Here is a 57,671-nt window from a genome sequence, read left to right as displayed (position 1 = left end):
TACAGAGGTTGTTTCGCCAGGGCCAATGCCGCCTTCAGCCGAGGCTGAAGCAAGTGCATTTTCATCGCTAAGGTACTCTTCATTAGCGCCGCTTTCAGCAATCATTTCTAAACCAACAGAAGCCGTCTCACCAAATTTCCATGGTGGGGTTTCATCAAATGCAATGACCGAGAGTGGTGATAGTGGTTGTCCAGCCGTTAAGTTACTAAAAGTGATAGTAAACTCATAAACAACAGGTTCGGGCTCTACAACAACCACAGGTTCTTGCTCTTCAATAGAGTCGTTATTATCGTTATCGCCACATGCGGCTAGTGAGCTGGCTAACAGTAAAATAAGCGCACTTTTTTTAAAATTAGAAAGAGATGACATAATTAACTCTCCTATTTAACCGTCACAGTTAATTTTGCAACGGGGTTTAACCATCTGTGTACAGTGTTATTCAAATCACTGTTTCCACCTTCTAGGTCATCATCGCCAAGGGCCCCCGGGTGAATGTGCACCATCGTATTTGTATCGCCAGTTGTAATACCTGTGCCGTTAGTACCAGCTTGGCCGCCCGGCGCAGCAGGGATACCTAATACACCAGGTGCACCCGAGCCTTCTACTACAAGTTCGTTATTTGCTTCTGTACCTGCATCATAACCATTGAGGTAAACAGTGTAGGTGCCTGCTTCTGTTGGAACTTTCCAGCTATCAAGGCCTACAAAGCCATCATTGGTTGGCAGTAACATAGCCGCTACAGATAGGTATTCGTTGCCATCGGTAGTTGTGAGCTCTGCTGTTGCAGATGCCGCGGGTGCTAAAAGGCCTGCCGCTGGGTTTTCTGCAATATCGCTACTCGATGCTGACGCTTGAGTAACAAGTGCTGATATATCGCCGCCTTCAGCCATTGCCTGTAGTGCAGCAGAGGCTTCGGTTGCGACTTCAAATAATTTATCTTCGCTATCGTGTGCTGTTATTAGTACCGGTGTAAAATAAAGGCCTTTAGTAAGGTTAGTAATTTCTACTTCTAGCTCTGCTGCCAATGTTGATTGGCTAGCTACTGCTAAAAGGGTTGCAACTGTAAATGCTGAAGCTTTCATTATTATTTCCTGTAAGTGATGATTCAGGCTAAGTATTGAATAACCACCTCAAGAAACTCTCACAAAGTTATCACTTTTTTATCACAGCGGGTTAGGGCGTGTTATTTAACAATATAGCCGCCTCTATATAGACACCTGCTCAATAAAAAGGCAGTATGTATTAACTAATAAGGAGAGCGTAATGGAAGAAAATCAACAGCTTGAGCCGTTATCAAAAGACGAAAAAACATGGGCTATGCTTTGCCATTTAAGCGCTGTAGCCGGTTTTGTTATTCCGTTTGGCTCTATACTTGGGCCATTAGTGGTATGGCTTATTAAAAAAGATGAAATGCCAATTGTCGATTTACACGGTAAAAAATCGCTTAATTTTCAAATTACTATGGCTATAGCTTACTTTGTATGTTTTTTACTAGTCTTTGCCGTAATCGGCCTCGTTTTGCTGCCTTTAGTGGCTATTTTTTCTTTTATCATGGTGGTTTTAGCCAGTATTAAAGCCAATGAAGGGAAAGAGTTTAATTACCCACTGAGTCTAAATTTGATAAAATAAATGACGACCCTTTAATAAACCCAGCTGTATGCTGGGTTTTTACTTTAAGTACTTAATGCTTTATATCACCTTATTTTTTAGTGCGTTTGTGTCCGCTACTTTATTACCAAGTTCTTCAGAAGTGGTACTTGTTACCATGATAAGCCAAGCAAAAGCTAATCTGTGGCTGCTGTGGTTAGCCGCGACTTCAGGTAATGTGCTAGGAAGTTGTGTTAATTATTGGTTGGGAACTCATGTGCTACGTTTTAAGCACAAAAAGTGGTTTCCGGTATCGGCCAAGGGGCTTGAAAAAGCGCAATCTCAATTTAAAAAATATGGGGTATATAGCTTACTGTTTGCTTGGCTGCCGATTGTGGGCGACCCACTAACGGTAATTGGTGGCATATTTAAAGTGCGTTTTAGCCTGTTTTTATTATTAGTAAGCATTGGCAAAGGCGCGCGGTATTTAGCCGTTATTGCCCTTGCCAGTGGTGCACAAGCGGTTTTGTAAAGTTACTTTGACCAATCAAGCGTGAGCGAAACTGAGTCGGCAAAGCGCAGTGCATGCGGTTTATCTACTCTGGCTTTTGCGTAATGCACGCTTGGGTGTGTATGGCATACTGCAAGTATTTCGGCAACCAGCTTTTCAAGTAACAAAAAGTGCCCTTGCTCTACTAGGTTTATCACCTCTTTGGTGATCACTTTATAGTTAAGCGCTTGGTCTACTTCGTCTGTTTTACAGGCGTCATCAGCAGGGTAGTGAATTTCTAAATTAATCACTACATCTTGCTTTTTTTCCCGTTCTTCTGGGTTAAAACCAATAAATGTACGTAAGCGTAAGTTGGTTACGTTAATAATTGCGTTGGCCATAATTAACCCTTAATAAGCTGTAAAAACTCGTTACGCGTTTTAGAGTCACTTCTAAAGTTACCTAGCATTACAGAGGTACGCATGCTTGAATTTTGCTTCTCTACACCGCGCATCATCATACACATGTGTTTAGCTTCAACAATAACGCCCACGCCTTTAGCACCGGTTACTTCCTCAACGGCTTTAGCAATTTGATGAGTAAGTTGCTCTTGTATCTGAAAGCGACGAGCAAACATATCAACAATACGCGCAAATTTAGATAAGCCTAGTACTTTGCCATCGGGAATATAAGCAATATGGCAACGACCAATAAAAGGTAATAGGTGGTGCTCACACATAGAGTAAAGCTCTATATCTTGTACAAGTACCATATCGTCAGCGTCTGAGCTAAATACCGCATTATTGGTAATTTCATCAAGCGTTTGACGATACCCTTTGGTTAAATACTCCATGGCTTTTGCTGCACGTTTTGGTGTATCGAGAAGACCTTCTCGGCCTGCATCTTCACCCACAGCGGTAATAATGTTTTGGTAGCTTTGCTTTAAATCGTCATGCATAAATTTCTCAGTTTAATGTGTGTTCTACTTTAAATGGCGGCCGCCATCAACAGGCAAAGCGCGGCCTGTGATGTAGTGGCTGCGCAGTAATAAATCAATACTATTAATAATTTCTTGGCAACCTGGCTCTATACCCATAAGAGATTTTTTAAGGGTTTTAGCACGGTAAGCCTCGTCATCGTGCTGATTAAAAATAATCAACGATGGCGCAACCGAATTCACCTTTATGTTTGGTGCGTACTTAGCGCTAAACGACTTGGTTAAGTTATCAAGTGCAGCCTTACTTGCGGCATAGGCAATGTGCTTTGGGCTACCTGTTTCAACAACGTAATCGGTAAGATGAATAATGTCAGCCGGTGTGCAAGCATCAGCTTGGTATGCCATTAATAGCTGTGCACAGGCGTTATTAATTAAATACGGTGTTTTGGCATGAATGCGCATCATGTTATCAAACAAACTCGAAAAATCAGGGTTACTGGCTTCGCAGTCCCAGCTAGAGGCATTGTGCACAATGGCACGTAAAGAGTGAGTTTGCTGTTTGAGTGTTTCAATAAAGCTAGCTATACCGGCATCGCTGCTAAAGTCGGCGTGTATGCATACGGCGCCTTGTTGTTCTAAGTCGTCGACTGCATCGTGGCGCGTACGATAGGTAATAATAATAGCTTGGCCTTGCGATAAAAAGTGCTTAGCAAGCGCAAGGCCAATACGTTGACCAGCGCCTGTTATTAAAATAGGAGATGTCATGTAATGCAGTTTTCTCTTTGGCAGGCGTTAAAATTAACTATAAATCAGTTTTTTGTTTTACGTAATAATACGGTGAATAGATCAGCTAGTGCATACGCAGCACTAGCTGCTTAGCCGTTATAAATCATCGTAAATAGTCGGAATGGGTTGGCGCTTATGCTGAGTGCGAACATAAATATCAGTTAGTTTTTGCTCAACCTCTGCAGCCACCGGCTTGCCTTCTAAAAAGTCGTCAATTTGATCATAGCTCAGTCCTAATGCTTCTTCATCGGTGAGGCCTGGGCGGTCACTTTCTAAATCAGCTGTTGGGGCTTTTGTTACTAATAGCTCAGGCGCACCTAAGGCAGTTGCAAGTGCGCGAACTTGACGTTTTGATAAGCCAAATAACGGGGCTAAATCGCATGCGCCATCACCAAATTTGGTGTAAAAACCAGTAATGTTTTCAGCGCTGTGATCGGTACCCACAACGAGGCCTTGGCAAAAACCAGCTATTTCGTATTGCGCTACCATGCGTTGACGTGCTTTTACATTACCTTTTACAAAGTCAACTTTAGCTTGCTCAGGTAGCTCTTCACCACTGCCTACTACTGCCGCCATAGCTTGCTCGTGTAATGCATCGGCAGCGGGTTTTACGTTGACGGTCATGCGTTTACTTGGCTTGATAAAATCAACGGCCATTTGCGCTTCGTCTTCATCTGCTTGTACACCGTATGGCAAACGAACCGCAATAAATTGGTACTTATTAGTGTTTTGCTCTGCGTTTAGTTCATCTACGGCTAATTGGCACAAGCGCCCGCAGGTCGATGAGTCAACACCGCCGCTAATTCCAAGCACTAGCGATACACTATGGGCTGCCACTAAACGTGCTTTTATAAAGTTAACTCGACGGGTAATTTCGGCGTTTACATCAATAGTTGGCTGAACTTTCATTTCAGCCATAATTTCGGCGCGCATGGCCAGCTCCTCGTTATTTAATAAGTTGTTTTTAAATAGGCTTACATTATCTGGTTTAGTGGTTATTAATTAAAGTCCTAAATGTGCTTTTATACGGCTAAGCTCAGCTTTTAGTTCCTCAATTTCTGCAAGTAACTCGTTAATTTCATCGTTTTTAACTTCTGCGACTTCTGTAGCTGGCGCTGGGCTTGGCGCTATTGCTGGGTCAGCAAAAAGGTGCATGTAGCGACTTTCTCGTTTGCCGGGCTCGCGCTCAAGCTTTGTTACGTAGTCATCTTTTGCTAACGCGCTCAGGGCGGTTTCTACTTCGCTAACGTTTGTAAATTCAGCTAGGCGAGCGCTGCGCGTTCTTAGCTCACCGGGTGTTTGTGCGCCGCGTAACAGCAGTAAACATATAATTGCCCGTTGCTGCGTGCTCCACTGTAAGCTACTAAATTCTGTATTACAAAAACGGTGATCGTATTTATTAACTCGTCCCGAAAGCCCTTCGTCTAGCGTTACAAGGCGCTGACTTATAAGCTCATCAAGTGTTTGTTGCACCTCACTTTCGCTCAAGTTTACAACCGGGTCTCGATTTGATTTTTGGTTACACGCATTCGTCAGTGCGTTCAACGACAGTGGATAATGCTCGGGTGTAGTGCTTTGTTTTTCTAAAAGGCAGCCAATAACGCGCTGCTGATTTGCTGATAAATGCATGGCTTTTCTTTATTAGTAAACAGTATTTTTAGCTTACACCTTTATTGTGTACCAAGCCATTGTTGTAATTTAGGCTCTAGAGCTGCTGAATCTAAAGGTTTGGTTAAATAATCGTTCATTCCTGCATCGAGGCACTTCTCTTTGTCGCCCTGCATTGCGTTTGCCGTTAACGCAATGATTGTAATATGTTTATTATGCTTGCCCGCTTTTCCTTCGCGTATAGCTTGCGTGGCTTGGTAGCCATCCATCACGGGCATTTGGCAGTCCATTAAAACTAACTGGTATTTTTTGTCTTGGCTGCTGTTTAGCTTATCTAGTGCATCTTGGCCGTTTTGTGCAATATCAAAGGTAAGCCCAACTTGTTTTAACAACGCTGAGGCCACCACCTGATTTACTTTGTTATCTTCTACTAAAAGCACTTGTGCGTGCGCTGATATTTCTTTGGGCTTTTCGGTTAACTCATTTTGCAGTTGTGCTTGGCGCTGTTGTTGCTCAATGAATTTATCGTTAGTGAGTGAATCAAATAAATCTGATGGGGTGAGCGGTTTAAATATCAGACAATCTATATTTATGCCAATATTGTTATGCTCTTGCGAATAACTCATTGGTGCCATAACAACCAGTTTGCTTTGCTTGGTGGTTACTCGGTTTTTTAATGTATTTATTTGCGGGTGCGCAGCTTGCTCAAAAAAATGATAATCGACTAATAATGCATCTGGCTGGGTATCGCAGTTATTAAAATAATTAATGATGCCGCTATAGTCATTTAAAATATTAACGTGTGCGCCCCATACGCGTAATTGTTTGGCGGCAATATTGGCGTTAAGTGTGCAGGCATCAATAATTAAAATATGTTTATTATTAATTAAGTGGCTGGGTAAATCTTGCGCTTTAGTTAAACGGGGCTGTATTTTTATAGAAAACGAAAAAGTGCTGCCTTCATTTAGCATGCTGGTTACGCTTACTTCGCCTTCCATTAGTTCACAAAGCTGCTTAACAATAGCTAGGCCAAGGCCTGTGCCGCCAAACTGGCGGGTGGTTGAGGCATCGGCCTGAGTGAATGAGTCGAATAACGTTTTTTGTTTTTCTGCGTCTATTCCTATGCCGGTATCAATAATAGAGCAATGTAAAAAACTGCCATCGGTGGTTTCATCTATCTGCGCGGTCACCAGAATTTGCCCATCAATAGTAAACTTAACGGCATTGCCTATCAGGTTATTTAAAATTTGACGCAACCTATTCGGATCGCTAATTATTTCGCTGATAGTAATTTGGGTGGCATCTAAAATGAGATTGGTATTATTTTGCTCCACTTTAAGCGCAAACGACTCAACAACTTCACCAAGTAATTTAGGTAAGTTAAATTGCACATTTTCTATATCAAGTTTGCCTGCTTCAATTTTAGAAAAGTCTAAAATGTCGTTAATTATATTTAACAGCGACTGAGCTGAAGATTGTGCAAGCTCAATATGATGCTCCTGCTGTTGGTTGAGCTGAGTGCGCTTGATAATATTTAGCATGCCCAGTACGCCGTTCATGGGGGTTCTTATTTCGTGGCTCATGCTGGCTAAAAATTCACTTTTAGCCATTACCGCTTGCTCTGCAGCTTCTTTGGCGGTGACTAGCTGTTGCTCTGTTTCAATACGTTGCTGACTTGAATGCAAGCTGCCCACGAGGGCGGCTACAGCAATTAAAAAGCTTTCTTCGTTACGTGACCACGGGCGCATTGAAGCACATTGCTCAGCGCATACTATGCCAATGGAGCCACTTCCCGCCGGTATGATTGCGCACAGCATGGCATTAATATTGAGCGGCGCAAAGTAATGCGCTTTAAGGGGTTTTAGTAGAGGGTGATTTTGGGCATCACTGGTGCTAAACACAGCGTGTTTTTCTATGGCTTCAAAAAAATCAGGCGCCTCTTTTTTAAGCCATACCGCATTATTATTACCCATTCTGTTTTCAATATTATGGGCTGCTATAGGACTCAATGAGGTTTTTGAGCTATTAAAAAACCAAATACTGGCTTGCTCAATGTTTAAAGCATGGCAAATAGATTCAGTAATAACTTGTTTAGATTGGCTTAATTGGCCACTTAAAATAAGGTCGTTGGCTGTAAGCGACGCTAAAATTTCGTTATGCAGGGCAATTTTGCTATTTTCAAGCTCAATACGCTTACGGGTATCAATATTTTGCAATGAGCCAAATATTCTTACACAGCGCTCGTTTTTGCGCTCAGCTTCACCATGAATAAGCACCCACATTTCGCGTCCTTCAGAGTCAATTACTTCAAGTTCGGCTTCGTAACTTTTGCCTTCTTTAATTGCAGATTCAACCAGCTGAGTGATACGTTCTCTGCTTTCGCCTGCTTTAAAGTAATTTAAGTTTGTAGGCCAGGTAGGCTCTTTGTTTAGCGGGTATTTAAAGATTTTTTTGGTCATATCTGACCAATACACTTGTTTGGTTTCTAAATTAAATGACCACGCCCCAATTTGGGCAAGGTCACTCATTGTCTCCAGCATTTTTTCGTTTTGTTGCTGGCGGTTTAGCATTTTTAAAAAGAATAAGAACGCCCATATTAGTAATCCGCAAATAATTATAATGGCGATTCTAAGCGGCCATATAGTTGAAGGTGCGGGGCTCCAACCTTCTTTAGGGGCTACGTATAATTGCCAGCTTCCCCCTTGAAAATTAAGCGTAAAATCAAGCGGCTCTTGTGTGGTTATATTGTTATTGCCATAAAAAAACTCGCCTTTTTTGCCTAAACCATGACGCCCTTGAATAGCAATGTTGTAGTTTTTTTCAAGCTCTTTTATGCCTGAGTTTTTGTATACTTTTTCAATGTCGAGCACCACCGATAACAACCCCCAAAAGCGGTTTTCGGGCGGAATATAAACAGGCACTCTGGCAATAAGGGCAATGTCGCCTTGCACTAGTTTAAGTGGCCCTGCCATAACAATAGTATTGGTATCACGGGCTCTAATGGCATCTAGGCGTTGGTTTTTGTTTTCTAAAAAGTTTAAGCCAATGGCTTTTTCGTTACCTTTTAGTGGGTAAGACATACGAATTATCATGTCGGGCGCACCACCAATATGGCGCAGCTCACCGGAGGTTTTAAATAAAGGCGCGGCAATTTGTTCAAACCGTGCTTGTTGTAACTCAGGTTCAGCTGATACAGCAACCGCTAATCCACGAACTAGCTGAATGTTTGATACCAAGGTGGCCTCTAGTTGTGCACGGTATGTACTTACTTGAGATAAAATTTGTAGGCGGTGGGCGTCTTTTGCGCGATTGTAGTTAATTCTATCTAACACAATGCTCACTAATATTATTAGCGTAAGCGATAACCAAAAGGTCAGCTTATAGTTGCTAATAGTGTTTTTTTTGTTGTTATTTTTTGGCGGCATTGGCTAAGTCATGCTGTTATTTTAGGCAATTTAACTATAGCTAATTTATTGTATAAATAAAAACGGCGCTGATAAATTAGCGCCGTTTTATTTTTATAATTAGTAGTTTAACTATTAAGCGTCGGTTACTTCACGTGCCCAATGGTTTTGCTTAGCGACATGTAACTTACGGTAACCATCAAGTAGTGCTGCATGCTTTTTAAAGCCTTCAAGCGATAAACCTGGGAAGGTTAAACCATTAAATAATTTACGGCCTTCTGCTATTTCAATAGCCAGCGTTACGTTATTGCTGCCAAACATTAAACCCAGTGCATCTTGGTAGTCGGCGTAGTCGCGCTCGTCATCGTATTTAATTTCAAGAATAGCTTTTAAACAGCGGAAGTGGCGCATTGCATCTTCGTTTACTTGGCCTGTGTGTAGTATCCAGTCTACCCAATCAATGGCTTCTTCGTTGCCTGCGGCTAAGCATAAGTGCGCTTTAAGCTCACCAATACGCAGTGTATGCCATGGTGTATCGGCATCGGTGGCAAGGCCAATAAATTCAGCAGCACGAATAATATCGCTGTGGCCTGCTTCTTCTAGGCTGTCGTAAATGTCCATCCACTGCTGCGCATCGTACTGATCAAGCGATAGGAATGCTTCACGGAATTTAGCGCCTTCGTTGTTGTTACGCCAAATTAGTTCATCTACTGGGTAAATGTCTGACATGCCTGGTACTAAAATACGACATGCATACACGTTTAAGTGTGTGTAATCCATAATGTAAATGTCGTGGCCCATGCTGTGAATTAAGTCAGTACAGAAGTTGTATTCTTGCTCTGTAGTACCGCTAAAGTCCCAATGAACAAAGTCAAAATCGGCGTCGGCACGGAAAAAGTCATGCGAGATTAAACCGCTTGAGTCGATAAAGTGCAGCTCAATGTTTTCAGGCGTTGCAACTTCATCGTTATCAAAAGTAGCCGGTTGGAACACATCAAGTTGATCAAGGCGACGACCTTGTAGTAGCTCGGTAACCGTACGCTCAAGGGCAACTTCGAATGATGGGTGAGCACCAAATGAGGCAAACACAGAGCCATCAACAGGGTTAATAAGCGTTACGCTCATTACAGGGTATTTACCGCCAAGTGATGCATCGGCAATACGTAAATGAAAACCATGGCTGCGTAGCTCTTCACACGCTTCGTGAATTTTAGGGTATTGCTTTACAACCTCTTCAGGGACGATAGGTAAACAAATACCTTCTGCGATAATACGGTTTTTAATGGCGCGCTCAAATACTTCTGATAGCCCTTGTACGCGTGCTTCAAATTTAGTGTTACCTGCGCTCATGCCGTTAGAAACAAAAATATTACCAATTACGTTTACCGGAATGTATACGTCTTGGTTATCGCGTTGGCGTGTGTATGGCAATGTACAAATGCCGCGCTCGTTATTACCTGAGTTAAAGTCAAAAAGGTGAGAGGCATTAAGCTCACGCTCTGGGTCAAAGTAATCCCAAAGGCTTTCGTCCATTATGCCTTCTGGCACTTCATTGCCTTCAACTTTAAACCATTTCTCGTTTGGATAATGAGTAAAGTCGCTGTTTGCAAATTCTTCACCTAGGTAAAAGTCGGCAAAAAAGTAATTACAGCTTAATCGTTCAAAGTATTCACCTAACGCAGAGGCGATAGATGCTTTATCGGTTGCGCCTTTACCATTGGTAAACATTACACCGCAGTCGCTGTCTTTTATATGAACTGAATAACAGTTAGCTACAGGGTTAAGCCAAAGTGCTTCTTCAACATTGATGTTTAGCGCTTTTAGCTTGTTTTGCATGGTAGAGATAGACGATTCTAGGTCGCGGTCTTTACCTTTGATAAATGTTTTTTCAGTCATATGAGTCTCAACTAGATCTGCACAAAATGTGGAATGGCTATTATCGTGGATTTTGATGTTTATTTCACCCTTTGCGAGTAAGAACATTATTATTTAATAAAACTATGGTTATTATATGTGCAACAAATGGTGCAAAGGACAAATTAATGTTTAAAGTAATCAAATGGCTAGTATTACTCGTTGTGGTTTTAGGCTTAGCTGGTACAGCGCTTGTGTATGGCGTATTAAGTTTAAGTATGCCCACACTTGATGGTAAAGGCCAAAGTACAGCAATTAATAAGCCGGTTACTATTTCGCGTGATGCACTAGGACAGGCGGTTATAAAGGCCGAAAACTGCAATAGCGCCGCATACGGGTTAGGCTATGCGCATGGGCAAGACCGTTTTTTTCAAATGGACTTATTAAGACGTAACGCCGCAGGTGAGCTTAGTGAGTTATTTGGTAAAGCGGCCCTTGGGCTTGATAAAAAAATGCGTTTTCATCAATTGCGAAAACGCAGCAGCGCTATATTAAACACCTTACCCGAAAGCGATAAACAACTATTAAACAGCTACGCCCAAGGTGTAAACGAAGGGCTGGCACAAGTTGGCTTTGCAAGCTTTGAGTATTTACTTACAGGCGGAGCGCAAAAACCATGGCAAAGTGAAGATAGCCTATTAGTTATATTTAGCATGTACCTTGATTTGCAAAGTGCCACCTTTGAGCGAGATGAAGCGCTCATACATATTGAGCAAGCATACGGACAACACATGGTTGATTTTTTAACACAACCTAGCCAATACCAAGCGGCGCTTGATGGCAGTAAGCTTGCCCCGTTTACAGGCTCCATTCCTCAACTTCCAGAGCAAGCACAGCACACGGTTAAAAATATTCAGGCAAATCAAGAGCGCGGTAGCAATAACTGGGCAGTAACCGGTGCGCATACCCAAACGGGAGCAGCCATGCTCTCTGACGATATGCATTTATCTATGGCGGTGCCGGTTATTTGGTATAGGGCGCAGCTTAATTACACACAAAATGGCGAGCAAGCTCAGGTAACTGGCGTATCGCTACCCGGCGCCCCTGCTATTGTGGTGGGCACAAATAATAAAATTGCTTGGGGCTTTACTAATGGCTACATAGATACCGCTGATTGGATAGCGCTAAATGATGACAGTAAAACATGGCAAGTAAATGAGCCAATAGCGCTGCCAAATGATGAGGTAGAAAACTACCCATTAACGTTAAGCGAATATGGCCCAGTAAAATACATTAATAAAAAACCCTACGCACTTAGCTGGGCTGCACATAAGCCTTATGCCGTTGATATGGAATTAGTAAAACTTGAACAAGCAAATACGGTTGATGATGCATTAGCAATAGCAAGCGATGTGGGTATTCCGGTACAAAATTTAATGGTGGTAGATAGCCAAGGCAGTGCTGCATGGCAACATATTGGCGCTATACCGGCGCGTAAAACACCGAGTGAGCTAAGTGTTAATGCAAACGAATACTCACCCGACTGGCAGCAAAATGAGCATCAGCGCCCTTATATTAAAAACCCGCAAAATGGGCGATTATGGACAGGTAATTCGCGCGTGGTGTCGGCCACTGATAATGCACGCTTTGGCAATGGCGGGTACGCACTAGGCGCACGTTCAAGCCAAATTCGTGATAGATTATTTGAAAAACAAAGCTTTGCTGAGAGCGACTTTCACGCGCTACAGCTTGATAACCAAGCCCGCTTTTTAACGCCATGGCACACATTGCTACTTAATCAGCTTAAAAAAGACAAAGCCAAAAACGCACAGTACATAAGTGCACTTGAAAACTGGCAGCAATGCGCATGTGCAAGCTCGGTAGGTTACACCTTAGTTAAACACTACCGCAGCACATTAATTAATACTGTATTTGCAAGCATGGAGAACAAACTTAATGAGCAAGACGCCACGCTTAGATATGTAAAACGCGATCTAGAACCAGCTATATGGCAGCTTATTAAAGATAGGCCGGGCTCATGGGTAAACCCTGAGTATAAAAATTGGGACGAGCAGTTATTAGGTGCATTTAGCCGAACAGTGACAGCACTTGGGGCTGAGTATGGGGATAACTTACAAAATTGGCAGTGGGGTAAAGTTAATGCGCTTAATATTGAGCACCCGTTTGCTAAACAAATGCCCATACTGGCTAAGCTTTTAAATATGCCTGTAGCGCCAGCTTTTGGCGATAGCTACATGCCCGCCGTACAAGGCAAAAGCTTTGGTGCATCGCAGCGCTTTATTGCCCAACCTGGGCATTTAGAAAACGCCATTATGGCAGTGCCCGGTGGGCAGTCGGGGCATCCGCTATCCGCGTTTTATCGTGCAGGCTTTAGTGACTACATTGAAGGTAAGCACACGCCTTTATTGCCACAAACGCTAATACATCAAATAGTGATAGAGCCAGCACGATGAACTAAATTACAGTTAATCACGTTCTATATAATCATTAATAAATCAACAGAGAACTAAAATGAAAAAAATACTACCCGCATTAATAACAGGCTTATTACTTAGCAGTGCAACACATGCAGATGAAAATCCGGTAACGGCAGAAAAACTAAGCGACAGTGTGTATGTACTGTTTGGCCAAGGCGGTAACATTGCCGCAAGTGTAGGGGAAGATGGCATTTACATTATTGATGACCAATTTGCCAAGCTTTCAAACGACATTAAAAAAACCATTAGCGATTTAAAACCCGGTAGTGCAGAGTTTGTAATTAATACGCATCATCATGGCGACCACACTGGCGGCAACGAAAACTTTGCCAAAGCCGGAGCGCATGTCATTGCGCACGACAACGTACATAAGCGATTAGAAGAAAAACACGGTGCAAACTCAGATTACCTGCCACGCATTAGCTTTGGGCACGATTTAAAGCTGCATTTTAATAACGAACACGCCCATGTAGTGCACTACGCCCATGCACATACCGACGGTGATTCGGTGATATTTTTTAATAACGATAACATAGTGCACATGGGCGATATTTACTTTAACTTTGGCAGCTTGCCGTTTGTAGATGTAGATAGCGGCGGCAGTGTTGATGGAATATTAGCAGCCGTAAATGACGTTATTAAGCAAATAGATGAGCGCACCATAGTGATACCCGGGCATGGGCCGGTAAGTGACCGTTCAGGACTGGAAACGTATGCTAAACTTGTTAAAAAAGCCAAAGATTTAATGCTAAAAGCAATGCAAAATAACGCAAGCTTAGAGCAAGTACTAAAAGCCGATCCATTGGCAGAGCTTGGCCTTGAATACGCAGGCTGGTTGCCAAAAGAGAAAGTGACTACACTTTTTTATCGCAGCTTAAAGTAGTACGCGTAACGTAAAAAACATGATACAAAGCTGAGTGTACTTTAGCGTACATTCGGCTTTTATTTTATTATGCCCAAAGGAGTTGTGTATGTCGGCAGAAAAAACCCACCTAGAAATTTGTAACTTAACAAAAGAGCAGTATCCGCAAATTAAAACCTTGATGGATCAGGCTTATCCTGATTTAGGTGGCGCGTGGCCAAGCCATACTATTTTTAGATTGATAGATCAGTTCCCTGAAGGGCAAATAGGCATAGTAGATGATGGCGTGCTGGTGGGTTTAGCACTAAGCGTGCAAGTAGACTACGCGCGTTTTTCAAATCCTCACACTTACGAAGACATAGCCGATGGGCACGACCGAGTATTTAGTGACTCCGACGGCGATGCGCTATACGGTTTAGATGTAGCAATTAGCGAAACCCACCGAGGCATGCGCTTAGGGCGAAGATTATACGATGCCCGTAAAGAGTTGTGCCGCCAATATAACTTACGCGCTATTTTAGCCGGTGGCCGTATTCCGCGTTATTACAACCACAGCAGTGAAATGACGCCAATGGAATACATTGAAAAGGTTGACCAAAAAGAGCTTTACGACCCAATTTTAAGTTTTCAGCTTTCTAACGACTTTCAGGTAAAACGGTTACTTAAAAAGTACCTGCCGGAGGATCAAGAGTCTGTAGGTTACGCCACCTTGCTTGAGTGGAATAACATAATGTACGAGCCAACCGACACCGTACTCGAATCAACTAAATCGATAGTGCGTATAGGTGCGGTGCAATGGCAAATGCGCTGTGTAGAGTCGGTTGACGAAATGCTAAAGCAGGTAGAATACTTTGTAGATACGGTATCTGACTACAAAAGCGATTTTATATTATTTCCGGAATTTTTTAACGCGCCACTTATGGGTTTAGGCGATCAGAATAATCAAACCGAGGCTATCCGCTATTTAGCCGAATATACCGAAACATTTAAAAACGCGATGTCGCGTATGGCAATAGAATATAACGCCAATATTATTACCGGCTCTATGCCACTTGCCGAAGACGATAAAATTTATAACGTAAGTTACTTATGCCACCGTAGCGGTAAAATAGACGAGCAGCGCAAAATACACATAACCCCGCATGAACAAAATGATTGGGTGATTCAAGGCGGCGACAAAATTGCCGTGTTTGATACCGATGCTGGGCGTGTAGGTATTCAAATTTGTTACGATGTTGAGTTCCCAGAGCTCTCTCGCATACTAGCTAAGCAAGGGCTTGATATACTCTTTGTGCCGTTTTGGACCGATACTAAAAATAGTTATTTACGGGTTCGTCACTGTGCGCAAGCGCGCGCAATCGAAAACGAATGTTATGTGGTTATTGCAGGCTCAGTGGGTAACTTACCTGAGGTAGAAAGCCTAGATGTACAGTACTCGCAATCGGCAGTATTGACCCCGTCTGACTTTTCTTTTCCGCACGATGCAACATTAAATGAAGCCACACCTAATACTGAAATGTTACTATTTAGCGACCTTGATATGGATAAGCTAAAAATTCTTCATAGCGAAGGTACGGTGCGCAATTTAAAAGATCGCCGCGAAGACTTATACGACGTAATTTTGAAAAAGAGAGATGTTTAATGGCATGGGTTTATTTAGTCATTGCCGGCTTGCTTGAAATAGGCTGGCCAATTGGTTTAAAAATTTCACAAAATCCCGACACACGCTGGCAGGGTATAGTAATGGCCATTGCATTTTTAACAGCCAGTGGTTTTATGTTGTGGCTTGCACAAAAGCAAATATCAATGGGGACGTCCTACGCCGTATGGACCGGAATAGGTGCTGCGGGTACGTTTTTAGTGGGTATATTACTTTACGGTGATGCAGCCACGTTTGGCCGTATTGCTGGTGTATTAATGATTATTTGCGGTGTGATAACGCTAAAAATTAGCTCTTAAGAAGAGCGCTTAATACTCGCTTTAAAAGTTATAAGCAGCCTATAGTAGCGCAGGTTTAAAAGCCTGCGCTTTTTTATGTTCTCAATTTGGTAGCATTACTAAAACAGCGGCAATGGCTATAAGTATTAAGCCCGCGGTATCTTGCTTTTTAAGTGGCTGTTTGAGCCAAAGTACAGCAATTAGCATGGTAAAAAATACCTCTACCTGACCAAGCGTTTTAACATACGCTACGTGCTGTAAACTCATCGCGCTAAACCAGCCAATAGAGCCTACACAGCTAAAAGTACTAATTGCGGCAGTGGTGCCTTTATATTGCCAAAGTTTGCCAACAGTGTGTGGCTCTTTTAGTAATAAATAGCCAAGTAATATAAGCGTTTGTAGGCTTATTACAAATAGTAAAACCCATGCAGCTGAGTGTGGAAACAATAACCCTGAATTTAAGCTCGCTTCACGCACCCACAGCGATGTAAGGGCAAAGCTGGTACCACAGGCAAGGCCAAGTAACGCTGTTTTAGCATCAAAGTGTTTTACGCTGGTTATGCCGCTAAGTAAAAGCACCGCAATAGCGCCTAAAAATACACCCAGCCAACCAAGAAGGCTAAGCGCAGAACCAAAAAACAATACCCCTAAAATAGCCGCTACTAACGCCTCACTTTTAGCAAGCCCTGCACCTATGGCGTAATTATTCATTTTAAACAGCTTTACCATTAAGCCGGTGGCGAGTATTTGCATAACACTTACGCCAATAACAAACCCCCAAAAGGCATTATTAAAGGTAGGCATGGCTGTGTCTTTATATTGATACAAGCCATACAAATACACTGCAGCAATAGGGCCGGCTAAAATAAAGCGCGAGAGGGTTACGCCAGCTACACTTGCATGTGCGCTTAATTTACTTTGCAGGGCATTTCGCCATGCTTGCATAAAGGCGGCTAAAAAAGTGAAAAAGATCCAGGTCATGGGGGTCGTCGGTAAAAAAAATAAGGTCTATAAGTTAACAATCTTTAGTTATTAATGCGATGCATTAAGGGTGATAGTGAATATTCATCATCTGCGACACTATGCCGCACTGCTTTATAGGTAAACTTAGCTATAGTAAGTATGATGTTATTGTTTAGCCGCCTGCGTATGTCATAAAACGTGTTGGCGGCTTTTTTGTGTATGTGTGTTATATGTATTGGTTAAATAACTAGGTTTTAAAATAAGAGAATAAATTATGACAACATTAGTAGTATGCGCATTACTTGCTATATTAATGCCTTATTTTGCAAAAATACCAGTGGCCATTGCAATGGCAAAGTTTGGCCAATACGATAATAAACACCCGCGTTCTCAACAAGCAAAATTAACGGGCTTTGGTGAGCGTGCGCTCGCTGCTCATCAAAATTGTTTTGAATCACTTGCAGTGTTTGCCGTTGCTATTGCGGTGGTACTGGGAACTAACTCGGTAAATGCAGTAACCGAAACCTTGGCGGTTACCCATATAGTTTCGCGTACTTTGTATTGCATTTTTTATTGGTTGAACTTAGATATTATACGTTCGCTTGTATGGTTTATTGGCTTAGGCACTGCCATTGCCATGATTGTAGTGAGTATTTAATTTTATTGTTAAAACCACAAAGCAAGCGGCCTAAAAGGGCGCTTGCTTTGTGCTCTTGCATCACTCATTAGCCTTAATGCGATACTTTAATTCGCTCTATTAAATCGGTATTAGCAACCTCGCTGTTTATGGCAAAATCGAGCTGTACAAGTACATCATTAAAGCCTACCTCAGAGATTTTATACTCCCACTTTGCCAGCGCTTCTTTAGCTGATTTATCAAAAACGTCTGACGGCTTAGATTGAATGACACTAATGTTTTTTGTTCTGCCATTGGCGGCTATATCGTACTTTAATACAACCGAGCCGCTAATGCCTTGCTTAGCGGCTTGGGCTGGGTAGACAGGTTCGATACGTATTGTTGGTGAAATATGATCCTCTTTCGTTATTTCAGTTTGGGGCTGTTTTGCTATGGCTAAACCGCTAAGCATGCTTGTTGCTATTAGCAGTAAGCCACCTTTGGCAAGGCGAGAGTGATTGCCACTGTGCTTTATATTGGTAAGTCGTTGTAACATGGTTTTTTTATCTCCGTAGTGTGAATAAGCCATTAGGCCTGCGGGCGTTGCTGCCGCGCAGTTAACTAAGGCTTTGCTGTATAAAATGTGTTGGTGTGTGGTTTTATTGGCAAGTACCCGCTGATCACAAGTTAGCTCCTGCAAGCGTCTAAAGCTTGCGTAAGCCATCCAAGCGAGCGGGTTAAACCACATTAAAATAGTAGTCAGTAACAGCAGGGCATTTATTAGGTTATCTTTGCGTTTTATGTGCACAGCCTCATGCTCTAAAATAAGTGCCAAAGTGGCTTTATCAAACTGAGTTTTGTAATTACTAGGCAGTATGAGCTTACTTTGTAAAATACCCACCACCATTGGCGATGCAATATGATTACTGGTATAGGTTTTAATGTGTGAGGTTAGAGTGTGTTCGCTATTAATTAAATAATTGAGCTGCAGGTTTTTTATAAAGCGAATATGCACAACAAACGCTACGTTAAACAGCACTAGGCTAACCACTACATAAAGCACGGCCCAATTTAGGCCTAAGTTATTAATAAGGGGCTGGTTAGGCGTTATTAAATAATGGCTAATGGCGCTGTTTTGTAGTGGCTTTATGTTACTTGGTAAGTTTGTAACCAGTAACGATACGGGGATTAGGCATACTAATTTATACACAAAGCCTGGGCCAAGCAGCCTTAAACTAAAACGCTCACATATAATAAACCCGCCAAGCATTATGCTGAGTAATAATTGCTGCTCTAGTAACCAGTTAAACAGGGTTTGAATATCCATAGCCTCTCCTTACTTTTGGTTTTTTTCCCAGTCATCAATGACCTTTTTTAGCTCGTTTATATCTTGCTGCGAAAGCTGCTCTGATTTAGCAAACCCGCTTACCAGCGGCGCTATACGGCCACTAAAAAAACGCTCAATAAAGTTTTTGCTTTCTTTTAATGTGTAGTCGGCGCGCTCCATACAAGGGGTATAAATATATTGGCGGCCGTCTTTTTCAAAGGTCAGTGCGCCTTTTTTAACTAATCGACCCAGTAGGGTTTTAATGGTTTTTTCGTGCCATTGTTTGTCATCGCTTAAGCGCTCAATAATTTGGCTGGCGGTTGCTGGGTAATTAATCCAAAGCGCATCAAGCACGTCGAATTCTGCTTTTGATAACTCAATCATTTCATTGCCTACAAATGTAATCTTTAATTTAAGACTACACCTGTAATCTATTTTTGCAAGGTTATTTTTTAACTTTTTATGATGTAATTAAGCGACTTGGTATTAGGTTTTTGAAATATCTGTTTTATTAATTTGTATATAGTGGTTTTCAGGTAGGTTTAGGTTTGAGAGGGCGAGTTCGCTAAATTGCACTCTAAATAAATCAATTACTTTAAAGCCGCAGTAATGCGTCATTTTACGTATTTGTCTGTTAAGCCCTTGCTTTAAAATAATACTAAACTGGTTGTCAGCTATTTTTGTTACTTCACACGGTAAGGTTACTTGTTTATCGACGGGGATTCCTGCGGCCATTTTTTCGCAAAACGCGTTATTAATAGGTTTATCTACCGTGACTAAATAACGTTTGGGCTGGTGGAAGTCAGGGTGAATAAGTTGATTACAAAAATCTCCGTCGTTGGTCAAAATAAGTAAGCCCCGAGAGTCTTTATCTAATCGGCCAATGGGGTAAACCCGAGTGAGGGTAGGCAAATGGTGAATAAGGCTGGCAGAGTCACTTTCATTTAATTTGCAGTCAATGCCTACAGGCTTGTGATACGCAAAATAAACTAAATCGGCAGCCCCTTTTACTGCTTGGCCATTAACTATTACGTCGTCTTGCTCATTAACGTGATCAATATGATTAGCAGGGCGATTATTTACCGTTACTCTCCCATCATCTATTAAGCGTGATGCTTGTTTTCGTGAGCACACACCAGCGTGAGCAATGTATTTAGCGAGTCGAATTTTATTGCTCATAAGCTTAAAAGGCAGTGATGTAATAATTTGATCGCGATTATAGCAAAGGTGCGTATCTATAAAGTTACTTTTTATTAAAAGGCGATTGTTATGGGTATGAAATTTTCTGAGTTAAAAAAGCACGAACCATTACAAAAAGTGGTCGCGCACTCCCTTGAAATGGCGCTCTATCAAGTGTCTGTCATTATAAATAACGTAGAGTATTACGTTACTGAAGAAAATGGCGAGTTTGTAAAAGCGCTCAGCCCGCTGCATATTCAAAAACGTTTTGAAAAAATAGCCTACGCCGAAATGGTACTGCGACATACTAGCGCTTACGATGAAATGTGCGGCCAACCCGAAAAAATAAGCAGCAATTTGCTAGAAGTACCTTATGGAAAAAATAACCTTTTTTAATTAAGTTTGTTTGCTAGTATCTGCTTCTTTAAGGGCGGTACATGTATCAATTAAAAGCAGATAATACCGATGCGTTAAACTTAGCGCTTCGCACTAAAATAGTTGAATTTAACGCACAGCACTTTGATGCGCAAAGAGTGCCATTAGGCTATAAATTTGTTGATGAGCAAGGTGAGCTTGTTGCAGGTATTAGTGGGTGTGTGTTTGGAAATTGGCTGATGATTAGTTGGCTTTGGTGTAGCGATGTAGCGCGAGGTCAAGGGCTTGCAGATAAGTTACTAACGGCACTTGAACAATCAGCTGCTGAACTAGGTGCAACGACCGCTCAGCTTGATACACTCGATTTTCAGGCCAAGCCTTTTTATGAAAAGCGCGGATACGTGGTTAAGTATCAGCTTAACAACTATCCGCGCTCTGGTACGCGTTACTTTATGGAAAAAACGCTTTAATTTAGTAGCTTAGTGTTATTTCTCTTTTAGTGGCTCACCATCAAAGCTCAGGCCTAAAAATGGAGTCGCTTCTGGCGCTAACATAAACGTGCGAATGTTCATGTGATCATCGCTTTTAGGGTTTTGTAGTACGTCTTCGCGGTAAAACTTACCAAAGCAATCCAATGTATTTTGCTTGCTTAAATCGTTTAATTTAGCAAATGCAAAAATTTTACATGAGCCGTTGTTCTCGCTTGCAGAGCTAAGTAAGCCGTGGTTATTAAATCCACACGCGGTAAAATCGTAATTAGCTTCTATTACCGCCATGGTATCGCTAAATTGTATGCTTTTAGGGTTGTCTGCAAGTTGCTGTAAAAAATCGTTTAATAACATGTTTGTCCTTTTCTAACAGAAGATTCAAAGAGAAAAATTAATAGTCGTTGCTTGTAAGCTCTGCACTTAAAAGCTTTCCGTCATAAATATAAAAATAACCATCCCAGTGTTGAGAAGTAAATTCTGCTGAGTCAAAGAACTCGTCGTAATCGCCTAACTTAGCAAGGCTTGCAACAGGGTCGTTGTATTTTACACCTGATAAGTTCCACTGTGTACTTTGGTTAATATAGCCAGCTAATGCGGCGAGCTTAATTTTAGCGGTTGAAAAGGGCTCCACAAGCTTTAATTTAGAAATGTAGCCGTTGCCTTCATATATAAACTCATAACAAGGAGTAATGATTATATTGTCATGATCTTCATTAACCACTTTAAGCGTTTTACTATTTTTGTGTTTTTTTAAGTATTCATCGGCCAATATTGTGCCGTTATAGCATTGAGTGTTGCTCTTTATATGTTCAACTAATTCACCGTGCGTTATACCAACAACTCTTTGCTCTGACTTGTTAATGGATACTTTATAAGATGCGGTTTCCACTTCATCAAAACTGTTTTTTAATTTATTAATTGCTGGTTGGGTTAAATCTGTATCTAAGAAAATAGCCTGATCTGTACCGGTGCTTATTTGTAATTTTTCATTTGCCAAAGAAAGCTCATTATTTATCACCATAGGTAGTAGCGTTTCATGGAACTGATAACCTATAAATACATTGTTTTTAAAGTGAAAAGCATGATTTCTTCCATATACAAGTATTGCGTTATTGTTATCGCTTAGCGATAAACTAGCAAGTCCGAGAGACGCTAATACCTGCTCATAGCTACTGCCAAATTGGAGTCCAAAAAAGTTAGTGGGGGTGATGAGGGGGTTGTTAAATTGAGTAAACTTAGGGGAACTGTTTATGTCTAAAGTGACATCAATTGCATTCCCCTCAATGGTATTTGAGAGGTTGTGCTTGTGCATTCCAGAAATAAATAGCTCGCTAGTCATAGCGACTTGTTGATTGCAGTTTTTTGAGGGGATGAGCTTAATAAGGTAATGTAATTTTTTTTGGGCTCTGCTTATTGTAGGAGTTTCAGCAGAGTGGCTGCTATTTGTAGTAAAGCGTTCCTCTACATATAGTTGCTCATGCTGTTGATTGTACTGTTCGCTATACTTATTCAGCGCTTTTTGTCTAAGGTTTTGTCTTTTTCTTTGATGGTTATCTAAATCTCTCAGTGTAGCGCTAAGGCTTATTTCTATTTCGGGTGAAATAGCCTCACAACTTTTGTCTTTTACAAAATAATTTGTTGCCTGAGCAGTACATTGCCAAAAACAAAGTAGTGTAAATAGTAGAGTACGCATAAACTTCCTTTTATTATTTTTTGTTTATTTAGCACTCAACTCTAACTCATCTGTTTGTTGATTTATATTAAATTTAAATCTAGATAAAAAGTTCATTCCTAACAAACCTTGGCCGCGGGTGTTTTCAATACTGAGCACTTCAAAACCGTAAATAGTTTGCATCCCTACTTTAAACGACTCAATTTGGTAGCGTTTTACTCTAATTTGCCCATTCGCCGTGTTTACGGTTACATCGCCTAAATACAGTGGTCTGGGTGAAAGTTGGTTAAGCACTTCACTCGAAAGAGAAGTAATACTTGCGCCGGTATCTATCATTAGCTCTGTTTGGATTGAGCTATTTAGCTCGGTGCTAATTAAGTAATGTGCGCCGTAGGGGGTAAGCGCAATAAAGTCATCTTGCGATTGAGCTTTCTCTATCATTGCGTGTAAGGCAGTTACTTCGGCTTGTAGTGGGTGATTTGATGGCATGCGCTCAATAGTTGTTAAGGCGCTAATAAAGTCCTCTAGTTGATAATAAGCATGAGCGAGTGCGTATAAAAAATGGCTATTGTCGTTTTGATAGTCCAGCCAAATTTGAGTTTGTTCAATAATTGTTTGCCAATTTTGCTGCTCACTCAAACTATGCAGTTCGTTAGTCGTTAAATGCACAAGGCGCCTATCTACAGGGCCTTGCTGGTGCTTATTTAACAATGGGTAGAGCTCAAATAGCGCAATAATTGCGTTTTGCCGTTGCCCGCTTTTTACTAGGTAATCTACGTGTAAAGTGAGTAACTCGGTATTGTAAGGGTCTTTATTTAAAAGTGCATTTAACAATGACTGGCTAAGCGGTAGGTTTGTGTTTAGCCATTGCTTTAGTTGTGCTATCCACGAAGCGTATAAAGTATGTGCTTTTTTTGGAGCGCTTAGCTTTAGTTGCTGATATGTATTTAGAGCATCATCAAATTTGTGTTGTGTAAATTGCTGTTGAGCTTGGCTGAGCAGGTTACTTTTTGGCGCTTTGATGCTCTTGCCGCTGTGGATTTTTTGTGTGCCAACTTCAGGCTGTTTTTGTGGCCACAATAAGTAAGCGTTTAGGCTAAGCGAGCCTATTAATAGCAAGGTAATTAGCTTGGTATAATGGCTCATTGCAACCTCTTCGTTCTATTTAGGCTATTTGATAAAGTGCGCTAAGGCATGAATATTCGCAATTTCAACATCGGCAAGGCCTTTGTAGTGATAAGCCGCGCCTTGGTCGTTTAACCAAACCGATTGGCAGCCTGCATTATTAGCGCCTTGTACGTCGGTATCTAGGCTATCGCCAATGTGTAAAATTTCACTTTTAGCCACGTTTAAGTGCGCGGCGGCTTTATCAAACAGTGTACCGTGGGGTTTGGCTTTACCGTGCATACCAGCTTGCAATACTAGCGCAAATTTATCGCGTAAGTTAAAGCGCTCAATTTCAACATTGCCATTGGTTATTGCAACCAGCGTAAAGTGCTGGGCTAAGTTATCTAGCAGCTTTAGTACGTCGTCGGTTACCACTATTTTACTGCGCGCATCGGCAAAGGCGTTATAGGCAGCATCAGCATGATGCTCTACTTCTTGATCGCTTAAATCTAGCTTTGAAAGGGCTAGGCGTAGCGTATGTTGGCGCCATTTAGTTACATTATCAGCAAGCTCTGGTAACTGTATTACGGCCTCGTTGCGACATTGTTGCCAGTATTTTGGGCCTTTTTGTAAGTAGCTGGGTAGCGCGTTTAAATAATCTTGCTGGGCTTTAACCGCGGCTTTTATTATAGGGTGGTTGTTATACAGGGTGTCGTCTAAATCAAAGCTCATAACTGAAAAAGGGCGAGGAGCACGATTAAATCGGATCATAATTACATTCCTAATCGGTTTGTTTTTTAGCGCGCGGATGAGTGTTGTCGTACACTTTTGCTAAATGCTGAAAATCTAAATGCGTATATACTTGCGTAGCCGATAAACTACTGTGCCCTAATAATTCTTGCACAGCGCGTAAATCGCCAGATGATTCTAAAATATGAGAGGCAAACGAGTGGCGAAGTTTATGCGGGTGCACTTGTGAGCTAATGCCTTGTTTTATTCCCCACTCTTGCATGCGTAAGCGAACTTGGCGAACCGAAATACGATTTTTTTTACTGCTTAAAAACACCGCCATTTCGTCAGGCTTTGCAAATTGCCCCCGTATGTTGAGCCAATTTTTTAACGCTGTGAGCGCTTTGCGACCCACGGGAATGAGGCGCTCTTTGTTACCTTTACCTTTGACTAATATTTCGCCGCTTGCAGCGTTTATATCCCGTAAGTTGGTGCCAACTAACTCGCTAATGCGCAGCCCAGATGAATACATAAGCTCCATCATAGCTTTGTCTCGTATGGCTAATGGGTCGTCATCGTTAATCTCTAATAGGCTTGCCATCTGATCTACATCGAGATTTTTAGGTAAAGGCTTAGAAAATTTAGGCCCTTTAATGCCTTGTGCTGGGTTATGATAATGCGCGTGCTGAGCAATGTTTTTGGCTTTTAAAAATTTATACAAACTACGAATGCAGCTTAATTTTAAACTAATGGTGCGCCCACTTAATTGCTTTGAACGAAGCGCCATGCTGTAGCGGCGAATATGCTCGCCTTGTACGCCAAACCAGTCATCACATAATTTACTAAAATACAGGGCGGCAAAGTTTAGTTGGCTAACATACTGATTTACAGTGTGCTCTGAGTACTGTCTTTCGTACTTTAAATAGTCACTAAATAAATGAATGGGTGTACGCCAATGCTCACTTAATTGCTCAGTGTTAGGCGTCTCGTCGCTCATGCCAATTCCAACAGCCTAAGTTGCAATGCATGAACAAAATCAAGCACGAATAGGTTATCTTGTGCGGGTTCAAAATGGTTTTCATCATGGCTGCCAAAGGCCAATATAGCGACGGGTTTTTCAGCGCAACCAATAAGATAAATAGCAGAAGACTGCGTGTTTTCACAAAATAATAGCTCACGCTCTTGCTGATTAACGCGTCCTAAGTAGTGCCCAAATTGGCTAAGGCGGTGCTCAATAAGCCCATCTAAAGTGTTGTTGTATTTAACCAACCTACACTCGCTAATGTGTGGGCTGGTACAAATAATATTGCGCAAATTTGCGGCAAGCGTATTAAAGTCATAGTTTGTCCACAGTTGGCGGTGGCATTGGCTAAACAAGCGATACACTAGCTCATTTTGCGTAGCGTGTTCGCTCATACTGTGTATTTGATTTTTTAACTGAGTATTGTGCTCGCGCAATTGGCGCTGTTGTATGTGCACAAGCGAGGTGGCGCCTTGCGTTTTGTGATGTAACTCAAGTTGTGCAAGCAGCTCTGGCTGCTCTATTAAAAAATCAGGGTGGCGCGCTAAATACTCAGCGACTTGCTCTTTTGTTAGCTCGCTCATAAGGCAACTTGCCCATCAAATACATGCTCGGCTGGGCCGGTCATGCGGACAGGGTGACCTTCGCCGCTCCAACGTACTTGTAAAGTGCCGCCGGGTAAATCAACTTGTACCGTGGTGTTAAGTTTGCTTTGAATGTGGCCAATTACCATTGCTGCGCAGGCACCCGTGCCACACGCTAGGGTTTCACTAACGCCGCGCTCCCATACCCTAAGTTTAATATGATCTTGCGATACCACCTGCATAAAGCCAATATTGGCACGATTTGGAAAACGTTCGTGGTTTTCAAGCAGCGGACCAAGCACCTCAACTTGTGCGGTAGCTATATCGTCAACTTCTAACACGCAATGCGGATTACCCATAGACACAGCGCCACTAAATACAGTGTGCTCTTGGGCTCTTATTATATAAGTTAGTTCTCGCTTGCTGGCTTTAAGCGGGATTTTAGCAGGCTCAAAATTAGGATGGCCCATGTTTACCGTCACTTGGCCGTCTTTTTCTATGTATAGCGTGAGGTTGCCCGACTTAGTCGAGACACTAATTTTGTGCTTGTTAGTTAAGCCTTTCATGCGCACAAAGCGGGCAAAACAGCGTGCGCCATTTCCGCATTGTTCTACTTCATTGCCATCGGCATTAAATATACGGTAATGGAAGTCGAGATCAGGGGAGTAAGGGGCTTCAACCATAAGTAATTGGTCAAAGCCAATACCAAAGTGGCGATCAGCCAGTTTTTTGATTTGATCGCGAGACAAAAATACATTTTGTGTAATGTTATCAATTACAACAAAGTCGTTGCCTAAGCCGTGCATTTTGGAAAAATTAACTAACATAGCGCTCTAATTCGGGTTTGCTCTGCGCTAATCATGCCACAGAGCAGCGCCTTAACAAAAACGTTTATGGTAAAATTTTCTCACCTTGATAAAGGCTCTCGATGGTTTCGCGTTGGCGAATAAGGTGGTGTTGCTCACCATCTACCATTATTTCGGCCACGCGTGGGCGAGAGTTGTAGTTTGAACTCATTGTAAAACCATAGGCACCAGCACTTCGCTGCGCCAATAAGTCGCCTTGCTTAAGCGCTAGCTCGCGGTCTTTTCCTAAAAAGTCGCCGGTTTCGCACACTGGGCCCACAATATCAAAGTTATGTGTTGGGGTGTCGTCATCGCGCACCGATACAGGAATGATTTTTTGCCATGCCTGATAAAGCGAAGGGCGAAGCATGTCGTTCATACCCGCATCGACAATGGCAAAAAATTTATCTTGGTTTTGCTTAATAAACTCAACCTGCGTTACTAAAATTCCAGCATTAGCGGCTATAGCGCGCCCTGGCTCAAAAATAAGTTCAAGGTGTTTGTAATTGGCTAAGCGCTCGGTAACTTGCGCAGCATATTCACTTGGGTGGGGTGGCTGTTCATCATTATAAGGAACGCCTAACCCGCCGCCAATATCTAAATGAGTAAGCTCAATACCATTTGCTTTAAGCTCATCTATTAATGCCATTAGCTTATCAAGCGCTTCTAAAAAAGGTTTAACCTCAGTTAATTGCGAGCCTATGTGGCAATCTACACCTGTTACTTTTAGACCTGGTAAAGACGCCGCATGCTGATAAACGCTCACAGCCGTTTGAATATCGATACCAAATTTGTTTTCTTTTAAACCGGTAGAAATATACGGGTGAGTTTTGGCATCTATATCAGGGTTTACACGAATAGAAATAGGGGCTTCTAAATTTAACTCGCACGCTACCTCAGAAATACGCTCAAGCTCTGAGGCCGACTCAACGTTAAAACATTTAATACCTAACTTTAGTGCATAAGCAATTTCGTCGGCGGTTTTAGCTACACCTGAAAACACTACTTTACTGGCATCACCGCCAGCTTTTATTACACGCGCCAGCTCACCTTTAGAGACTATGTCAAACCCTGAGCCTAAACGCGCTAATATATTTAATACTGCAATATTAGAATTGGCTTTAACTGCGTAGCACACCAAACTTTTATGATTTTTAGTGGCATTTGCAAAGGCTAAATAATGGCGCTCAAAAGTAGCACGCGAGTACACATAACACGGCGTACCATAGTGCTGAGCAATTGTGGCAATGCTGACATCTTCGGCAAATAATTGATTGTTTTGATAGTTAAAATAATCCATTTATTGCTCCTGCACTTGCTCGGTGTTGGTTTTTTTTACGGGCGTTGGCTGTGCCGTATTAGGGGGTGTGTTTTGCTCAGCCTGTTGCTCTGGTAAATACAAAGGCCCGCTTTGGCCGCAGCCAGCTAATGCACTTAGCAGTAAAGTACTTATATATAGTCGTTTTAATTGTAAGGTATGTGTCGCTTTCATTAGATTAATACGGTTGCTGGCTTTATAATCGCAGAGTAACAGAATATCTAAAAAATGCAGCTATTCGCGGATGATTTTATTCCTGTTACACTAGCTGTATATAAACCGTACCCAATATTAGGCAGCTCGCCTGCAAAGGAAAATTACAATGACTGAACACGAATATCACCAATTAGCCGAAGCTCTTATGTTCACAATTGAAGAGCAAGTTGATGATTGCGAAGCAGATTTAGACTACGAATCGGCAGAGGGTATTTTAGAAATAATTTTCCCTGATAAAAGTAAAATTGTAATTAACAAACAAGCGCCTTTGCATCAAGTGTGGGTTGCGACTAAATTTAATGGCCACCATTTTGAAATGCGTGACGGCCAGTGGATTGATAACCGCTCGGGCGCAGAGTTTTGGGAGTTTATGAACCAAGCGTCTACTCGCCAAGCTGGCCAAGAAATTAAGTGGCAATCAAGCTTATGAGTTTAGAGTTTGCACAATACCCTGCACAAGGTGAGCACAAAGCCACTGTTATTTGGTTACATGGTTTAGGCGACTCCGGCGATGGCTTTGCTCCGGTTGCTCCGCAACTTAACTTACCTAGTGAGCTTGGTATACGATTTATTTTTCCGCATGCGCCTATTCAACCGGTCACCATAAATGGTGGCATGGAAATGCGCTCGTGGTACGACATTAAATCTATAGAATTAGATAAACGTGCCGATGAACAAGGCGTGAGAGATTCAGCCGAGAAAGTGCAAGCCCTGATCAATCAAGAAATTGAAAATGGTATACCTGCCAATAAAATTATTTTGGCGGGCTTTTCGCAAGGGGGCGTGGTGTCTTTACATTTAGCGCCGCGATTTGAGCACAAACTTGCAGGTGTTATGGCGCTGTCTACTTATATGTGCGTGCCTGAAAAGCTAGCGCAAGAAGCAAAGCATACTGATTTAAATGTATTTATGGCTCATGGTAGCCAAGATAATGTAGTGCCGCATAGCGCGGGTAGAAGTGCGTTTGAAGTATTAACAGCACATAACATGGATGTAAGCTGGCAAGAATACCCTATGGCTCATCAGGTTTGCGCAGAAGAACTGCAAGCTATTCGCCAATGGTTAATTGCCCGTTTAAGCTAATTTGGAGCCGCTGAGGTCAATATGAGTCAAAAAATAGTTATTAAAGCAAATGTAAAACGCGAACCACAAAATAGTGTACCTAATGTAAGCTACGAGTGGCATTGGCGTCGTATTGCGAGTGTTTCTATGTTGGTAGCAATGACCTCGGCAGCGGTTGTGTATGGCTTAACTAGCTCGGTAAATGCCGAGCAGGGCGAGCAACCTAATGAGCAATCGCCGTATTCACCTTTAAGCGACAACACAGCAGATAATGTTGAGCCCAAGGTGAGTGTAAATGACGAGCAAACGCGCCCAAATGAGCTTACAAATGATATAGCAGATGTTGCGCCAGCGGTGCTTGAGGATGAAAGCGTTAATAATACTTCGTTAGCGCAAAGCAATAATGAGCAAACGAATATAGAGCCTATTGCTAACGTTCAAAGCAATCAAGTTTCTGTTATTAAGCAATCAGATACCGAACTCGCTGAGCCTATCGCTAATCAGCCGCTTACTAGCACGCAGTTAAGCGCATCACCCAATGAACAGCTTCCAGATATTGAAAACGACGACGGCTCGCTAACTAGCAGTGAAGGCTTTTCATCTAATGCGCACATTGCCAGTGTTGCGTTAGGCGCACAAATTGATACAGGTAAAATTAGCCGTGCAGTGCTTACTCGCAAAGTAAGTAAGCGCGAGCCCACTAATGTATTTGCTGCAGATATTCGCTTAAATCAGTTTGAAGAGGCACTTTCGTTTTTTAGTGAGCTTAAAAACCTACAAGGCCAACAAGTAAAGCATGTATGGTCTTATGAGGGTGAAACCATGGCTGAGATTTCGCTTAATGTTACCTCGCCGCGCTACAGAACGTACTCAACCAAAAATATTATGAATACACAAACAGGCCATTGGCGTGTAGATGTTGTTGATGAGCAAGGTAATTTAATTGCTCAAAAAGAATTTAGAATTTTAGCTAATTAAGCTTGGCTATTAGCTGTAACTATTTGGATACCCCTATGACAGAAAAAACAAAGTTAGTACGCATTGCAACCCGTAAAAGTGCTTTAGCGCTTTGGCAGGCTGAATTTGTAAAAGCACAGCTTGAGCATTTTCATGCTGATGTGCGCGTAGAATTAGTCCCTATGTCTACTCAAGGGGATATTATTTTAGATACACCGCTTGCTAAAATTGGTGGTAAAGGCTTGTTTGTTAAAGAACTTGAGCAAGCAATGTTAGATGGCCGCGCGGATATTGCTGTGCATTCAATGAAAGATGTACCCGTAGAATTTCCAGAAGGCTTAGCACTGCACACAATTTGTGAGCGTGAAGACCCGCGCGACGCGTTTGTATCAAATAATTTTGCCAATTTAAGCGAATTACCAAAAGGCGCTATAGTCGGTACTTCTAGCCTTCGTCGTCAGTGCCAAATTAGAGCTTTGCGCCCTGATTTAGTCATTAAAGACTTACGTGGTAATGTTAATACCCGTTTAGCTAAGCTAGATGATGGCCAGTACGATGCGATTATTTTAGCCGCAGCCGGACTACTACGTTTAAAAATGGACGAGCGCATTGCTGATTATATTGAGCCTGAAGTATCTCTACCTGCTAACGGACAAGGTGCTGTCGGCATTGAATGTCGTATTGACGATGAAGTAACAAAAGCCTTACTGGCCCCGCTTGAGCATACCCAAACACGTATTCGTGTAAATGCAGAGCGTGCTATGAATCGTCATTTAGAAGGTGGCTGCCAAGTACCAATTGGTGCCTACGCATTAGTTGATGGCGAGCAAGTGCATTTACGTGGCCTAGTGGGCGCAGTAGATGGTAGTGAAATTTTACATGACGAAGTAACCGGTCATATAAATGATGCCGAAGCTATCGGTGTGCAGCTAGCTAAAAAGTTATTAGCGCAAGGCGCCGACAAAATATTAGCAGAAGTATATAGAGACGCATAAATGACACATATCCTGATAACTCGGCCCGAAGGAAAAGGCGCAGCCCTTGCTCAGCAACTTGAGCAAGCGGGTTATCAGGCGTCATTATTTCCTGTTTTAAAAATATCCTACCTTACGCCTTCTACTACCGAGCTAAGCCCGCTAATTAATGCCGATAAAATTATTTTTATCTCTCAAGATGCCGTTACTGCCCTTGCGCAATTAAAGCCAACAATAAATACCAAAGCGCAATTTTACGCAGTAGGTCAGCAAACTGCAGATACTATTTATGCGTTATTTGGCGTGCGCGCAGCAGTGCCTAAACTGCATGATTCTGAAGGGTTATTGGCGCTAAACTCGTTAGCTGAGGTTGATGGTAGCAATATTGCATTAGTAAAAGGCCAAGCGGGGCGCCCTGATATTGCCAAAACCTTAAAGGCGCGTGGGGCATTTTTAAATAACTGTGTGGTATACAAGCGCGAGCCAATAAGCGCTGAAAAAACCAACTGGACAGACCACTGGCAAAGCCTGAAAGTACAAGGTATAGTCATAACCAGTAATGCAGCAGTTGATGCAATATTTAATAACCTGACTGAACAACAGTTACAGTGGTTACAACAGTGCCGATTTTATGTTGCTAGCGAGCGTATAGCCGCTTATTTACAACAGCAACAGGTAAGCTCGGCTAATATACACATTGCCGCAGGGGCAAGCGATACCGCTATGTTTTCCTGCATAAAACAGCAAGGTAGCAAGATGAGCGAACAGTCAAAGCCAGTAACGGCAGATAACACACCAACCACTAAGGCAGCGGCTTCTGCACAAAAAAAAGAGGCAGCTAAAGCACACAGTAAACCACATAACGATAAGCAAAAAATAAGTAAATTAGCGGTATTAGCGCTGATCATTTCGCTTATTGTTGCCTGTGGTGTGGGGTATGAGTTTTACCAAAAACTCAATGCAGGTAAAGCCCAAAATGTAGCTGTTAATGAACTAAAAGAAGAAAACGCGTTATTGTCACAAGAGTTACAGGCGCTCAAGTCTGCGCAATCTAATCTTCAGCAAGCATTGTTCAATAGTGAGCAAAAAGTGGCTGCTGCGCTTAATGAAAGTGCAGAGAACAACCAGCAACAATTAAAAGCAGCATTGCAACAAGCTCAGCAGCAAGGCGCTTCACTAAACCCGCAAGAAGTAACCAGCTTACAACGTATGGCTGAGTTTAAACTGTGGGCTGAAAAAGATTACCAAGGTGCCAGCGCTGTACTTAAACGCTTAGATGCCTTATTGAGTGAACACCCAGGTACTGTTGCAGTTCGCCAAGCAATAACACAAGACATTCAAACACTAGATAGCTTAAAACCTATCCCAACAGAAGCCATTTACTTAAAACTTAATAGCGTGTTATCAAACATAGATAACCTTGCATTTAATGCCGTTAACATACCGCAAGAAGCAACAGAAATTGAAAAAAATGCCTTGAGTGAAGATGTAAGCGATTGGCAGCAAAACCTAAGTAATAGCTGGAATAAGCTAGTTGATAGCTTTATTACTATTCGTCAGCACGAAGGAGTTGCTATAGAGCCACTGCTAACTGATCAGGAGCGCCACTTAATTAATCAACGTATTAAATTAAATGTGACGCAAGCTCAAGATGCATTAATGAGCAAACAAGCGAGCATTTATTTTAGTGCCATAAGTGAGGCTAAGCGTCTTGTTAATGAGTATTTTAAACAAGGTGACGAGGCGACAAAAGTGGTTATAAACGCACTAACTAGCCTAGAAAAAGAGCCATTAAACTTTAACCCTGAAGTAAACCTACAAAGTACGCAGCAGGTTAAGGAGTGGGCGCAATGATAGGGCTTATAGTATTAATTGTTGCGATTGTTTTAGTTTTAGCGATTACGCCATTTGTACTGGATGAAAAAGGCTATGTGCTGATCTCGTTTAACAACACCACGATTGAAGGCACGATTGTATCGTTTTGTATTATGGCGGTAATTAGTGCAACTATTTTGTTTTTAACTTACAAATTAGTGCGCTATTTATTGTCGATTTATCATAATACTAAACATGGTTTTTTTGCGCGTAGCGAAGAGCGAAAGCAAGCAGCTATAGAGCAAGCCTTATGGAGTGCGATAAACGATGATTACGAGCTTGTAGAGCAAACGTTATCAGGCAATAGTGTACCCAGTAAGTTTGAAGATATACGCTTAGCGCTATTAGCAAAAGCAGCGCTTGCTAATAACCAAACTGACAAAGCTCTAGAGCGTTTATTTGAAATTAGCCCAGAGCAGCAACTTAACGTTGCTAAACTTTGGATAGCCAGTGGCGATAGCAGTGCAATAGAATCGCAAATGCGTGCTAACAGCGATTCAAAAAAAGCGACACCACTTGAGCTTAAGCTATACGCCGAAATACTTGTACAGCAACAGCACTTTAGTGCGCTTGAAGACTTTTTACCGCGTTTACTTCGTAAAAAAGTCCTTAACGATGCGCAGTGGACGCAGCTGTTTAATGCCTATTTTAATGCACAAGCTAGCGATAAAATCACTGAAAAATATAAACAACTTCCTAAAAAGCTACAAGCTCATGCTAATACAGCTTACTTAATGCAAATGGCTAAAGTGGGCCAATTAAGTGCGATTGAAAGTGACTTAATTAAAATGGTGAAGCACGACGAGCAACATGCTCAGCTGGCCAATATATTAAGTAACGCCACCTCGGCAGAGGCTGTAAAGCTTCAAAGTAGTATTCAAGAGCGCCTGAAAAAAGATGATGCAAACAACGCATTATTACTCTCGCTTGCGTGTTTAGCTAATGCCCAAGGCGATTATGAGTTAGCCGCAAAGGTTTTTGATAAAGCCTTGAATATCGAAAACAAAAAGCAATTTGCTCAGCAAGCAGCGCTTAGCTATAAAAATACCGCACAAGCCGATAAAGCACTCGTTTTGTATCAATAAAGGCTACACTTATACTTTTGCAGCTTTGATATTCGGGAGCATTGGGTTGAAACACTTTTTCATTGTCACTGTAAGTTTAGCGTGCGCTTACTTTTTTACCGGATATTTTAGTAATTTACTATTAGCGATAGATGGCTACGCAGTGGCTGTGTGGCCGCCTTCGGGAATTGCACTTGCTGGCTTTTTAATTTGGGGCAGAAAGAGCTTACTAGGTATTGTTTTAGGGGCTTTTTTTACTAACCTCATTCATTTAGAAAGCGCCTCAGCGATATTTCAGTTAAGTGTATTTATGCATGCTGCGGCTGTTACCTTTGCTGCTACTTTACAAGCATGGGTAGGTAGCCAATTGGTCACTAAAGTGATTAAAGCACCACTCGACTTATCTTCTTTAAAGCACTGTATTCAAAGCCTCGTTGTTGCCGGCCCATTGTGCTGTGTTATAGCTGCAGGGGTAGGCACCAGCTTATTAATTTTTAATGGCGTTATTGTGTCTCAAGCCGGTTGGGATACGTTTATAGCGTGGTGGATAGGCGACAGTATTGGAGTGCTTGTTTTTACTCCGCTTATGCTAGCGGCATTTAACTATTCACAGGTAAATTATCGCCTACAAGTTATACTGCCCTCACTGTTAATTTATATGGTTATAAGTATTAGCTTTTATGGCGCGGCCAGTGTAAAAAAAGAAAAAAACATTCAAAAAGAAGAGCTGAAAATATTAGCCACTCAAGATGCTATCAACAATAAAATTAACGAAATAACAGCACACCTCGCCTTACTGGCGACTTTTTTTTCTAGTAGTGACGATGTGAGCTTTACTGAATTTAAGCAGTTTACTTCTAAGCAGCTTAGTTACAGCGAAGAAATTTTAGCATTTGAGTGGGTGCCCTACTTACCAAGTGAAAACCTAGCTCAGTATATAGAGGCTAATAACAACACAGAGCTGGCTAAATATAGCTTAAAAGAAAGAGCAAAAGATGGCAGTTGGCAGGCCGCACCCCCACGAGATTTTTACTACCCCGTACAATACGCACATCCTTTGTCGGGAAATGAAGACGTAATTGGCTTTGATCTTGCCTCAAATGAGGTAAGGCGATCTGCATTAATAAAAGCAAAAGTGTTAAATGAGCTGGTGATCAGTGAGCCAATAAATTTAGTACAAAACGAAGCTGAGCGCGGCGTGTTGTTTTTTCATCCGGTGTTTGGCAACAATATTACCGAAGACGATTTTAAAGGTTTTGTGGTAGCCGTTGTAAGTTTAGAAAGACTATCAAACGCGGTGTTATTTGATCAAAACAACGGCGTTGCAGTGAGCTTTACAGACACCACAACAGAGAATAATGCACAGCCTATTTTTATTGCCGATCATCAACAACTATTGCCGTTAAAAGACTATAAGTTATTGGTAGGTAAGCGGGTGTGGCAGGTGGAGCTGCATCAGCCAATGCAACGAGAGTCATGGTTAGTTTACTGGCTTGCACAAATAGCCGGCATGTTATTTGTTTGGCTGCTTATTACCTTTTTAATATCGGTAACGGGTACCAACATTCGTATACGTGAGCAGGTAGCAAAACAAACTAAAATTTTACGTTTAGAAAAGCAAAAGGCCGATGAAGCCAATGAAATAAAAAGCCAATTTTTAGCAAATATGAGCCACGAAGTTCGCACGCCTATTAATGGTATTAAAGGGCTGCATTATTTAGCCCTACAGCAAAACGATTGGCAGCAAGCTCGCAGCTATATTGAGCAAGCAGATGGGGCTCTGGGCGTATTGCTAAGAGTATTAAATGATGTGCTTGATTTTTCTAAAATGGAAGCAGGCAAACTTGATTTAATTCAAGAGCCAATTGATGTAGGCACACTCAGTGAAGAAGTGGCTAATTTACTGCAGTTTGATATAGAAGCAAAGTCGCTAGAATTTATGCTTGATTACGATAAATCAAGTAACTTGGTTATCAACACCGACCCAATACGCTTAAAACAAGTTTTGCTAAACCTAATCAATAATGCCATTAAGTTTACGGCTAAAGGCAGCATCACACTCAAAGTGTGGCAATCTAAAAAAATGACTTACTTTAGCGTTAACGATACCGGTATTGGTATTAGTAAAGAGGCGCAAAAACAGCTCTTTAAACCGTTTGCACAAGCAGATAGCTCTACCTCGCGTCAATATGGCGGCACGGGCTTGGGTTTAAGTATATGCAAAAAGCTTGTAGAGTTGATGGGTGGAGAAATTGATTTAATAAGCCACGAAGGGCACGGTTCTACGTTTACCTTTAGCCTGCCAATTTATTCGCCGCTACCAAAGGCTGAGCAAATAAAGCAACAATATGATGAGATAGATGTTAGTACGCTTTCTTTTGCAGATTATAAATTATTGCTTGTTGAAGATAACCCATTAAATCAGCACGTCGCGAGCGCTATTTTAAAAACCAAAGGGTGCGTTGCTGATATTGCTAATGATGGTTTTGAGGCGATTGAAAAGCTGACAGAGCATACCTACGACATTGTGCTTATGGATATACAAATGCCAAAAATGGATGGCCTTGAAGCCACGCGAGTTATTCGTAATGAACTTGGTTTGTTTGACCTACCTATTATTGGCTTATCTGCTAATGCCCACGATGACGATGTTAAAAAAGCAGTTGCCAGCGGTATGGATAATTATATTACTAAACCCATTGAAGCAAATACCTTATTTAAAACACTCTGGCATCACTTAGCTCATCAAAATAAGTGAACAAAAACCTAATTTTGTTCACTTTTTGAGTAAAAAGCAGACATATGACCGCTAATATTTACTTTAACTGCTCTACACTTGAAAAATAACTGTACCTGCGTATCATGCGCGCAATTTTAACCTAACCGAGTCGCTATTATGATAAATAAAAAATTACCTCTGCTAGATATTCATCGTCATTTAGATGGCAATGTACGTGCGCAAACCATACTAGAGCTTGGTCGACAGTTTAATATTACGCTACCTGCTGATAACGTAGAGGCGCTTATCCCTCATGTGCAAGTTATTGATCCTGAGCCTGATTTAATGGCGTTTTTGCAAAAGCTCGACTGGGGTGTAACGGTACTGGGCGATTACGACGCCTGTAGACGCATTGCCGTTGAAAACATAGAAGACGCTCAAGCGCAGGGACTTGATTATGTAGAGCTTCGCTTTAGCCCGTATTATATGGCACAAAGCCAAGGCTTACACCCGCAAGGGGTGGTTGAGGCCGTGGTTGATGGTATTAAATCGGCTACTCAAGGCGCAAATATTAAAGCAAACTTAATTGGTATTATGTCGCGTACTTACGGTGTTAAAACCTGCCAGCAGGAGCTTGACGCATTACTTGCCTTTAAAAATGATTTAGTGGCGATTGATTTAGCCGGAGATGAAATTGGTTTTCCGGGAGAGCTTTTTGTCGAACAATTTAAGCAAGTAAGAGACGCTTACCTGGCCGCTACCATCCATGCCGGTGAAGCGCTGGGCGCAGCGAGTATTTGGCAAGCCATTAATGAATTAGGTGCAAGCCGTATAGGTCATGGGGTAAAAGCAATTGAAGACCCTAAACTAATGGACTACCTGCGCGATAACCGCATTGGTATTGAGTCGTGCTTAACCAGTAATATTCAAACCAGTACCGTAAACGATTTAGCTAAACACCCCCTTAAACAGTTTTTAGATCACGGTATTTTAGCGTGTATTAATACCGACGATCCGGCTGTAGAGGGCATTGAAATTGAGCATGAATATTTAGTGGCTGCGCCAAAGGCGGGTTTAACACAAGCCGATATGCATAAGGCACAAGCTAATGCCTTAGAGATTGCATTTTTAAGCGACAGCGATAAAAACGCATTAACTGCGCTTGCTGCAGCACGTTAAACACGCTTAATACAAAAAATGCCGCTTATTAGCGGCATTTTTTATGTTAGCTTACTTTTGTTTGGCAGCTCACGTAATTATCAAACAGTGCTTTTAATACATCGCTTCGGCCAATCAGCCCTATCACGGTATCACCCTCAACAACGGGGTAGTTTTTTGGCTTTCCTGTTTTCATTTGCTCTGCAAGCTCGATAATGTTGGTATCGGCATTAACGGTTACAACTTCGGTTTGCATAAGCTGCGAAACTTTTACAACGCCATCGCAAAAATAGCTGCTTCGCATTAATGGTTTTAACAGCTCTTGCTCAGATATAAAACCAACCAGCGATTTATTGTCATCAAATACTGGTGCACCTAATAAGTTAAACTTTTGCAGCTCACTAATGGCGGTGGTCATTTCGGTATTTGGGGTAATGTGTGGCAACTTACGTTGCATAAAATCTTTTACTTTTGTATTTAACATTTGGGTCTCTCCCGCTGATGTTCTATACAAAGTATGGTTTATAGATAGGAATTTAGGAAATTGTTTATACTGATTAAAGCAATAGGTTATACCAATTAATAGCCTAAATTTGATAGAAATAACAAAGGCGCCATGGGGCGCCTTTGTATTATAAATAAAAATTTATTTTATAAACGCGAATGCATCGGCGTACATGTTTTCGCGAACAGCGCCGTGAGCAATAAAGTCATCACGGACAATGCCAATCATGTCAAAGCGACCAGCCATATAAATGTCGTAAGGTTCTAACGACACAATATCTTGCATGACTGCTTTGTGTACAAACCCGGTGTGGCCTTGCCAATTAGCAGATGGGTTTTCTACAACAGGAATAAATTTAAAGTGCTCGTTACTCTCTGCCCATGCTTGCATTTCGCTGTGAGCATACAATGCAGACTCTTCTTTAACACCCCAGTAAAATAATACCGGGCGGTCGCAGTTAATTTCAGCTAAGTGATCAGCCATTGATTTTGCATAAGAAAAACCAGTGCCGCCAGCCAATAAAATAATAGGGCGCTCGCATTGTAGACGTAGTTGCGATACACCAAGGCCAGCTTCTATATCTACCGGTGTATTATTTTGATGCGCATTACGCAAATGCTCAAGCGATTGCATTGCGTATGAATCGGCTTTAGAGGCGCCAATATGAAGCTCTATTTCATCACATTGCGATGGACGACTTGCAATCGAAAATGCGCGCTTGTCTTTTTCGCCAAGTATAAGTTGCATGTATTGGCCAGCTTCAAACGTAACAGGTTGTTGAGGCTTTAAAATTACTTTATGAACAAATTCTGTAAGTGGGCTGATGGCAACAACTTCAGCTTTTAATGTTTGCATTTTTTACCTTTTAGCAGCGTTTACGCAGATATGCAGTTAAGTGGAGCAATATTAACATATCTGCGGGGTTATTTTATAGCCTGTTTATATTCACTAAGCGTGCTTAAAGTATATCGAGGCTTTGCCAAATTTCGTCAACACGATCTTTTGTCGCTTTATCCATGACAATTGGCTCGCCCCATTCGCGGTCGGTTTCACCTGGCCACTTATTTGTTGCATCCATGCCCATTTTTGAGCCAAGCCCAGATACCGGCGATGCAAAATCGAGGTAATCTATTGGCGTGTTTTCAATTAATGTGGTGTCGCGTGCAGGGTCCATACGGGTAGTGATGGCCCAAATAACATCGTTCCAGTCACGGGCATTTACATCATCATCGCAAACAATAACAAACTTAGTGTACATAAACTGACGTAAAAACGACCATACGCCCATCATGACGCGCTTAGCATGGCCTGGGTATTGTTTTTTCATGGTTACCACGGCCATACGGTAAGAGCAGCCTTCGGGTGGCAAGTAAAAGTCGACGATTTCTGGAAACTGCTTTTGCAATATAGGCACAAACACTTCGTTTAATGCCACACCTAAAATAGCTGGCTCATCAGGTGGACGGCCGGTAAATGTACTGTGGTAAATTGGGTTTTTACGGTGTGTTAAATGGGTCACTGTCATCACAGGAAAATCATCAACTTCATTGTAATAACCAGTATGGTCGCCATATGGCCCCTCGGGAGCCATTTCGCCAGGCATAATGTAGCCTTCAAGTACTATTTCGGCACTGGCAGGGACCTGTAAGTCATTTGAAATTGACTTAACCACTTCGGTTTTACTACCGCGCAGTAACCCAGCAAAGGCATATTCGCTTAACGTGTCTGGCACAGGTGTAACCGCACCTAAAATAGTGGCAGGATCAGCTCCTAATGCAACCGAAACTGGGTACGGTTCGCCGGGGTTTTCTTTACACCATTCTTGAAAATCGAGTGCGCCACCGCGATGCGATAACCAACGCATAATTATTTTATTTTTACCTAATAGCTGCTGGCGGTAAATACCCAAATTTTGGCGCTTTTTATAAGGCCCTTTGGTAACAGTTAAACCCCAAGTAATAAGGGGGGCGGCATCTCCAGGCCAACAATGTTGTATAGGCAGCTTAGTTAAATCTACCTCGTCACCTTCTAGAATAACCTGTTGGCACGGTGCTTTTTTAACTTCTTTAGCCGGCATATTGAGTACTTGTTTAAATACCGGAATTTGCCCTAGTGCTTCTTTAATCCCTTTTGGTGGCTCCGGCTCTTTTAGAAAAGCGAGTAGCTTGCCAACTTCACGCAGCTCGCTTACATCTTCTTGGCCCATGCCCATAGCAACGCGTTTAGGTGTACCAAATAAGTTTGCAAGCACAGGCATACTGTGACCTTTTGGGTTTTCGAACAATAATGCGGGGCCTTTAGCACGTAATGTACGGTCGGCTATTTCGGTCATTTCAAGATACGGGTCGATTTCTTGAGTAATTCGTTTAAGTTCGCCTTTTTTTTCAAGCAAATCGATAAAATCACGTAAATCTTTATATTTCATGGTAGGCCGCTACTAAGCAAAAAGTGAAAGTATTATACCCAACTAAACAACAAATGCATGTGCAGTTGTTTAGCGTAAAAACAGGCTATTTATTACGATGAGAAAAAAGAAAAAGTTTAAATCGCGAACGACAAAATTATAAGGCGTCGGCTTGTTGAAGTTGGCAGTGGTATTTATTACCTGAAACAATCAACATCGCTTCATCGGCTTTAGACCAAAATAGCACTCGCTCATTAATATACTTTACCCCTGATGCGCTCGGCTCTTTATTAAGCGTATATGTTTGCTCATTTAAAGTAAGTGTTGCCCCCGCTCCTTGGTGGGCTAATTCTACTACGCGCTCGTTGCATAAGTAGTGGGTACTTTTAGACTCATTACTACAGGCTGATAAAACCAGCATGCTTGTAAAAATAACCACCAATGCTTTCATTTATATCCCCTAAGTAAGTTTGCCATTGATAAAAATCAGTGCGTTTAATCAGCATAACAAAGCAAAATTAACCGTTGGTGAAAATTACGGATTACGCTATGTTGATAGCATTATTTTTTAGCTAGGAAGCAACATGGCAGGCATTAACCTTTTAACATTACTTGATGATATAACCACCTTACTTGATGACATTGCTACAATGAGTAAAGTCGCCACTAAAAAAACAGCCGGTGTACTTGGTGACGACTTAGCACTTAATGCTCAGCAAGTTACAGGGGTTACAGCCGATCGTGAGTTACCTGTGGTTTGGGCTGTGGCAAAGGGCTCATTTTTAAATAAAGCCATTTTGGTGCCTGGTGCATTGCTCATAAGTGTATGGCTGCCTTGGTTAATAACCCCGCTGCTAATAATCGGTGGCTTATTTTTATGTTTTGAAGGCGCTGAGAAAGTATTTGCACGGTTTTTACCTCACCCCGAAAAAGAGGCTGATGAGTCGCAGCAATTAGACCCAGCTGAGTATGAAAAGCAAAAAGTAAAAGGAGCCATACGCACCGACTTTATTCTATCAGCCGAAATTATAGTGATCACCTTAGGAACGGTTGCAGGTGCCACACTTGTAAATCAGGCGCTTGTACTGTGTGTTATAGCCGTATTAATGACTATAGGTGTATACGGCCTTGTAGCCGGTATTGTAAAGCTTGATGACGCGGGGTTGTATTTGCTTAATCAATCAAAGGTGTCGGCTAATAAATTTAAAGAGATGCTTGGTAAGGGGTTATTAGCTGCAGCGCCAAGGCTTATGCAATTTTTAGCCTTTGCCGGCACAGTAGCCATGTTTTTAGTCGGTGGCGGCATTTTATCCCACGGTATTGAGCTACTACATCATTGGCAATTAGAAGTAATAACCATAGGTAAGTCGTTATTAAATGGCACCGGCGAAACATTAGCCCCCCTTATATTTGACGGATTACTAGGAGTAGTAGCAGGGCTATGCATTGTTATTCTGCATTTAGCTTATACAAAAATATTTAATAAATAACTGCTGTGTGAATTTTTAGGCTGCGCTTTGTTTTATATTTTCATCAAAGCGTAGCTTAATCATTATTTTAAATACAGCCTTAGATTATTTACATTGGCTGTTTTCACAAAGCTGTTCTAGCTCATATTTCGCTTTGCTATTACCTTGCGCTATTGCCTGCTCATACCAATGTTTTGCTGTTTGTACATTTTGAGTCACGCCTTGTCCATCTCGGTACATTTGCGCAAGATTGAGCTGCCCCCATTGCGAGCCGGCATTTGCGGCTAGAGTAAAACTCTCAAGCGCATCGCTATACTGTCCGTTTTTAAAATACGTAATGCCCTGTTGGTTATTTTTGTCGAGCTTTAAGCCTTTATATAGCGGTTTTGGTTTTGGCGGAAACATTACAAAACCACCATATAAACTGTTTGCTGAGGGGCGCAGTACGTCGTAAATCACCCCGTCGTTGTAAAGTCTTTTTACTTCGCTACGAGGCAAAGTAATTTTGTCATCTGAGAAGTAACCTCTTTGTACTAATAAGCTGGTACGCATTGCAGTAGTAATGCCTTTGTTGCGTTTATAGCTGTAGTTACTTACTTGAAACGTTATAAACTGCTCGTCAAAACTTAAAACTTGCGCAACTTTTAAGTTGGTGAGTGTCCAGGGCTCATGAGTAAATTTATCAGCGTGTACTAAATACGTATCGTAGGCTTTAGGGTTAGTTAAGTAGCTTTGCTTTTGCGCTTGCGCTGCAGCGTGTTGTTGGTAAAAAAATAGCCCCACCCATAACGCTAAAAATACCCCTATAAAGTATTTAGGTAGAGTGAAAATTTCAAACGTCGGTAACTGCTTTAATTTTACAGGCGCATTATGGCCGCATTGATAGCATTCGTATTTATAGTTTAGTGCTAAAGGTAGAACAGGAATAACCGTAAAGCGTAAAAAACGACTTTGGTTTATTAGATGATAGGCGCGGCTATGGCAGTTAGGGCAGCACTGTATTTGTGCAAAATGAGGAAACGACTGACTCGTATTGAAAAGCAACATGCCCGCACACTCCTTGTTTTATTTAATTTATATAAAGGTAAAACAAGGAGTGCGTTTATCAAAGCGACAAACTGTAAGTAAGTATGTCAGTTATTAGTTAGCCTGCGCTTTCGGTTGAATTGTTGTTTTGGCATCTGCTGCCATTAACGCAAATACAGCATACGCAGCGGTATTTTGGCGCAGTTTAGCAGGCGTTACTTTATCGAGTGTGTCATCAGCTGTGTGATGGTAATCAAAGTAGTCAGTGCCATCTTGGGCCAACTCAAATATAGGTGCCGACACCGCTTTTTTTAATGGGATTAAATCCGGCCCGCCGTTAGCCTGGTTTTTACCAATGTACTCAATATTTAATGGAGCCAACTCTTTTGCTATGGCACGGACTACTGGCAGAGAAGCCGCATTAACATTTGACTCAAAACCATATACTACATCGGCGCCAAAGTCCGACTCAGCAGCTGCAACTATATTGTGTAAGTCACTTTTGTGTTGTGCAAAGTAAGCTTTTGCACCCCAAAGTCCAAGCTCTTCTGCTGCAAACAGTACAACACGAATACTACGTTTAGGGCGTTTAACATCGCTAATGTGTTTAGCCGCAGCCATTGTTAACGCAACACCTGCGCCATCATCTAATGCGCCAGTGCCTAAATCCCACGAGTCTAGGTGGCCACCAATTAACACATATTGTTCTGGGTTTTCGGTGCCATTAAATTGGCCTATAACGTTATAGCTTGTGCCTTCTCCTAGGCTTTGTGTTTGTACATTTATATTAACCGTTACCTTTTTGTTTAAGGCCACTAAGCGCGCTATTTGATCCGCATCCGGGTTGGCAATAGTTACGTTAGGTATTTTTTTAACCCCTTCTTTATAGTAACTACCACCAGTGTGAGCAAAGCGATGGTGAGCTGTGCTCACTGAGCGCATCATGTAAGCAACCGCGCCTTTTTTTGCAGCTTCAATTGCGCCTGTGGCACGTGCTTTTACTGCGGGGCCGTATCCGTTGCCGTCTATGTCGCGGTTCATGCGGTAATTAATATAGGCAATTTTACCTTCTAAGCTATTTGCTGGTGCTGCAATTAGCTCATCCAATGTTTCAAACAACACAACCGGTGCATTAATGCCATCATCAGGTGTGCTTACACTATTACCCAGCGCAGTTAAATGCAGAGGTTGCTCACTTGGGGTGAGTATTTTACCGCTTTCGCTATAACGGCGCCATTTTGGAAATGTTGCTTCTTCAAGCCATACTTTATCAAAACCAAGTTCGTTAAATTTTGCTTTAGCCCATGCTACTGCTTTTTTATCGTTTTCAGTGCCGGGTAAACGAGGGCCAACTTCTGTTGTGAGTGACTCGAGTAGCTCGTAGCTTAAATGGCTTTTAAGTGCAGCAGTGCGCACCTCATCAACCTGTTGTAATTGCGTTGTGGTGAATTCTGCATTGTTTGCGCTAACGCTGAGGCTGCTAGTCATTAGTAGCGCTGTAATAATTTTTTTCATATAGAGTAAGCCTTTTTATAATTAAGTGTATTAGAGCACTTTTTAAAGGCTTTAAAAAATAGATGAGATGAATGCAGTGGTGTTTTTAATAGGCAGTAAAAAGCCCGCACAATTATTATTGTGCGGGCTTTATAAGTATAAGTTTTATAACTTAAAAGCTAAATTGAGCTGCTAGGCGTACATTTGTGCCTTCGCCCACGGTAACGTTGTTTAAGCCACCGCCGCCTAAGTAGTTTTCGTCTAATAGGTTTTCAATGTTTAAACGAAGGTTTACATCGGTTTTGCTTACTTTAAGTTTGTAAGTTGCACCTACATCTACTCGTGTGTAAGCATCTTTTACTACTGTGTTTGCACTATCGGCAAAGCGCTCACCTTCATAAAATGCACCGGCATTAAATGCAATGGTGTCGTTTAACTCATAGCGTGTCCAAAGTGATGCAGACCATTTAGGAGCATCAGTAGGGCGTTTACCTTGTAGGTCTTCGTCACGCTCAAAATTTGCATCTAAGTACATAGTTGATGCCATAACAAATAAGCGATCGGTAGCTGCACCTTGCGCGCTTAGCTCAAGCCCTTTATGGCGCTGCTCGCCTACTTGGTTTGTTTCAGAGGTAAATTCGCCGACTGGCACTTCAAGTGCTTCGGTTACTAAGGTGCCTTTTTTGCTAATATCAAATACAGCACCGCTTAACATTAGGCGGTCATCAAATAGTTGCCATTTAACACCAATCTCTTTTTGCTCAGAGGTAACAGCATCAAGCTTCATACCGTTGTTGATGTCAGTTTCGCTTACTAATGTATCGCTACCTTGTGGCTCAAAACCTTCTGAGTAGCTAGCATAAATAGTCGCAGAAGGGTTAGGGTGATAAAGCACACCTACTTTTGGTACGAACGACTCGTTATCTGCGCCTTCTCTATTTTGCTCATCGTAACGGCCACCTAATGATACTTGCCACTGTGGCGAGAAAGTAATTAAGTCTTGAACGTAAATACCGTAGTAGTCGTATTCAGTTTCGCTAATAGTATCATCTGATTTATAGCTCACTGTTGGGCGGCTTGGCTCGTTTTGGCCAGCGGCAAAATCAAAATACTCTGCTGATGTACGGCGTTGCCCGTAATAGTAATCTAGCGAGTTTGCACCAATTAAAAACTGATGTTGTAAACCACCGGTTTTAAATTCGCCAACAAAATCAATAAATGCGGTTTTAAACTGCCAATCGTCAAAACGGTCGTAAGGGCGTGACTCATAGCTATCGCCTTCTACAAATGTGCTTGGCTTACGAGGTGCAGACTCAAAACGCTGGCGCTCAAATGTTTGCTCGTTGTAACCAAGCTTAACTTGCCAGTGATCGTTTAAGTACACTTCAAAATCTACGCCTAAGTTTTCTACCGTTATGTCGGTAAACGCCCAAGACATATCGCGAATGGTTTTGTCATCGCCAATCACATTGGCGTTGTCATCTATCCAAGCACCTGTATCAAGGCCTGCTTCGTCGTCTGTGCGGTCGTAATGTACACGTACTAATGCGTTGTCGCTTAAATCGTAATCAACAATTACAGCACCTAAAAAACGGTCGCGTTCACGGTTTTCGCCGTTTTGGTATTCGCGCCAGTAATCAACATCTTGTTTTACTAAAATACCGCGTGCGCGTAAATCTTCAGCGTCGGTAAGTGCACCAGCTGCGTCTAGCATAAAGCGGGTAGAGCCGTGTTGGTCTACATCTGCGCTGGCGTTAAATAATGTGGTTGCCGTAGGCTTTTTTGTCACCATGTTTATCAAGCCACCTGGACCTGATTGTCCGTATAAAATACTTGATGGGCCTTTAATAACTTCTACTTGTTGTAGAATTTCAATCGGTTGCTGGTAGTGAGACCAATGTTGGTGTCCGTCACGTAAGTAGCCTGTTGAAGAGCTAAGCTCAAAGCCGCGTAAGTTAAATACTTCACGGTTACGTTGTTGAGAGCCGGCAGTTAAACTTGCATCGTTAGTAAGTACTTCGCCAAGGGTCGTTGCTAATTGCTCGCTAATGATTGTATCGCTAATAACAGTGACTGATTGCGCTGTTTCTAATAATGACGCTGATGTTCTCATTGCTCCGTTGGCGTTGTCGACTTTGTAGTCGTTGAAATAGCTGCCTTTAACTTCAATTCGCTCTAAGTCAGTAGGGGCGGCAAAGGCGCTTGTGCTAATGGCACCAACAAGTGCTACGTACAGTGAGTTTAGTTTCATCAATTACATCCAGTGTTAGGGTGTTAAAATTTTTCGAGGATCTTAATGAAAACTAGTATCATTTGCAACTTTTTTATTAACAAGGATTAACGCATCGTAAAATAATGCACATCGGGTATTAATGGTTGCCTAACCTGAATTCTGCTATTATAGAGCCATATTTTGGGGCTAAGCCCTGTGTTGTTTTTATTATTTTGGAATTTATTGTGACTTCTACTGCATTTTCATCTTTGGCTTTACCTGCTGGTTTAGTTGATAATTTATCAACACTTGGCTACTCGCAAATGACGCCTGTACAAGCGCAAAGCCTGCCACCTGTACTTGAAGGTAAAGACATTATTGCACAGGCAAAAACCGGTTCAGGTAAAACTGCTGCTTTTAGTTTAGGTGTGTTAGCTAAATTAAATGTAAAACGTTTTCGTATTCAATCGCTTGTACTTTGTCCAACGCGCGAACTGGCCGAGCAAGTGGCAGTAGAAATGCGTAAACTTGCCCGCGGTATTCACAATATTAAAATTTTAACCTTGTGTGGTGGTGTATCAATTGGCCCACAAATAGGCTCGCTTGAGCATGGCGCGCACATTATTGTGGGTACACCTGGGCGAGTGGACGATCATATTCGTAAAGGTACACTGCGTTTAGACGATGTTGAAACGTTAGTACTTGATGAAGCAGATCAAATGCTTGATATGGGCTTTCAAGATACCCTTGATGCAATTATTGAGCGCATACCGCAAAATCGTCAAACGTTGTTATTTAGTGCAACATTTCCGCGTGCAATTGAAGCTATTGCAAAGCGCGTATTAAAAAATCCAGAGATGATAAAAGTAGAAGAAGAGCAAGAAAAAAGCACAATAAAGCAATACTTTTACAAAATGGACAACAACAAACAGCGTTACTCAACACTTAAATTATTACTGCTTAAATTTACACCGCAAAGCTGTGTTGTTTTTTGTAATACCAAGGTAGAAACACAACAAGTTTGTGATGATTTAGCAAGTGAAGGCTTTAGCGCAGTGGCGTTGCACGGTGATTTAGAGCAGCGTGATCGCGAGCGTACGTTAATTCATTTTGCTAATAAGAGCGCCTCAATATTAGTTGCTACCGATGTTGCCGCGCGTGGCTTAGATATTGACGACATGGATATGGTAATAAATTACCACTTAGCACACGACCCACAAACCCATGTGCACCGTGTAGGGCGTACAGGCCGAGCGGGTAAAAAAGGCATTGCGTGCTCTATTTACGGTGAGGCTGAGCAGTTTAAAGTGGCGCAAATAGGCGACCATTACGAACAAGACTTTTTGCCAGAGCCAATGCCAGCTTTTAGTTTATTAGAAAAGCCGCCTTACAAGCCTGAAATGGTTACCCTAATGATCGACTCGGGCAAAAAGCAAAAAGTGCGCGCTGGTGATATTTTAGGTGCACTTACTGGCAAAGATGGTGTTGCAGGACGCCAAGTAGGTAAAATAAATGTACTTGATAACGTTGCCTTTGTAGCCGTTGAGCGCAATGCATCAAAACCTGCGCTTCGTAAATTAACCGAGGGCAATATTAAAGGGCGTAAAATTCGTGCCCGTCGCCTTACCCGTTAATTACCTGTTTTGAGCAGCTAGCTTTAGCTGCTCATACTCGGCTCTTATTTGTCTAAATTTACATGCACTCCCAGTTTGCTTATCGGGATGATGTTTTAATGCCAATTGCCGCCAGCGCTTTTGTAGCATAGCCAGGCTAAAGTTTGGCGGTAGTTGCCAAGCCTTAAGTAATGGCTCAATATGCCCAACTGGTTGCTTTATTAGTGGGTTAAATTGCTGCCAAAAACTATCTAATAATGCCTCTATGTCTTTGGCACTGGTGTCGTAGTTTTCCCAGTTTAAATAGTAACTTTTTAAATGGGATTGCGTTGCTATATTGCTACTTGGCTCTGTAAGTTCAATATGTAATGACGATATAATTAAGTGCTTGGGTAATAGCTGTGTTTGCAGCTCAAATAAAGCATTCATAATTAAAAAATTCTTTTTAAATAAATTTTGCTCAGGGTTTGCATCTAAAGGTGGTAACACCCCTTGTTGAGCGAGCGTTGCAGCTAAGGTATGAACTTTCCAAACACGCTGAGTTAAAAGTAGCTCAAAAATCTCATCAATCAGGGGGTTAAGCATTGTTTGCACTCGTTTTGTTGTGTATCTTCAATAAAGATTACACTGACTAAAGCTAAAGTTTGAAGGAATAATATTATGCAAGGCAAATTGAAGTGCCTTTTATTTGTTTTATGTTGTGTGTTCATACTGCCAAGCTTTGCTCAAAATAGTGTATCTTTATTTGATGAATTTAAAAAAGAGCAGCAGTGGGACGTAAAACTTACGCTCGGTAATGCGCTGCTTGAAGCAAAAAATATCACAGAATCCCAGAAGGTCAGTGTGTATTCTGAACTTGCCGATTTAGCCTTCTCCTCAGATGATTTTGAAAATGCCCTGCTGTATTTTAAAAAATTAGAACAGCACACTTCCTTAAACTACCTACCAGATATGCACTTTAGAGCCATTAAAATGCAAGGCGTTGTGTTTTATTTTCAGGGATATTTTCAGCAAGCTATTGTTGAATATAGCCGCGCCATGGTGATTGTTGAAAAAAACAATAAGCAAGTAGAGCTTGCAAACCTGCTAAGTAATATTGGTTTAGCGTACTTCGAAATGAATAATATGGAGCTAACGCTCGAATATTATTTAAAAGCAAAAGAGATTTATGAGAAAAAGGGCAGTGCTCAAGACCAAGCTGATATTTTGCTAAATATAGCAGGGGTGTACATAAGGTTATCGCGTTACGAAAGCGCCATTTTATTTTATAAAGAAGTACTTAAAGTTTATCAAAAATTAGCTGATACCAGCGGCATAGCGCAAGTTAACAATAATTTAGGGGTTGCTTACTACGAAAGTTCGCAATTTGATTTAGCGCTGCATTATTACCAAATGGCACTACGCTATTATATTTCTACCAATGATTATAATAAGTTATCTACCCAATATACTAATTTAGCAAACATCAATTTAATTCTTAATAACGTGGATGTTGCTTACGAGCAAGCTAAATTGGGGGTACAAAATGCCCTTAAAATTGCTAATCACAGTTTAGAGCTTAACGCCTTACATGCATTGGCTAAAATACAATTTGTGAGAGGCGAGCTTGCTGATTCGCAAAAAAGCTTAGATAAAGCAACCGATTTGGCCACACAATATAATAGTGTGCGTATAAAGCGCGATGCTTTTGGTACACGCTCGCTCCTAGAGGCAAGCAAAGGCAACTACGCTGAGGCATTAACTCTGCACGAAAAGTTTGTAGCAGAGCAGCGCGGTATAAATAGCGAAACAATTACCAGCGCCTTAGCTGTATTACAAAATCAATTTAAAGCTACTCAGTTAAATCAAGAAATTCAAAAGCTGAAGCAAGAACGAAAAGTACAAAAGTTAAAAATGAGCCAACGTTCGCAGCTTACGGTTTTTATTTTTGTTTTATTATTTTTAGTAATTGTAACGGGCACCGCACTTTATCGTCGAGGCGCCGAAAAGCGTGCCAAGCAGTTATTAAAAGAACAAGTCGCGCAGCGTACAGCAGAGCTACAAGCTATTGCCCAAGAGCTACGAGAAGCAAATGATGTTAAAAGCCAGTTTTTGGCAAATATTAGCCATGAAATTAGAACCCCGCTCACCGCTATTTTAGGCCAAACAGATGATTTAATTAATGGTTTGTACGAGCCTGAAAACCTACAAGACGAATTAAAAATAATTCAACGACATAGCGATCACTTAAAAAGTTTAATTAATGACGTACTCGATTTAAGTAAAATAGAAGCAAACAGATTAGAGCTTAATATTTCGTGCTTTGACATAGTGCAGCTAGTTAGCGATGTACATGCCATGTTTATTACGCAGGCTAAGGCAAAGCATTTACAAATCCGTTTTGATAATCATGTAGGCAATGCGTTTTATACCAAGCTTGATTTAATGCGGGTGAAACAAATACTCATTAATTTATGTGCTAATGCCGTTAAGTTTACACAGGCGGGGCAGGTAGTTGTGTCTTTAAACAAAACCGAGCAAGGGCTTGTTTTTATAGTTAAAGACACCGGTATTGGCATGAATTCATCACAGCTAAAACAAATATTTGAATGCTTTAGCCAAGCCGATAACAGTATTAGCCGCCGCTTTGGTGGCACCGGATTAGGACTTAGTTTGTCTCAACAGCTAGCCTCTATGATGGGTGGCTACATTAGCGTACAAAGTGAGTTTAAACGCGGAAGTCAGTTTTCGCTGTTTTTACCCTGTGTAGAGGTCGAAAAAGAGCTAGATGAGTACGAACATGTAAGCGCCGCTGAACAGGTTAAGCAGTTAACCGGGCGCGTAGTACTGGCTGAGGATCATCCCGACAATCGCAGACTCATAAGTCGTTATTTACGTTCTATGGGGCTTGAAGTTATTGCGGTAGAAAATGGCGAGCAAGCGGTTGAGAAGTGCCTACAAATATACCCAGATTTAGTGCTGCTTGATATACAAATGCCTATTATGGACGGGCGTGCTGCGTTTTCGTTGTTGCAACAGTGCGGCTTTCAAGCGCCTATTTTTGCTTTAACGGCCAATGCAATGAGCCATGAAGTTGATGATTATCTTGCCCTAGGGTTTACAGGGTATTTAGGTAAGCCATTAGATAAAAACGCATTTTATAACACCCTTGCCCAGCATTTAGGTGAAGCAAAACAAGAGGCAGCCTATACAGCTAAGATAGACATGAGCGACTTAGTAACAAGTTTTAAGCAAAGCTTCACGTTTGAAAGCGAAACCATAAGTCAGCACCATAATAGTAATGACCTAGAGGCACTACAAAAAGACAGCCATCGTATTTTAGGCGCTGCGCAAATGTTTGCGTTAGACGATATTGCCAAAGCCGCTAAAAATCTCGATATGGCTTTACTCAATAAACAAAGCCAAAGTAAAGAACACATTCAAAAGCTTGTAGATGAATTACAGCGTGTACTTAAAAAATATAACGAGAGTTAATTATACCAATCGTGTTAGGTTATTAGACATTTATAGCGACAGATAAATAGAGTGGTAATAAGGCATAAGTTTTGACACCTAGCTGTTCTACATAAGAAATTTATAACGCCATTAACGCTTTATTTAGTATGCTAGAAAGGCTAAATATCTAAGCCGATTGGTATTAGTCGCTTCAACATAAAAAAAGCGCCCTAGGCGCTTTTTTTATATAACGAAACGCGCTTATTGGCGTTTCATTGAATCGAAGAATTCATCGTTCGTTTTGCTCATAGAAAGCTTATCAATTAAGAATTCCATTGCATCAATCTCTGACATTTCATGAACAATCTTACGTAAAATCCACAGCTTTTGTAGCTCATCTGGCTTAGTAAGTAGTTCTTCACGACGCGTACCAGAGCGGTTAAAGTCGATGGCAGGGAATACACGCTTTTCAGCAATCTTACGATTTAAGTGTAGTTCCATGTTACCGGTACCTTTAAACTCTTCGTAGATAACTTCATCCATTTTAGAGCCCGTGTCGATAAGAGCTGTAGCTATAATCGTTAAGCTACCGCCTTCTTCAACATTACGTGCAGCACCAAAGAAGCGCTTAGGCTTGTGCAGTGCGTTAGCATCAACACCACCGGTAAGTACTTTACCTGATGAAGGAATAACGGTGTTGTAAGCACGCGCTAAACGGGTGATTGAATCAAGCAAGATAACCACATCTTTTTTGTGCTCAACTAAACGTTTTGCTTTTTCAATAACCATTTCTGCAACTTGTACGTGGCGAGAAGCTGGCTCATCAAACGTTGATGCAATAACTTCACCTTTAACGAGGCGTTGCATCTCGGTTACTTCCTCCGGACGCTCATCAATAAGTAAAACCATTAATGTAACATCTGGGTGATTGTGAGTAATTGATTGTGCAATGTTTTGCAGTAGCATTGTTTTACCCGCTTTAGGCGGTGCTACTAACAAACCACGTTGGCCACGGCCAATTGGAGATGCTAAATCAAGTACACGAGCGGTAATGTCTTCTTTACTGCCATTACCGCGTTCCATACGAAAACGTTCGTTTGCATGTAGTGGGGTAAGGTTTTCAAAAAGAATTTTAGTGCGAGAGTTTTCAGGTTTATCGAAGTTAACTTCATTTACTTTTAATAAAGCAAAGTAGCGTTCGCCATCTTTAGGTGGACGAATAAGCCCTGAAATAGAATCGCCAGTACGCATGCTGAAACGGCGAATTTGGCTTGGAGATACATAAATATCATCTGGGCCAGCTAAGTAAGATGCTTCTGATGATCTTAAAAAACCAAAACCATCTTGTAAAATCTCTAGTACACCGCCACCGAAGATGTTCTCTCCGCCTTTGGCGTGTGCTTTAAGAATGGCAAAAATGATATCTTGCTTTCTTAAGCGGGCTACGTTTTCGAGCCCCATGGACTCAGCTAAGTTTACAAGTTCTTTTATAGACTTGTCTTTTAATTCGCGTAAATGCATATTGGTGGGTTCTTTATTACAATTGTCATACTCAAAATCGCTTTGATAGTTGAGTGAGGTTTGTTGAATATAACTAAGGATTAGTTGGCTTTATAAACTAGCAGTTCACTGGCATAGCGTCCAGTCTTTATACAAAATAAACACAAAAAAAGGGCAAAAACGCCCTTTTTTTTAATTTTTACTTAGATATTGTTTTCTAAGAACTCAATAAGTTGAGTTTTAGAAAGCGCACCAACTTTCGTTGCAGCTACTTGGCCGTCTTTAAAAAGAAGCAGAGTAGGAATACCACGAATACCAAATTTAGGCGGTGTACCCGCGTTTTGGTCGATGTTTAATTTAGCAACTGTTACACGGCTTTCGTATTCATCAGCTACTTCATTAAGGATAGGGGCGATCATTTTACAAGGTCCGCACCACTCAGCCCAAAAATCTACTAGTACAGGCTTGTCTGATTGTAATACGTCAGCTTCAAAGCTATCGTCAGTAATTTGGATTATTTTCTCGCTCATTGCGCTCTCCGATTTAGTTAGGCGAAATATTTAGTGCGTATTTAAACACTCTTGTTTCTTATTGCAAGTTTAAACGTTATGCTTAAACGCTATGACTAAGACACATTTGACCGATAAAAAGTTTTCAGACTTTGCTATCGCACCGGAAGTGGTTGCCGGTTTAACCGAAAGTGGGTTTGAATATTGCACACCCATTCAAGCAAAATGCCTACCTTTTATTTGTGACGGACGCGATATCGCGGGCCAAGCACAAACAGGTACGGGCAAAACGTTGGCGTTTTTAACTGCCACGTGCCATCGGTTATTACAATCTAGCAAAGCACCTAGTAAACATCCAAGAGCCCTGATCATGGCCCCGACTCGGGAGCTTGCGATTCAGATACACAAAGATGCTAAAATTTTAGCGCCGCACTGTAATCTTAACTTAGGTTTAGTATATGGTGGCGAAGATTACGAAAAACAACGTGCACAATTAGAAAAAGGCGTTGATATTTTAATTGGTACTACAGGTCGCCTAATCGATTTGTACAAGCAAGGCTGTTACACCCTTAATGAAATTGAGGTAGTTGTGCTTGATGAAGCCGATCGTATGTTCGATTTAGGCTTTATAAAAGACATTCGTTACATGTTCCGCCGTATGCCAGATACAGCAGATAGATTAAATCTATTATTTTCTGCCACGCTTTCTTATCGCGTGCAAGAACTTGCCTTTGAACATATGACCAACCCTGAGCACGTTCAAATCGAGCCAGACGTTAAAACAGGTAAGCGAATTAAAGAAGAGCTATTTCATCCTTCTCAAGAAGATAAAATTAAGCTGCTATTAACTTTAATTGAGGAAGAATGGCCAGAGAAAGCCATTGTGTTTGCCAATACGAAGCACAGCTGTGAAACAGTGTATGCTTGGTTAAAAGCCGATGGCCACCGAGTAGGTATGCTCACTGGCGATGTAAACCAGAAAAAACGCCAATCTATATTAGCGCAATTCACCAAAGGCGAATTAGACTTTTTAGTGGCAACCGATGTGGCAGCACGTGGGCTACATATCCCTGAGGTAAGTCATGTATTTAACTTTGACCTGCCAGATGATTGTGAAGATTACGTTCACCGTATAGGCCGTACAGGTCGTGCGGGCGCATCAGGTCATGCAATTAGCTTTGCATGTGAGCAGTACGCTTATAACCTGCATGAAATAGAAGAGTATATAGAGCACAGCATTCCTTTATCACATTATGATAAAACCGCATTGCTAGATGATTTAACAAAGCCTACTATTCAAAGAAAGCGCAACTATTCTACAGGCCCACGTAATCGTAGTAATAATAACGGACGTCGCCCAAATAATAGTTACCAAAAAGGACGGTCGTAACTCGGCCGTTACTGTACGTAGTAGTAACTAGAGGTTTTTGAACGGTGGGGCAATTTAAACCGCAAAAAAATGTGTATGCAGTCATTGATTTAGGCTCAAATAGCTTTCATATGCTAATTGCTAAATCAATTGCTGGCGGCCTACAAACTATAGGCCGCGTTAAACGCAAAGTAAGATTAGCCGCAGGGCTTGATAAAGATAACGTATTAAGCACTGAGGCAATGCAGCGAGGCTGGGAGTGCCTTGCACTTTTTGCTGAGCGCCTACAAGACATTCCAAAACAAAATATCACCATAGTAGCAACGGCCACTTTACGTCTTGCGACGAATGCCGATGTTTTCAAAGAACAAGCCGAAAAAATCTTAGGCCATACTATTAATGTAATAAGTGGTGAGCTCGAAGCACGCACTATTTATAAAGGCGTAGCACACACTTCATCATGCACTGGCAAGCAGCTAGTTATTGATATTGGTGGTGCAAGTACCGAAGTCGTTATAGGTAAGGGTTTTGAGGCACTGCACTATAAAAGCTTAAATATGGGGTGTGTTACTTATTTAGAACGCTATTTTAAAGATTGCCAATTAAGTGAAGCAAACTTTAACGCTGCCATCAAAGCTGCCCACGAAGTTATTGATGAAATTGCCCCTGAGTATAAACAAGCAGGTTGGCAAATTGCATCGGGTGCTTCTGGCACAGTGCAAGCCATTCAAGAAATAATGGTTGCGCAACACTTAGATGAACTACTCACCCTAGAAAAGCTAAATAAAATAAAAGAGCAATCAATAACGTTTAGCACTATCGCTGCACTAGACTTACCTGGTCTAAGCGAAGAGCGCAGATTAGTTTTTGTATCTGGCCTAGCTATCTTAATTGCGTTATTTGAATCGCTTGAAATTGAAAAAATGGGATTAGCTGGCGGTGCACTTCGCGAAGGTGTGCTTTACAGTATGGTGCCCGAGCTTCATAACAACGACATTCGTAAACGCACCGTTGATGGGTTTATGGACCGTTACCATGTTGATCAAAAGCAAGCTAATCGTGTATCGAGCTTAGTTATTCAACTGGCAGAACAAGTAGGTGAAAGCTGGCCGCTTGTTAGTGAAAATGCGTTGCCGCTTTTAAAAGCCGCAGCACAACTACACGAAATTGGTTTATTAATAGAGTACAAGCAATATCACAAGCACACAGCCTACATTATAGAAAACACCGATATGCCAGGTTTTTCACAATCTGAACATAAAGTGATTGCAGCTGTTGCTAATGCACATCGCTCCGATATTCAAAAAGGCAGCTTCGACGCTCTAGGTGCACATAGTACACTTACCCAATACTTAGTTAGGTTATTAAGAATTGCCGTAATATTATCGATGCGCCGACAAGACGACGTACTTCCTAAAATAGAGTTATCTGTAGAAAAAGACACCTTAGACTTAAAGTTTGCCAATAACTGGTTAAAAGAACACCCTCTTATGGCTAGTGAGCTACAGCAAGAGTCTAAATTGCAAAGTAAACTCGGTTGGAAACTCATCGTAAACTAATATAAAAGGCCCGTAAGGGCCTTTTTAGTGTTTAAAGTAACCACTTTGCTTCAATTTCACGCGAACAGTCATTTATTTCAAGTTTTCTTCAAAAAAGGGTTGATCTGTTTTCGGATCTCCCTATAATGCGACCCCACTGAGACGGGGAACGCCAACGCATAGCGAGGCAAGAGCTGCTCACAGAGTTAAGTAAAACTTTGGCTTTAAATCTTCTAAAAAGAAAGTTTAAAATTAAGTGTTGACTCGAGAAATAAAGGGTGTATTATACGCATCCCTAGCGACAACGTCGCAACGTTCTTTAACAATATAAAGCAATCATCTGTGTGGGCACTCGTACAGATTGAGTTCTAACAGCCAAGCTAC

54 protein-coding genes (1 of these 54 running past the window's edge) are annotated in these 57,671 nt (G+C 41.6%); 22 read left to right on the top strand and 32 right to left on the bottom strand.

What is annotated here, in order from left to right; translation table 11 throughout:
* Both MTF68_RS18160 and MTF68_RS18155 read right to left on the bottom strand, forming a co-directional pair.
* Nucleotides 1-369: the 5' portion of a spondin domain-containing protein gene (locus MTF68_RS18160; protein ID WP_138685488.1), read on the bottom strand. 366 nt of this gene lie to the left of the window's left edge; only the first 369 of its 735 coding nucleotides appear in the window; its start codon is at nucleotides 367-369; its stop codon lies off the left edge, out of view.
* Nucleotides 370-380: 11 nt separating this feature from the next.
* Entirely contained in the window at nucleotides 381-1,082 is a 702-nt protein-coding gene (locus tag MTF68_RS18155) for a spondin domain-containing protein (protein WP_024032094.1), read from the bottom strand.
* A 181-nt stretch (nucleotides 1,083-1,263) separates the two neighbouring features.
* Between MTF68_RS18155 and MTF68_RS18150 the strand changes: the two genes are divergently transcribed.
* Both MTF68_RS18150 and MTF68_RS18145 read left to right on the top strand, forming a co-directional pair.
* Nucleotides 1,264-1,629, top strand: a complete 366-nt coding sequence (locus MTF68_RS18150) for a DUF4870 domain-containing protein (protein ID WP_024032093.1) — start codon at nucleotides 1,264-1,266, stop codon at nucleotides 1,627-1,629.
* 55 nt (nucleotides 1,630-1,684) lie between these two features.
* Nucleotides 1,685-2,119 carry a YqaA family protein gene (locus MTF68_RS18145; protein WP_024032092.1) on the top strand — a complete coding sequence of 145 codons (435 nt, stop codon included), beginning with the start codon at nucleotides 1,685-1,687 and terminating at the stop codon, nucleotides 2,117-2,119.
* 2 nt (nucleotides 2,120-2,121) lie between these two features.
* On the opposite strand, the gene folX is transcribed toward MTF68_RS18145, so the two are convergent.
* The 7 genes from folX to ycaO form a co-directional block, all read right to left on the bottom strand.
* Nucleotides 2,122-2,478, bottom strand: a complete 357-nt coding sequence (folX, locus tag MTF68_RS18140) for a dihydroneopterin triphosphate 2'-epimerase (protein ID WP_024032091.1) — start codon at nucleotides 2,476-2,478, stop codon at nucleotides 2,122-2,124.
* Nucleotides 2,479-2,480: 2 nt separating this feature from the next.
* Nucleotides 2,481-3,035, bottom strand: coding sequence for a GTP cyclohydrolase I FolE (gene folE / locus MTF68_RS18135; RefSeq protein ID WP_004589001.1), 555 nt, complete (start codon nucleotides 3,033-3,035; stop codon nucleotides 2,481-2,483).
* A gap of 24 nt (nucleotides 3,036-3,059) precedes the next feature.
* Complete coding sequence (gene folM / locus MTF68_RS18130) at nucleotides 3,060-3,779, bottom strand: dihydromonapterin reductase (protein ID WP_096040946.1); 720 nt, start codon at nucleotides 3,777-3,779, stop codon at nucleotides 3,060-3,062.
* A gap of 117 nt (nucleotides 3,780-3,896) precedes the next feature.
* Nucleotides 3,897-4,733, bottom strand: coding sequence for an ammonia-dependent NAD(+) synthetase (gene nadE, locus MTF68_RS18125; protein WP_024032089.1), 837 nt, complete (start codon nucleotides 4,731-4,733; stop codon nucleotides 3,897-3,899).
* Between the two features lie 69 nt (nucleotides 4,734-4,802).
* Nucleotides 4,803-5,429 carry a YceH family protein gene (locus MTF68_RS18120; protein WP_248463249.1) on the bottom strand — a complete coding sequence of 209 codons (627 nt, stop codon included), beginning with the start codon at nucleotides 5,427-5,429 and terminating at the stop codon, nucleotides 4,803-4,805.
* A 41-nt stretch (nucleotides 5,430-5,470) separates the two neighbouring features.
* On the bottom strand, nucleotides 5,471-8,833 hold the full coding sequence (locus MTF68_RS18115) for an ATP-binding protein (protein ID WP_248463247.1): 3,363 nt from the start codon (nucleotides 8,831-8,833) through the stop codon (nucleotides 5,471-5,473).
* A 114-nt stretch (nucleotides 8,834-8,947) separates the two neighbouring features.
* Entirely contained in the window at nucleotides 8,948-10,708 is a 1,761-nt protein-coding gene (gene ycaO / locus MTF68_RS18110; RefSeq protein ID WP_248463245.1) for a 30S ribosomal protein S12 methylthiotransferase accessory factor YcaO, read from the bottom strand.
* Nucleotides 10,709-10,854: 146 nt separating this feature from the next.
* Here ycaO and MTF68_RS18105 point away from each other — a divergent pair, with 146 nt between their 5' ends.
* The 4 genes from MTF68_RS18105 to MTF68_RS18090 all read left to right on the top strand — a co-directional run bounded on the left by MTF68_RS18105 (nucleotide 10,855) and on the right by MTF68_RS18090 (nucleotide 15,985).
* Nucleotides 10,855-13,140, top strand: coding sequence for a penicillin acylase family protein (locus tag MTF68_RS18105; protein WP_248463244.1), 2,286 nt, complete (start codon nucleotides 10,855-10,857; stop codon nucleotides 13,138-13,140).
* A gap of 58 nt (nucleotides 13,141-13,198) precedes the next feature.
* Complete coding sequence (locus MTF68_RS18100) at nucleotides 13,199-14,047, top strand: MBL fold metallo-hydrolase (RefSeq protein ID WP_248463242.1); 849 nt, start codon at nucleotides 13,199-13,201, stop codon at nucleotides 14,045-14,047.
* An 88-nt stretch (nucleotides 14,048-14,135) separates the two neighbouring features.
* On the top strand, nucleotides 14,136-15,668 hold the full coding sequence (locus MTF68_RS18095; protein WP_029773759.1) for a bifunctional GNAT family N-acetyltransferase/carbon-nitrogen hydrolase family protein: 1,533 nt from the start codon (nucleotides 14,136-14,138) through the stop codon (nucleotides 15,666-15,668).
* A complete protein-coding gene (locus tag MTF68_RS18090; protein WP_004588993.1) occupies nucleotides 15,668-15,985 on the top strand; it encodes a multidrug efflux SMR transporter in 318 nt (105 codons plus the stop codon). The genes MTF68_RS18095 and MTF68_RS18090 overlap by 1 nt, the downstream gene beginning before the upstream one ends.
* A gap of 81 nt (nucleotides 15,986-16,066) precedes the next feature.
* On the opposite strand, the gene MTF68_RS18085 is transcribed toward MTF68_RS18090, so the two are convergent.
* Nucleotides 16,067-16,945 (bottom strand): DMT family transporter, encoded by an 879-nt coding sequence (locus MTF68_RS18085; protein ID WP_248463240.1) that lies wholly within the window; start codon nucleotides 16,943-16,945, stop codon nucleotides 16,067-16,069.
* A 256-nt stretch (nucleotides 16,946-17,201) separates the two neighbouring features.
* Between MTF68_RS18085 and MTF68_RS18080 the strand changes: the two genes are divergently transcribed.
* Nucleotides 17,202-17,585: an MAPEG family protein gene (locus MTF68_RS18080; RefSeq protein ID WP_248463238.1), complete on the top strand. Its 384-nt coding sequence runs from the start codon at nucleotides 17,202-17,204 to the stop codon at nucleotides 17,583-17,585.
* A gap of 73 nt (nucleotides 17,586-17,658) precedes the next feature.
* Here MTF68_RS18080 and MTF68_RS18075 read toward each other — a convergent pair whose 3' ends face one another.
* The 3 genes from MTF68_RS18075 to MTF68_RS18065 all read right to left on the bottom strand — a co-directional run bounded on the left by MTF68_RS18075 (nucleotide 17,659) and on the right by MTF68_RS18065 (nucleotide 20,049).
* A complete protein-coding gene (locus tag MTF68_RS18075) occupies nucleotides 17,659-18,870 on the bottom strand; it encodes a M56 family metallopeptidase (protein ID WP_248463237.1) in 1,212 nt (403 codons plus the stop codon).
* A 9-nt stretch (nucleotides 18,871-18,879) separates the two neighbouring features.
* Nucleotides 18,880-19,254, bottom strand: coding sequence for a BlaI/MecI/CopY family transcriptional regulator (locus MTF68_RS18070; protein ID WP_004588989.1), 375 nt, complete (start codon nucleotides 19,252-19,254; stop codon nucleotides 18,880-18,882).
* 102 nt (nucleotides 19,255-19,356) lie between these two features.
* Nucleotides 19,357-20,049, bottom strand: coding sequence for a pseudouridine synthase (locus tag MTF68_RS18065; protein WP_248463236.1), 693 nt, complete (start codon nucleotides 20,047-20,049; stop codon nucleotides 19,357-19,359).
* Nucleotides 20,050-20,139: 90 nt separating this feature from the next.
* Here MTF68_RS18065 and MTF68_RS18060 point away from each other — a divergent pair, with 90 nt between their 5' ends.
* Complete coding sequence (locus MTF68_RS18060) at nucleotides 20,140-20,445, top strand: DUF6482 family protein (protein ID WP_248463235.1); 306 nt, start codon at nucleotides 20,140-20,142, stop codon at nucleotides 20,443-20,445.
* Nucleotides 20,446-20,486: 41 nt separating this feature from the next.
* Nucleotides 20,487-20,894 (top strand): GNAT family N-acetyltransferase, encoded by a 408-nt coding sequence (locus MTF68_RS18055; RefSeq protein WP_248463234.1) that lies wholly within the window; start codon nucleotides 20,487-20,489, stop codon nucleotides 20,892-20,894.
* Between the two features lie 15 nt (nucleotides 20,895-20,909).
* Here MTF68_RS18055 and MTF68_RS18050 read toward each other — a convergent pair whose 3' ends face one another.
* The 9 genes from MTF68_RS18050 to MTF68_RS18010 form a co-directional block, all read right to left on the bottom strand.
* Nucleotides 20,910-21,266, bottom strand: coding sequence for a HopJ type III effector protein (locus MTF68_RS18050; RefSeq protein WP_248463233.1), 357 nt, complete (start codon nucleotides 21,264-21,266; stop codon nucleotides 20,910-20,912).
* A gap of 37 nt (nucleotides 21,267-21,303) precedes the next feature.
* Nucleotides 21,304-22,605 (bottom strand): hypothetical protein, encoded by a 1,302-nt coding sequence (locus MTF68_RS18045; protein WP_248463231.1) that lies wholly within the window; start codon nucleotides 22,603-22,605, stop codon nucleotides 21,304-21,306.
* Nucleotides 22,606-22,629: 24 nt separating this feature from the next.
* Nucleotides 22,630-23,730, bottom strand: coding sequence for a retropepsin-like aspartic protease (locus MTF68_RS18040; RefSeq protein WP_248463230.1), 1,101 nt, complete (start codon nucleotides 23,728-23,730; stop codon nucleotides 22,630-22,632).
* Between the two features lie 24 nt (nucleotides 23,731-23,754).
* Nucleotides 23,755-24,462, bottom strand: coding sequence for an HAD-IA family hydrolase (locus MTF68_RS18035; RefSeq protein WP_096738896.1), 708 nt, complete (start codon nucleotides 24,460-24,462; stop codon nucleotides 23,755-23,757).
* A 10-nt stretch (nucleotides 24,463-24,472) separates the two neighbouring features.
* Complete coding sequence (locus tag MTF68_RS18030; RefSeq protein WP_004588982.1) at nucleotides 24,473-25,417, bottom strand: tyrosine recombinase XerC; 945 nt, start codon at nucleotides 25,415-25,417, stop codon at nucleotides 24,473-24,475.
* A complete protein-coding gene (locus tag MTF68_RS18025) occupies nucleotides 25,414-26,025 on the bottom strand; it encodes a DUF484 family protein (RefSeq protein WP_024032071.1) in 612 nt (203 codons plus the stop codon). The genes MTF68_RS18030 and MTF68_RS18025 overlap by 4 nt, the downstream gene beginning before the upstream one ends.
* Complete coding sequence (gene dapF, locus MTF68_RS18020) at nucleotides 26,022-26,852, bottom strand: diaminopimelate epimerase (RefSeq protein WP_004588980.1); 831 nt, start codon at nucleotides 26,850-26,852, stop codon at nucleotides 26,022-26,024. Before dapF ends, MTF68_RS18025 begins: the two co-directional genes overlap by 4 nt.
* Before the next feature lie 64 nt (nucleotides 26,853-26,916).
* Nucleotides 26,917-28,170: a diaminopimelate decarboxylase gene (lysA, locus tag MTF68_RS18015; protein ID WP_029773748.1), complete on the bottom strand. Its 1,254-nt coding sequence runs from the start codon at nucleotides 28,168-28,170 to the stop codon at nucleotides 26,917-26,919.
* Nucleotides 28,171-28,362 carry a lipoprotein gene (locus MTF68_RS18010; RefSeq protein ID WP_004588978.1) on the bottom strand — a complete coding sequence of 64 codons (192 nt, stop codon included), beginning with the start codon at nucleotides 28,360-28,362 and terminating at the stop codon, nucleotides 28,171-28,173.
* 148 nt (nucleotides 28,363-28,510) lie between these two features.
* Here MTF68_RS18010 and cyaY point away from each other — a divergent pair, with 148 nt between their 5' ends.
* The 8 genes from cyaY (at nucleotide 28,511) to add (ending at nucleotide 38,234) form a co-directional block, all read left to right on the top strand.
* A complete protein-coding gene (gene cyaY, locus MTF68_RS18005) occupies nucleotides 28,511-28,834 on the top strand; it encodes an iron donor protein CyaY (protein WP_004588977.1) in 324 nt (107 codons plus the stop codon).
* The gene (locus tag MTF68_RS18000; RefSeq protein WP_004588976.1) at nucleotides 28,831-29,487 is read left to right on the top strand and encodes an alpha/beta fold hydrolase; all 657 of its coding nucleotides are present in this window, start codon (nucleotides 28,831-28,833) and stop codon (nucleotides 29,485-29,487) included. The genes cyaY and MTF68_RS18000 overlap by 4 nt, the downstream gene beginning before the upstream one ends.
* Nucleotides 29,488-29,508: 21 nt before the next feature.
* Complete coding sequence (locus tag MTF68_RS17995; protein WP_248463228.1) at nucleotides 29,509-30,444, top strand: DUF2914 domain-containing protein; 936 nt, start codon at nucleotides 29,509-29,511, stop codon at nucleotides 30,442-30,444.
* 35 nt (nucleotides 30,445-30,479) lie between these two features.
* Complete coding sequence (hemC, locus tag MTF68_RS17990) at nucleotides 30,480-31,418, top strand: hydroxymethylbilane synthase (protein ID WP_248463227.1); 939 nt, start codon at nucleotides 30,480-30,482, stop codon at nucleotides 31,416-31,418.
* Nucleotides 31,419-33,251, top strand: a complete 1,833-nt coding sequence (locus MTF68_RS17985) for a uroporphyrinogen-III synthase (RefSeq protein ID WP_248463226.1) — start codon at nucleotides 31,419-31,421, stop codon at nucleotides 33,249-33,251.
* Nucleotides 33,248-34,357, top strand: coding sequence for a heme biosynthesis HemY N-terminal domain-containing protein (locus MTF68_RS17980; protein ID WP_024032065.1), 1,110 nt, complete (start codon nucleotides 33,248-33,250; stop codon nucleotides 34,355-34,357). Before MTF68_RS17985 ends, MTF68_RS17980 begins: the two co-directional genes overlap by 4 nt.
* Nucleotides 34,358-34,403: 46 nt before the next feature.
* Complete coding sequence (locus MTF68_RS17975) at nucleotides 34,404-37,094, top strand: CHASE domain-containing protein (protein WP_248463225.1); 2,691 nt, start codon at nucleotides 34,404-34,406, stop codon at nucleotides 37,092-37,094.
* Nucleotides 37,095-37,232: 138 nt separating this feature from the next.
* A complete protein-coding gene (gene add, locus MTF68_RS17970) occupies nucleotides 37,233-38,234 on the top strand; it encodes an adenosine deaminase (protein WP_055019972.1) in 1,002 nt (333 codons plus the stop codon).
* A 46-nt stretch (nucleotides 38,235-38,280) separates the two neighbouring features.
* Here add and MTF68_RS17965 read toward each other — a convergent pair whose 3' ends face one another.
* The 4 genes from MTF68_RS17965 to MTF68_RS17950 all read right to left on the bottom strand — a co-directional run bounded on the left by MTF68_RS17965 (nucleotide 38,281) and on the right by MTF68_RS17950 (nucleotide 41,573).
* Nucleotides 38,281-38,697 (bottom strand): CBS domain-containing protein, encoded by a 417-nt coding sequence (locus MTF68_RS17965; protein WP_004588969.1) that lies wholly within the window; start codon nucleotides 38,695-38,697, stop codon nucleotides 38,281-38,283.
* A 162-nt stretch (nucleotides 38,698-38,859) separates the two neighbouring features.
* Nucleotides 38,860-39,573, bottom strand: coding sequence for an NAD(P)H-flavin reductase (gene fre / locus MTF68_RS17960; RefSeq protein WP_248463224.1), 714 nt, complete (start codon nucleotides 39,571-39,573; stop codon nucleotides 38,860-38,862).
* 103 nt (nucleotides 39,574-39,676) lie between these two features.
* Complete coding sequence (ubiD, locus tag MTF68_RS17955) at nucleotides 39,677-41,143, bottom strand: 4-hydroxy-3-polyprenylbenzoate decarboxylase (RefSeq protein WP_248463223.1); 1,467 nt, start codon at nucleotides 41,141-41,143, stop codon at nucleotides 39,677-39,679.
* Between the two features lie 136 nt (nucleotides 41,144-41,279).
* Nucleotides 41,280-41,573, bottom strand: coding sequence for an MliC family protein (locus tag MTF68_RS17950; protein ID WP_024032060.1), 294 nt, complete (start codon nucleotides 41,571-41,573; stop codon nucleotides 41,280-41,282).
* Nucleotides 41,574-41,706: 133 nt separating this feature from the next.
* Between MTF68_RS17950 and MTF68_RS17945 the strand changes: the two genes are divergently transcribed.
* On the top strand, nucleotides 41,707-42,612 hold the full coding sequence (locus tag MTF68_RS17945) for a DUF808 domain-containing protein (RefSeq protein WP_248463222.1): 906 nt from the start codon (nucleotides 41,707-41,709) through the stop codon (nucleotides 42,610-42,612).
* 84 nt (nucleotides 42,613-42,696) lie between these two features.
* Here the strand turns inward: MTF68_RS17945 and MTF68_RS17940 are convergent, their stop codons facing one another.
* The 3 genes from MTF68_RS17940 to MTF68_RS17930 all read right to left on the bottom strand — a co-directional run bounded on the left by MTF68_RS17940 (nucleotide 42,697) and on the right by MTF68_RS17930 (nucleotide 47,362).
* Nucleotides 42,697-43,638, bottom strand: a complete 942-nt coding sequence (locus MTF68_RS17940) for a tetratricopeptide repeat protein (RefSeq protein WP_248463221.1) — start codon at nucleotides 43,636-43,638, stop codon at nucleotides 42,697-42,699.
* A 93-nt stretch (nucleotides 43,639-43,731) separates the two neighbouring features.
* Complete coding sequence (locus tag MTF68_RS17935) at nucleotides 43,732-45,132, bottom strand: M20/M25/M40 family metallo-hydrolase (RefSeq protein ID WP_248463220.1); 1,401 nt, start codon at nucleotides 45,130-45,132, stop codon at nucleotides 43,732-43,734.
* Between the two features lie 151 nt (nucleotides 45,133-45,283).
* Entirely contained in the window at nucleotides 45,284-47,362 is a 2,079-nt protein-coding gene (locus tag MTF68_RS17930) for a TonB-dependent receptor (protein ID WP_248463218.1), read from the bottom strand.
* 206 nt (nucleotides 47,363-47,568) lie between these two features.
* On the opposite strand from MTF68_RS17930, the gene dbpA reads away from it, so the two are divergent.
* A complete protein-coding gene (gene dbpA, locus MTF68_RS17925; RefSeq protein ID WP_248463216.1) occupies nucleotides 47,569-48,957 on the top strand; it encodes an ATP-dependent RNA helicase DbpA in 1,389 nt (462 codons plus the stop codon).
* On the opposite strand, the gene MTF68_RS17920 is transcribed toward dbpA, so the two are convergent.
* Nucleotides 48,958-49,521 (bottom strand): DNA-J related domain-containing protein, encoded by a 564-nt coding sequence (locus tag MTF68_RS17920; RefSeq protein WP_029773735.1) that lies wholly within the window; start codon nucleotides 49,519-49,521, stop codon nucleotides 48,958-48,960. It abuts the gene before it with no gap.
* 75 nt (nucleotides 49,522-49,596) lie between these two features.
* On the opposite strand from MTF68_RS17920, the gene MTF68_RS17915 reads away from it, so the two are divergent.
* On the top strand, nucleotides 49,597-52,410 hold the full coding sequence (locus MTF68_RS17915; RefSeq protein ID WP_064384577.1) for a tetratricopeptide repeat protein: 2,814 nt from the start codon (nucleotides 49,597-49,599) through the stop codon (nucleotides 52,408-52,410).
* Nucleotides 52,411-52,632: 222 nt separating this feature from the next.
* Here MTF68_RS17915 and rho read toward each other — a convergent pair whose 3' ends face one another.
* A complete protein-coding gene (gene rho, locus MTF68_RS17910) occupies nucleotides 52,633-53,892 on the bottom strand; it encodes a transcription termination factor Rho (RefSeq protein WP_004588958.1) in 1,260 nt (419 codons plus the stop codon).
* 182 nt (nucleotides 53,893-54,074) lie between these two features.
* A complete protein-coding gene (trxA, locus tag MTF68_RS17905; RefSeq protein WP_004588957.1) occupies nucleotides 54,075-54,401 on the bottom strand; it encodes a thioredoxin TrxA in 327 nt (108 codons plus the stop codon).
* A 91-nt stretch (nucleotides 54,402-54,492) separates the two neighbouring features.
* Here trxA and rhlB point away from each other — a divergent pair, with 91 nt between their 5' ends.
* Nucleotides 54,493-55,770, top strand: a complete 1,278-nt coding sequence (gene rhlB / locus MTF68_RS17900; protein ID WP_024032051.1) for an ATP-dependent RNA helicase RhlB — start codon at nucleotides 54,493-54,495, stop codon at nucleotides 55,768-55,770.
* Nucleotides 55,771-55,814: 44 nt separating this feature from the next.
* Nucleotides 55,815-57,308, top strand: a complete 1,494-nt coding sequence (gppA, locus tag MTF68_RS17895; RefSeq protein WP_248463215.1) for a guanosine-5'-triphosphate,3'-diphosphate diphosphatase — start codon at nucleotides 55,815-55,817, stop codon at nucleotides 57,306-57,308.
* The last annotated feature ends 363 nt before the right edge of the window (nucleotides 57,309-57,671 follow it).

Source organism: Pseudoalteromonas sp. 2CM37A (genome assembly GCF_023161885.1).
Classification (GTDB): domain Bacteria; phylum Pseudomonadota; class Gammaproteobacteria; order Enterobacterales; family Alteromonadaceae; genus Pseudoalteromonas; species Pseudoalteromonas atlantica.
The sequence above is the reverse complement of the archived record's forward strand: the minus strand, read 5'-3'. Positions and strand labels throughout refer to the sequence as shown.

Excerpts from the sequence above, each read along its gene's own strand:
- hemC (WP_248463227.1), top strand. The coding sequence starts at position 30,480 with ATGACAGAAAAAACAAAGTTAGTACGCATTGCAACCCGTAAAAGTGCT.
- MTF68_RS18060 (WP_248463235.1), top strand. The coding sequence starts at position 20,140 with ATGGGTATGAAATTTTCTGAGTTAAAAAAGCACGAACCATTACAAAAA.
- MTF68_RS17985 (WP_248463226.1), top strand. The coding sequence starts at position 31,419 with ATGACACATATCCTGATAACTCGGCCCGAAGGAAAAGGCGCAGCCCTT.
- MTF68_RS17965 (WP_004588969.1), bottom strand. The coding sequence starts at position 38,697 with ATGTTAAATACAAAAGTAAAAGATTTTATGCAACGTAAGTTGCCACAC.
- MTF68_RS18120 (WP_248463249.1), bottom strand. The coding sequence starts at position 5,429 with ATGCATTTATCAGCAAATCAGCAGCGCGTTATTGGCTGCCTTTTAGAA.
- MTF68_RS18000 (WP_004588976.1), top strand. The coding sequence starts at position 28,831 with ATGAGTTTAGAGTTTGCACAATACCCTGCACAAGGTGAGCACAAAGCC.
- dapF (WP_004588980.1), bottom strand. The coding sequence starts at position 26,852 with ATGTTAGTTAATTTTTCCAAAATGCACGGCTTAGGCAACGACTTTGTT.
- MTF68_RS18035 (WP_096738896.1), bottom strand. The coding sequence starts at position 24,462 with ATGATCCGATTTAATCGTGCTCCTCGCCCTTTTTCAGTTATGAGCTTT.
- nadE (WP_024032089.1), bottom strand. The coding sequence starts at position 4,733 with ATGCGCGCCGAAATTATGGCTGAAATGAAAGTTCAGCCAACTATTGAT.
- MTF68_RS18085 (WP_248463240.1), bottom strand. The coding sequence starts at position 16,945 with ATGACCTGGATCTTTTTCACTTTTTTAGCCGCCTTTATGCAAGCATGG.
- MTF68_RS18090 (WP_004588993.1), top strand. The coding sequence starts at position 15,668 with ATGGCATGGGTTTATTTAGTCATTGCCGGCTTGCTTGAAATAGGCTGG.
- rhlB (WP_024032051.1), top strand. The coding sequence starts at position 54,493 with ATGACTAAGACACATTTGACCGATAAAAAGTTTTCAGACTTTGCTATC.
- MTF68_RS18055 (WP_248463234.1), top strand. The coding sequence starts at position 20,487 with ATGTATCAATTAAAAGCAGATAATACCGATGCGTTAAACTTAGCGCTT.
- trxA (WP_004588957.1), bottom strand. The coding sequence starts at position 54,401 with ATGAGCGAGAAAATAATCCAAATTACTGACGATAGCTTTGAAGCTGAC.
- MTF68_RS17940 (WP_248463221.1), bottom strand. The coding sequence starts at position 43,638 with ATGTTGCTTTTCAATACGAGTCAGTCGTTTCCTCATTTTGCACAAATA.
- MTF68_RS17980 (WP_024032065.1), top strand. The coding sequence starts at position 33,248 with ATGATAGGGCTTATAGTATTAATTGTTGCGATTGTTTTAGTTTTAGCG.
- MTF68_RS18145 (WP_024032092.1), top strand. The coding sequence starts at position 1,685 with ATGCTTTATATCACCTTATTTTTTAGTGCGTTTGTGTCCGCTACTTTA.
- MTF68_RS18030 (WP_004588982.1), bottom strand. The coding sequence starts at position 25,417 with ATGAGCGACGAGACGCCTAACACTGAGCAATTAAGTGAGCATTGGCGT.
- MTF68_RS18080 (WP_248463238.1), top strand. The coding sequence starts at position 17,202 with ATGACAACATTAGTAGTATGCGCATTACTTGCTATATTAATGCCTTAT.
- MTF68_RS18025 (WP_024032071.1), bottom strand. The coding sequence starts at position 26,025 with ATGAGCGAGCTAACAAAAGAGCAAGTCGCTGAGTATTTAGCGCGCCAC.
- folM (WP_096040946.1), bottom strand. The coding sequence starts at position 3,779 with ATGACATCTCCTATTTTAATAACAGGCGCTGGTCAACGTATTGGCCTT.
- add (WP_055019972.1), top strand. The coding sequence starts at position 37,233 with ATGATAAATAAAAAATTACCTCTGCTAGATATTCATCGTCATTTAGAT.
- MTF68_RS17915 (WP_064384577.1), top strand. The coding sequence starts at position 49,597 with ATGCAAGGCAAATTGAAGTGCCTTTTATTTGTTTTATGTTGTGTGTTC.
- MTF68_RS17920 (WP_029773735.1), bottom strand. The coding sequence starts at position 49,521 with ATGCTTAACCCCCTGATTGATGAGATTTTTGAGCTACTTTTAACTCAG.
- folE (WP_004589001.1), bottom strand. The coding sequence starts at position 3,035 with ATGCATGACGATTTAAAGCAAAGCTACCAAAACATTATTACCGCTGTG.
- MTF68_RS17945 (WP_248463222.1), top strand. The coding sequence starts at position 41,707 with ATGGCAGGCATTAACCTTTTAACATTACTTGATGATATAACCACCTTA.
- MTF68_RS18040 (WP_248463230.1), bottom strand. The coding sequence starts at position 23,730 with ATGAGCCATTATACCAAGCTAATTACCTTGCTATTAATAGGCTCGCTT.
- lysA (WP_029773748.1), bottom strand. The coding sequence starts at position 28,170 with ATGGATTATTTTAACTATCAAAACAATCAATTATTTGCCGAAGATGTC.
- MTF68_RS17950 (WP_024032060.1), bottom strand. The coding sequence starts at position 41,573 with ATGAAAGCATTGGTGGTTATTTTTACAAGCATGCTGGTTTTATCAGCC.
- MTF68_RS18075 (WP_248463237.1), bottom strand. The coding sequence starts at position 18,870 with ATGGATATTCAAACCCTGTTTAACTGGTTACTAGAGCAGCAATTATTA.
- MTF68_RS18010 (WP_004588978.1), bottom strand. The coding sequence starts at position 28,362 with ATGAAAGCGACACATACCTTACAATTAAAACGACTATATATAAGTACT.
- ycaO (WP_248463245.1), bottom strand. The coding sequence starts at position 10,708 with ATGACTGAAAAAACATTTATCAAAGGTAAAGACCGCGACCTAGAATCG.
- MTF68_RS18070 (WP_004588989.1), bottom strand. The coding sequence starts at position 19,254 with ATGATTGAGTTATCAAAAGCAGAATTCGACGTGCTTGATGCGCTTTGG.
- MTF68_RS18150 (WP_024032093.1), top strand. The coding sequence starts at position 1,264 with ATGGAAGAAAATCAACAGCTTGAGCCGTTATCAAAAGACGAAAAAACA.
- folX (WP_024032091.1), bottom strand. The coding sequence starts at position 2,478 with ATGGCCAACGCAATTATTAACGTAACCAACTTACGCTTACGTACATTT.
- MTF68_RS18155 (WP_024032094.1), bottom strand. The coding sequence starts at position 1,082 with ATGAAAGCTTCAGCATTTACAGTTGCAACCCTTTTAGCAGTAGCTAGC.
- ubiD (WP_248463223.1), bottom strand. The coding sequence starts at position 41,143 with ATGAAATATAAAGATTTACGTGATTTTATCGATTTGCTTGAAAAAAAA.
- cyaY (WP_004588977.1), top strand. The coding sequence starts at position 28,511 with ATGACTGAACACGAATATCACCAATTAGCCGAAGCTCTTATGTTCACA.
- rho (WP_004588958.1), bottom strand. The coding sequence starts at position 53,892 with ATGCATTTACGCGAATTAAAAGACAAGTCTATAAAAGAACTTGTAAAC.
- MTF68_RS18065 (WP_248463236.1), bottom strand. The coding sequence starts at position 20,049 with ATGAGCAATAAAATTCGACTCGCTAAATACATTGCTCACGCTGGTGTG.
- fre (WP_248463224.1), bottom strand. The coding sequence starts at position 39,573 with ATGCAAACATTAAAAGCTGAAGTTGTTGCCATCAGCCCACTTACAGAA.
- MTF68_RS18100 (WP_248463242.1), top strand. The coding sequence starts at position 13,199 with ATGAAAAAAATACTACCCGCATTAATAACAGGCTTATTACTTAGCAGT.
- MTF68_RS18105 (WP_248463244.1), top strand. The coding sequence starts at position 10,855 with ATGTTTAAAGTAATCAAATGGCTAGTATTACTCGTTGTGGTTTTAGGC.
- MTF68_RS17935 (WP_248463220.1), bottom strand. The coding sequence starts at position 45,132 with ATGAAAAAAATTATTACAGCGCTACTAATGACTAGCAGCCTCAGCGTT.
- MTF68_RS18095 (WP_029773759.1), top strand. The coding sequence starts at position 14,136 with ATGTCGGCAGAAAAAACCCACCTAGAAATTTGTAACTTAACAAAAGAG.
- MTF68_RS17995 (WP_248463228.1), top strand. The coding sequence starts at position 29,509 with ATGAGTCAAAAAATAGTTATTAAAGCAAATGTAAAACGCGAACCACAA.
- MTF68_RS18050 (WP_248463233.1), bottom strand. The coding sequence starts at position 21,266 with ATGTTATTAAACGATTTTTTACAGCAACTTGCAGACAACCCTAAAAGC.
- MTF68_RS18045 (WP_248463231.1), bottom strand. The coding sequence starts at position 22,605 with ATGCGTACTCTACTATTTACACTACTTTGTTTTTGGCAATGTACTGCT.
- MTF68_RS17930 (WP_248463218.1), bottom strand. The coding sequence starts at position 47,362 with ATGAAACTAAACTCACTGTACGTAGCACTTGTTGGTGCCATTAGCACA.
- MTF68_RS18115 (WP_248463247.1), bottom strand. The coding sequence starts at position 8,833 with ATGCCGCCAAAAAATAACAACAAAAAAAACACTATTAGCAACTATAAG.